At 70.8% G+C, this 57,671-nt stretch carries 49 protein-coding genes (1 of these 49 running past the window's edge); 28 read left to right on the top strand and 21 right to left on the bottom strand.

Going from position 1 to position 57,671, the window contains the following annotated elements; all coding sequences use genetic code 11:
* Window positions 1–150 precede the first annotated feature (150 nt).
* Window positions 151–555 carry a DUF5997 family protein gene (locus ACFC0D_RS09705; RefSeq protein ID WP_376432966.1) on the bottom strand — a complete coding sequence of 135 codons (405 nt, stop codon included), beginning with the start codon at window positions 553–555 and terminating at the stop codon, window positions 151–153.
* 58 nt (window positions 556–613) lie between these two features.
* Between ACFC0D_RS09705 and ACFC0D_RS09710 the strand changes: the two genes are divergently transcribed.
* Entirely contained in the window at window positions 614–1,417 is an 804-nt protein-coding gene (locus ACFC0D_RS09710) for a LysR family substrate-binding domain-containing protein (RefSeq protein ID WP_376432968.1), read from the top strand.
* A 104-nt stretch (window positions 1,418–1,521) separates the two neighbouring features.
* Window positions 1,522–2,544: an MBL fold metallo-hydrolase gene (locus ACFC0D_RS09715; RefSeq protein WP_376432970.1), complete on the top strand. Its 1,023-nt coding sequence runs from the start codon at window positions 1,522–1,524 to the stop codon at window positions 2,542–2,544.
* Window positions 2,545–2,650: 106 nt separating this feature from the next.
* Here ACFC0D_RS09715 and ACFC0D_RS09720 read toward each other — a convergent pair whose 3' ends face one another.
* The 6 genes from ACFC0D_RS09720 to ACFC0D_RS09745 form a co-directional block, all read right to left on the bottom strand.
* Window positions 2,651–3,835, bottom strand: a complete 1,185-nt coding sequence (locus tag ACFC0D_RS09720; protein ID WP_376432972.1) for a cytochrome P450 — start codon at window positions 3,833–3,835, stop codon at window positions 2,651–2,653.
* Window positions 3,825–4,535: a tRNA-dependent cyclodipeptide synthase gene (locus tag ACFC0D_RS09725; protein ID WP_376432974.1), complete on the bottom strand. Its 711-nt coding sequence runs from the start codon at window positions 4,533–4,535 to the stop codon at window positions 3,825–3,827. Before ACFC0D_RS09725 ends, ACFC0D_RS09720 begins: the two co-directional genes overlap by 11 nt.
* A 205-nt stretch (window positions 4,536–4,740) precedes the next feature.
* Window positions 4,741–5,766: a LacI family DNA-binding transcriptional regulator gene (locus tag ACFC0D_RS09730; protein ID WP_376432976.1), complete on the bottom strand. Its 1,026-nt coding sequence runs from the start codon at window positions 5,764–5,766 to the stop codon at window positions 4,741–4,743.
* Between the two features lie 26 nt (window positions 5,767–5,792).
* Window positions 5,793–6,710, bottom strand: coding sequence for a carbohydrate ABC transporter permease (locus ACFC0D_RS09735; protein ID WP_376432978.1), 918 nt, complete (start codon window positions 6,708–6,710; stop codon window positions 5,793–5,795).
* On the bottom strand, window positions 6,707–7,741 hold the full coding sequence (locus ACFC0D_RS09740) for a carbohydrate ABC transporter permease (protein WP_376432980.1): 1,035 nt from the start codon (window positions 7,739–7,741) through the stop codon (window positions 6,707–6,709). The genes ACFC0D_RS09735 and ACFC0D_RS09740 overlap by 4 nt, the downstream gene beginning before the upstream one ends.
* The gene (locus tag ACFC0D_RS09745; RefSeq protein WP_376432982.1) at window positions 7,738–9,048 is read right to left on the bottom strand and encodes an ABC transporter substrate-binding protein; all 1,311 of its coding nucleotides are present in this window, start codon (window positions 9,046–9,048) and stop codon (window positions 7,738–7,740) included. Before ACFC0D_RS09745 ends, ACFC0D_RS09740 begins: the two co-directional genes overlap by 4 nt.
* A 191-nt stretch (window positions 9,049–9,239) precedes the next feature.
* Between ACFC0D_RS09745 and ACFC0D_RS09750 the strand changes: the two genes are divergently transcribed.
* Both ACFC0D_RS09750 and ACFC0D_RS09755 read left to right on the top strand, forming a co-directional pair.
* The gene (locus ACFC0D_RS09750) at window positions 9,240–11,261 is read left to right on the top strand and encodes a beta-galactosidase (RefSeq protein WP_376432984.1); all 2,022 of its coding nucleotides are present in this window, start codon (window positions 9,240–9,242) and stop codon (window positions 11,259–11,261) included.
* 107 nt (window positions 11,262–11,368) lie between these two features.
* Window positions 11,369–12,967, top strand: coding sequence for a glycosyl hydrolase 53 family protein (locus ACFC0D_RS09755; RefSeq protein WP_376432986.1), 1,599 nt, complete (start codon window positions 11,369–11,371; stop codon window positions 12,965–12,967).
* An 84-nt stretch (window positions 12,968–13,051) separates the two neighbouring features.
* On the opposite strand, the gene ACFC0D_RS09760 is transcribed toward ACFC0D_RS09755, so the two are convergent.
* The 5 genes from ACFC0D_RS09760 to ACFC0D_RS09780 form a co-directional block, all read right to left on the bottom strand.
* Window positions 13,052–14,458, bottom strand: coding sequence for a serine hydrolase domain-containing protein (locus ACFC0D_RS09760; RefSeq protein ID WP_376432988.1), 1,407 nt, complete (start codon window positions 14,456–14,458; stop codon window positions 13,052–13,054).
* A gap of 141 nt (window positions 14,459–14,599) precedes the next feature.
* Window positions 14,600–15,376, bottom strand: coding sequence for a L,D-transpeptidase family protein (locus ACFC0D_RS09765; RefSeq protein ID WP_376432990.1), 777 nt, complete (start codon window positions 15,374–15,376; stop codon window positions 14,600–14,602).
* 260 nt (window positions 15,377–15,636) lie between these two features.
* Window positions 15,637–15,981 carry a hypothetical protein gene (locus tag ACFC0D_RS09770; protein ID WP_376432992.1) on the bottom strand — a complete coding sequence of 115 codons (345 nt, stop codon included), beginning with the start codon at window positions 15,979–15,981 and terminating at the stop codon, window positions 15,637–15,639.
* A gap of 103 nt (window positions 15,982–16,084) precedes the next feature.
* Entirely contained in the window at window positions 16,085–17,596 is a 1,512-nt protein-coding gene (locus ACFC0D_RS09775) for a carboxylesterase/lipase family protein (protein ID WP_376432994.1), read from the bottom strand.
* Between the two features lie 90 nt (window positions 17,597–17,686).
* Window positions 17,687–20,347 (bottom strand): SpoIIE family protein phosphatase, encoded by a 2,661-nt coding sequence (locus ACFC0D_RS09780; RefSeq protein ID WP_376432996.1) that lies wholly within the window; start codon window positions 20,345–20,347, stop codon window positions 17,687–17,689.
* A 170-nt stretch (window positions 20,348–20,517) separates the two neighbouring features.
* Here ACFC0D_RS09780 and ACFC0D_RS09785 point away from each other — a divergent pair, with 170 nt between their 5' ends.
* Window positions 20,518–21,882 (top strand): NAD(P)/FAD-dependent oxidoreductase, encoded by a 1,365-nt coding sequence (locus ACFC0D_RS09785; RefSeq protein ID WP_376432998.1) that lies wholly within the window; start codon window positions 20,518–20,520, stop codon window positions 21,880–21,882.
* Window positions 21,883–21,900: 18 nt separating this feature from the next.
* Here the strand turns inward: ACFC0D_RS09785 and ACFC0D_RS09790 are convergent, their stop codons facing one another.
* Entirely contained in the window at window positions 21,901–22,989 is a 1,089-nt protein-coding gene (locus tag ACFC0D_RS09790; protein WP_376433000.1) for a magnesium and cobalt transport protein CorA, read from the bottom strand.
* Between the two features lie 176 nt (window positions 22,990–23,165).
* On the opposite strand from ACFC0D_RS09790, the gene ACFC0D_RS09795 reads away from it, so the two are divergent.
* Window positions 23,166–24,554, top strand: a complete 1,389-nt coding sequence (locus ACFC0D_RS09795) for a serine hydrolase domain-containing protein (protein ID WP_376433002.1) — start codon at window positions 23,166–23,168, stop codon at window positions 24,552–24,554.
* A 62-nt stretch (window positions 24,555–24,616) separates the two neighbouring features.
* Here ACFC0D_RS09795 and ACFC0D_RS09800 read toward each other — a convergent pair whose 3' ends face one another.
* The 5 genes from ACFC0D_RS09800 to ACFC0D_RS09820 all read right to left on the bottom strand — a co-directional run bounded on the left by ACFC0D_RS09800 (window position 24,617) and on the right by ACFC0D_RS09820 (window position 28,508).
* Complete coding sequence (locus tag ACFC0D_RS09800) at window positions 24,617–25,213, bottom strand: hypothetical protein (protein ID WP_376433111.1); 597 nt, start codon at window positions 25,211–25,213, stop codon at window positions 24,617–24,619.
* A 158-nt stretch (window positions 25,214–25,371) separates the two neighbouring features.
* A complete protein-coding gene (locus tag ACFC0D_RS09805) occupies window positions 25,372–26,283 on the bottom strand; it encodes a carbohydrate kinase family protein (protein WP_376433004.1) in 912 nt (303 codons plus the stop codon).
* A gap of 122 nt (window positions 26,284–26,405) precedes the next feature.
* Window positions 26,406–26,603 carry a hypothetical protein gene (locus tag ACFC0D_RS09810; protein WP_376433006.1) on the bottom strand — a complete coding sequence of 66 codons (198 nt, stop codon included), beginning with the start codon at window positions 26,601–26,603 and terminating at the stop codon, window positions 26,406–26,408.
* A 79-nt stretch (window positions 26,604–26,682) separates the two neighbouring features.
* Complete coding sequence (locus tag ACFC0D_RS09815; protein WP_376433008.1) at window positions 26,683–27,450, bottom strand: class II aldolase/adducin family protein; 768 nt, start codon at window positions 27,448–27,450, stop codon at window positions 26,683–26,685.
* Window positions 27,447–28,508, bottom strand: coding sequence for a C-terminal binding protein (locus tag ACFC0D_RS09820; RefSeq protein ID WP_376433010.1), 1,062 nt, complete (start codon window positions 28,506–28,508; stop codon window positions 27,447–27,449). Before ACFC0D_RS09820 ends, ACFC0D_RS09815 begins: the two co-directional genes overlap by 4 nt.
* 208 nt (window positions 28,509–28,716) lie before the next feature.
* Here ACFC0D_RS09820 and ACFC0D_RS09825 point away from each other — a divergent pair, with 208 nt between their 5' ends.
* From ACFC0D_RS09825 to ACFC0D_RS09890, 14 genes are all read left to right on the top strand, one after another.
* Window positions 28,717–29,616 carry an Lrp/AsnC family transcriptional regulator gene (locus tag ACFC0D_RS09825; RefSeq protein WP_376433012.1) on the top strand — a complete coding sequence of 300 codons (900 nt, stop codon included), beginning with the start codon at window positions 28,717–28,719 and terminating at the stop codon, window positions 29,614–29,616.
* A gap of 100 nt (window positions 29,617–29,716) precedes the next feature.
* On the top strand, window positions 29,717–30,643 hold the full coding sequence (locus tag ACFC0D_RS09830) for a universal stress protein (RefSeq protein WP_376433014.1): 927 nt from the start codon (window positions 29,717–29,719) through the stop codon (window positions 30,641–30,643).
* Window positions 30,644–30,831: 188 nt separating this feature from the next.
* Entirely contained in the window at window positions 30,832–31,473 is a 642-nt protein-coding gene (locus ACFC0D_RS09835; RefSeq protein ID WP_376433016.1) for a GntR family transcriptional regulator, read from the top strand.
* 2 nt (window positions 31,474–31,475) lie between these two features.
* Window positions 31,476–32,378, top strand: a complete 903-nt coding sequence (locus ACFC0D_RS09840; protein WP_376433018.1) for a dihydrodipicolinate synthase family protein — start codon at window positions 31,476–31,478, stop codon at window positions 32,376–32,378.
* A complete protein-coding gene (gene araD, locus ACFC0D_RS09845; protein ID WP_376433020.1) occupies window positions 32,375–34,096 on the top strand; it encodes an L-arabinonate dehydratase in 1,722 nt (573 codons plus the stop codon). Before ACFC0D_RS09840 ends, araD begins: the two co-directional genes overlap by 4 nt.
* A gap of 94 nt (window positions 34,097–34,190) precedes the next feature.
* A complete protein-coding gene (locus ACFC0D_RS09850) occupies window positions 34,191–35,129 on the top strand; it encodes a carbohydrate ABC transporter permease (protein ID WP_376433022.1) in 939 nt (312 codons plus the stop codon).
* Window positions 35,126–36,040 (top strand): carbohydrate ABC transporter permease, encoded by a 915-nt coding sequence (locus ACFC0D_RS09855; protein ID WP_376433025.1) that lies wholly within the window; start codon window positions 35,126–35,128, stop codon window positions 36,038–36,040. Before ACFC0D_RS09850 ends, ACFC0D_RS09855 begins: the two co-directional genes overlap by 4 nt.
* On the top strand, window positions 36,037–37,200 hold the full coding sequence (locus ACFC0D_RS09860) for a Gfo/Idh/MocA family protein (RefSeq protein WP_376433027.1): 1,164 nt from the start codon (window positions 36,037–36,039) through the stop codon (window positions 37,198–37,200). The genes ACFC0D_RS09855 and ACFC0D_RS09860 overlap by 4 nt, the downstream gene beginning before the upstream one ends.
* Window positions 37,197–38,036, top strand: coding sequence for a PmoA family protein (locus ACFC0D_RS09865; RefSeq protein WP_376433029.1), 840 nt, complete (start codon window positions 37,197–37,199; stop codon window positions 38,034–38,036). Before ACFC0D_RS09860 ends, ACFC0D_RS09865 begins: the two co-directional genes overlap by 4 nt.
* Complete coding sequence (locus tag ACFC0D_RS09870; RefSeq protein ID WP_376433031.1) at window positions 38,033–39,592, top strand: family 43 glycosylhydrolase; 1,560 nt, start codon at window positions 38,033–38,035, stop codon at window positions 39,590–39,592. Before ACFC0D_RS09865 ends, ACFC0D_RS09870 begins: the two co-directional genes overlap by 4 nt.
* A 38-nt stretch (window positions 39,593–39,630) precedes the next feature.
* The gene (locus ACFC0D_RS09875) at window positions 39,631–40,971 is read left to right on the top strand and encodes an ABC transporter substrate-binding protein (RefSeq protein ID WP_376433033.1); all 1,341 of its coding nucleotides are present in this window, start codon (window positions 39,631–39,633) and stop codon (window positions 40,969–40,971) included.
* Entirely contained in the window at window positions 40,968–41,777 is an 810-nt protein-coding gene (locus ACFC0D_RS09880) for a rhamnogalacturonan acetylesterase (RefSeq protein WP_376433035.1), read from the top strand. Before ACFC0D_RS09875 ends, ACFC0D_RS09880 begins: the two co-directional genes overlap by 4 nt.
* A gap of 26 nt (window positions 41,778–41,803) precedes the next feature.
* Window positions 41,804–43,063: a polysaccharide lyase family 1 protein gene (locus ACFC0D_RS09885; protein WP_376433113.1), complete on the top strand. Its 1,260-nt coding sequence runs from the start codon at window positions 41,804–41,806 to the stop codon at window positions 43,061–43,063.
* Window positions 43,064–43,167: 104 nt separating this feature from the next.
* The gene (locus ACFC0D_RS09890) at window positions 43,168–44,301 is read left to right on the top strand and encodes a pectinesterase family protein (protein ID WP_376433037.1); all 1,134 of its coding nucleotides are present in this window, start codon (window positions 43,168–43,170) and stop codon (window positions 44,299–44,301) included.
* A 141-nt stretch (window positions 44,302–44,442) separates the two neighbouring features.
* Here ACFC0D_RS09890 and ACFC0D_RS09895 read toward each other — a convergent pair whose 3' ends face one another.
* Window positions 44,443–45,285, bottom strand: coding sequence for an SMP-30/gluconolactonase/LRE family protein (locus tag ACFC0D_RS09895; protein WP_376433039.1), 843 nt, complete (start codon window positions 45,283–45,285; stop codon window positions 44,443–44,445).
* Window positions 45,282–46,052 (bottom strand): IclR family transcriptional regulator, encoded by a 771-nt coding sequence (locus ACFC0D_RS09900; protein WP_376433041.1) that lies wholly within the window; start codon window positions 46,050–46,052, stop codon window positions 45,282–45,284. Before ACFC0D_RS09900 ends, ACFC0D_RS09895 begins: the two co-directional genes overlap by 4 nt.
* 187 nt (window positions 46,053–46,239) lie before the next feature.
* Between ACFC0D_RS09900 and ACFC0D_RS09905 the strand changes: the two genes are divergently transcribed.
* Window positions 46,240–47,394, top strand: coding sequence for a mandelate racemase/muconate lactonizing enzyme family protein (locus ACFC0D_RS09905; RefSeq protein WP_376433043.1), 1,155 nt, complete (start codon window positions 46,240–46,242; stop codon window positions 47,392–47,394).
* A gap of 50 nt (window positions 47,395–47,444) precedes the next feature.
* On the opposite strand, the gene ACFC0D_RS09910 is transcribed toward ACFC0D_RS09905, so the two are convergent.
* On the bottom strand, window positions 47,445–48,647 hold the full coding sequence (locus ACFC0D_RS09910; protein ID WP_376433045.1) for an RNA-guided endonuclease InsQ/TnpB family protein: 1,203 nt from the start codon (window positions 48,645–48,647) through the stop codon (window positions 47,445–47,447).
* Window positions 48,648–48,872: 225 nt separating this feature from the next.
* Here ACFC0D_RS09910 and ACFC0D_RS09915 point away from each other — a divergent pair, with 225 nt between their 5' ends.
* From ACFC0D_RS09915 to ACFC0D_RS09945, 7 genes are all read left to right on the top strand, one after another.
* Window positions 48,873–49,829 carry a zinc-binding dehydrogenase gene (locus tag ACFC0D_RS09915; protein WP_376433115.1) on the top strand — a complete coding sequence of 319 codons (957 nt, stop codon included), beginning with the start codon at window positions 48,873–48,875 and terminating at the stop codon, window positions 49,827–49,829.
* A gap of 130 nt (window positions 49,830–49,959) precedes the next feature.
* Entirely contained in the window at window positions 49,960–50,928 is a 969-nt protein-coding gene (locus ACFC0D_RS09920) for a hypothetical protein (RefSeq protein ID WP_376433047.1), read from the top strand.
* Between the two features lie 3 nt (window positions 50,929–50,931).
* Window positions 50,932–52,053: a multiple monosaccharide ABC transporter substrate-binding protein gene (gene chvE / locus ACFC0D_RS09925; protein ID WP_376433049.1), complete on the top strand. Its 1,122-nt coding sequence runs from the start codon at window positions 50,932–50,934 to the stop codon at window positions 52,051–52,053.
* Window positions 52,050–53,609 (top strand): multiple monosaccharide ABC transporter ATP-binding protein, encoded by a 1,560-nt coding sequence (mmsA, locus tag ACFC0D_RS09930; protein ID WP_376433051.1) that lies wholly within the window; start codon window positions 52,050–52,052, stop codon window positions 53,607–53,609. The genes chvE and mmsA overlap by 4 nt, the downstream gene beginning before the upstream one ends.
* A gap of 9 nt (window positions 53,610–53,618) precedes the next feature.
* A complete protein-coding gene (gene mmsB / locus ACFC0D_RS09935) occupies window positions 53,619–54,848 on the top strand; it encodes a multiple monosaccharide ABC transporter permease (RefSeq protein WP_376433053.1) in 1,230 nt (409 codons plus the stop codon).
* 97 nt (window positions 54,849–54,945) lie between these two features.
* Window positions 54,946–56,172 carry an SUKH-4 family immunity protein gene (locus ACFC0D_RS09940; RefSeq protein WP_376433055.1) on the top strand — a complete coding sequence of 409 codons (1,227 nt, stop codon included), beginning with the start codon at window positions 54,946–54,948 and terminating at the stop codon, window positions 56,170–56,172.
* A gap of 152 nt (window positions 56,173–56,324) precedes the next feature.
* Window positions 56,325–57,671, top strand: the beginning of a protein-coding gene (locus ACFC0D_RS09945; RefSeq protein ID WP_376433057.1) for a glycoside hydrolase family 2 TIM barrel-domain containing protein. The gene runs 1,545 nt beyond the window's last position; 1,347 of the gene's 2,892 nt are visible here — the first part of the coding sequence; it begins with the start codon at window positions 56,325–56,327; the stop codon falls past the right edge of the window.

Consider the following 57,671-nt stretch of genomic DNA (forward strand, 5'->3'; position numbering starts at 1 on the left):
GCCCTAGCCCCGGGTTTCCGCCGCCGCGCCACGCCCCCCGCGCCGTGGCGGGCCGGGTCCGGGGGGGGGGCCCGGCCCCCCGCCCGCAAACCGCCGGGCCGTCCACGGCGGCCCGCACGGCTCACTGGTCGGCGGGGAAGCCGCCTCGGGTCAGGAGTCCGAGCGTTCGGCCTTCGCGGCCTTCTCGGCCTGCATCTCCTTGATCCGGACCGCTTCCTTGCGGACCTCGGCCTGGGTGGCGCGCTCCTTCTGCAGCCACTCCGGGTCCTGCTTCTTCAGCTCCTCGATCTGCTCGGTCGTGAGGGCGTCGGTGATCCCTCCCCGAGCGAGGCCGGAGATGGAGATGCCGAGCTTGGCCGCGATCACCGGGCGGGGGTGCGGTCCGTTGCGGCGCAGTTCACGGAGCCACTCGGGCGGATCGGTCTGCAGGGCGTTCAGCTCGGTGCGCGAGACGACACCCTCCCGGAACTCGGCGGGGGTGGCCTCGAGGTACACACCCAGCTTCTTCGCCGCTGTCGCGGGCTTCATCGTCTGGGCGGTCTGGTGCGACGTCATGGTGTCAAGGGTATCGAGCGTGTGAGCTACCTCTGACCACGACCGGTAACCTGGCGGGGTGACTGGCCAGGAAGTATCCCCCTCGTTCCGGCTCGCCTACGTCCCGGGAGTGACGCCCACGAAGTGGGTGCGGATCTGGAACGAGCGGCTGCCCGACGTTCCGCTGACCCTCGTCCAGGTGCCGCCCGCCGAGGCCTGCGCCCTGCTGCGGGACGGAGGCGCGGACGCGGGCCTGGTACGCCTGCCGGTCGACGGTACGGACCTGAGCGCCATCCCCCTCTATGCCGAGACGACCGTCGTGGTGATCCCCAAGGACCACGTCGTGGCGGCGGTGGACGAGGTGTCCCCGGAGGATCTGGCCGAGGAGATCGTGCTGCATCCGCTCGACGACACGCTCGACTGGGAGCGTCCGCCGGGGTTGCCGGCGTTCGAGCGCCCCGCCACGACGGCCGACGCGATCGAGCTGGTGGCGGCAGGGGTGGGGCTGCTCGTCGTGCCCCAGTCGCTGGCCCGGCTGCACCATCGCAAGGACCTCACCTACCGCCCGGTGTCGGACACCCCCGAGTCGCGGGTCGCGCTGTCGTGGCCGCAGGACGAGACGACGGATCTGGTGGAGCAGTTCATCGGAATCGTCCGCGGGCGGACCGTGAACAGCACCCGTGGCCGTCCCGCGACCCCGCCGCAGCCGAAGGGCAAGCGTCCGGAGAAGGGCGGCAGGCCGGCGGCCAAGAGCCCTCGCAGCGGTTCCGGCGGCTCGGCCCGCTCCGGCGGTTCCGGTGGTTCCGACGGCGCGAAGGGCTCCAAGGGCGCGCCCAAGGGCTCGAAGAACGTCAAGCGCGGGAAGCCGCGCCGGAAGCCGTAGCGCCGTCCTCACCGCGCCCGACCAGCGCTCATAGGCGTACACCTATGGCTCCCATGGTGATCCGGTCTTGGACAGGGATGTGCGCCGGCTGATCTTCTGGCGCCATGAGCGACGACACGAACACGAACGCGCGGAACCACCACGGCTTCGCACGGCGGGCGATGCTCCGAGGCGCCGCCGTCGGCGCGGCCTTACCCCTGCTGCCGACCGCGGTGGGCGGCGCGACGGCCGCGACGGCCCGGCCCCGGTCCGCCGACTCCGCCCCCGACCCGGACTCCGCGTCGCTGCGCTGGCTGGGCACGGCCGGCTGGCGGATCGACATCGGCAACCGGACGGTGCTCTTCGACCCGTATCTCACCCGCTTCAGTACGGGCCTCTTCGAGGCGGCCTTCGATCCGGCCACGAAGATCAAGAAGACCGACGCCGGGCTGGTACGGGAGTACGCCGGGAGCCCCGAGCTCATCCTGGTCAGCCACTCCCACTGGGACCACATCGCCGACGTGCCGTACATCGCCAAGGCCACCGGCGCGCGTGTCGTGGGAACCGAGACCACGTTCCATCTGCTCGTCGCCTTCGGTGTGGATCCGCTCCAGATCTCCGTGGTCAAGGGCGGTGAGGTGCTGGACTTCGGCGGCGGCCTGACCGTGGAGGTGGTGGCCAGCCTGCACAGCCGTAACAAGAAGCACGCCTATTTCGCCCCGGGCACCCGCACGGCGCCGCCCACCACCGCCCCCGAGACCATCTCCGACCTGCCGGAGGGCGACACCCTCGCGTTCCAGGTCAGTGCCGGCGCCGGGGGCCCAGCGCTGTTCCTCATGGGCGCCAGCGACTTCTCCGAGCGGGCGGCCGACGGGCTGCGTCCCGACGTGGCGATGGTCGCCGTGCCCTCCAGCTCCGCGACCCACCGCTACGCGCCCCGGCTGCTGCGGGCGCTGGGAAACCCGCCGGTGGTCGTCCCCGTCCACTGGGACAACTTCGAGACGCCGCTGCGCGAGCCCGTGGTCCCCGACCCCACGATGGATCTGACCGGGCTGATCGACCAGGTGCGCCGGGAGTCGCCCGCGAGCCGTGTCGTCGTGCCCGACTACCGGACCGTCTACGGCGGTGACCTGCGGCCCCGCCGCTGACGAGTCACGCACGACCGGCCAGTGCTCGACGGCGCGGGAACGCCGTCGCCCCCGGCGGGTGGCCGGGAGCGACGGCGGTCGGCGTGCGGAGCGGGTCAGGCGACGGTCACCAGGCGACCGGAAGGCGCTCGGGGATGCGCTTCATGAAGCGGGTCCGCCAGACGAGTTGGTCGACCGGGACCGCGAGGTGGAGGTCGGGCATCCTGTCGAGGAGCACCTCCAGGGCGATCTCGGTGTGCCGCTTGCCGAGGGCCGTGGCCGGGCAGTAGTGACCGCCGCCCCCGAACGACAGATGCGCCGCGGCGTTGGGCCGGGTGATGTCGACGGTGTGCGGGTCGGGGAAGACGGCCGGGTCGGTGTTGGCCGCCTCGACCAGGACGAGGAGCAGCTCGCCCTTGCGGACCTCGACGTCGCCGAGGGTGACGTCCTCGAGGGCGAGGCGCGGCAGCCCGTCGGCGATCGAGAGGTTGACGCGCAGCAACTCGTCCACGGCGGCGGGGATCCGCTCCGGCTCCTTGCGCAGCTGCTCCCAGACGTCGGGGTTCTGGAGCAGCGAGAAGATGGCCATGGTGAGGAAGCCCATGGTGGAGATGACGCCCGCGCCGAAGAAGGTGACGCCGACCGTGGCGAGCATCTCGTCGGTCAGGTGGGCGTAGTCGGGGTTCCCTCGCAGGGCGGCGAGTTCGGCCATCAGTCCCGTGGTCGCCGGGTCGTCCAGGCGCTCGACCATATAGGCGATGTCGCGGTCCCAGTTGAGCCGGGCGCCGGTGACGGGGCAGGCCGAGTTCATGAACGCGATGTCCAGGCTGGCGGAGAGGCGCGGCGCGTCGGCCTCGGGTATGCCGAGGATGCGGCAGTGGAGGTTCTCCGCGTACGGGTTGGTGAACCGGCCGCGGAGGTCGACGGGCGGGCCGTACGCGACGAGCTCGTCGACGAGCTCGGAGGCGTGGCGGCGCATCCACTCGGTGAGGCCGTCGCTCTTGGGGTTGATCGCCTTGAGGACGGCCTTGCGGAGCCCCGCCCCGGTGATGTTGCCCATGTTGTTGACCACCTCGGGCGGGATGGTCAGCGCGTACTGCCGGGGGACACCGGGCGCCGAGGTGTCCTTGAGCGAGAAGCGGGGGTCTTCGAGGACCTGCTTGCACAGCTCGTAGGAGGAGACCAGCCAGGCCGGGTCGCCGGCGATGGTGCGGACTCGTTTGACCGGCTCGGCGCGGAGGGACTCGATCTCGGTCGGAAGACGGTCCCCGCGGGCGGAGAACGGGAAGTCGGTGAGCGTGTCAGTGGTCATCGTGGTCTCCGAGGATCGCGCTGACGATGGCGTGGCCCTGGTTGCGGGAGGCGCGCAGTCCGGAGCCCCTGGAGTAGAGGAGTTCGGCCATCGGCAGGAGCTGGTGGTAGCAGTTGAGAGAGGAGGGGACACCGAGGATCGCGGGGGTGTCCAGGAAGAGCGGTGCCTCGGCGCAGATGTACTGGAGGCAGACTTCGCGCTGGCGGGTGGTGGCGGTCTGACCTTCGAGGACCTTGGAGGAGAGGAAGGCCGCGACGAGTTTGTCGCAGGTGGCGAGAAACTCCGGGTCGGTGGCGAGCAGGTCGTCCAAGTGCTTGCGCAGGTGCCGGTAGGCAGGTATGTCGAGGAGCGCGGACATGGGGCGCCCTCGGAGCCGTTCGCCGCCGGGGTCGGTGGCGGCGACGGCGTTGTTGACCTTGGCGCGCACGCCGCGGAGGTTCTTGACCGTCTTGCGGCGGGCCTCGTCCGGCGGGTAGCCGAGGGCCTCGTACATGTCTGCGACGTGCAGGTCGGTGTAGATGAGGTCGACCTGCTCGAAGTTGCGCAGTCCCCAGGTGGCGAGGTCGGCCACGCGCTGAGCGGAAAAGTAGCCGTTTCCGGGGGAGATGCCGATGACCGCGTGGGCGCCTTCGGTGTGGATCACTTGGCAGTGCTGCGTATACGGCTGGACCTTGAAGCTGTCGGTCGCTGTCGTCGACAAGTGAAGAGATGTCCTTCGGGCCGCTAGTCCCGTCGGGGCCGTGTGCCCCTGGTGTGGCGGCGACGGCATGAAGTTACCGGCGATCTCCACAGAGTGACGATTCTGCTTGCGACGTGGCTCGTAATCGTCTGTACACGACCGAAATTGATATGTCGTTCTCGATTTGGAGGGACATATTCCGGCCATTGTCTCGGGTGTTGGACGCTCAGCTCGACTCGCGGCGCACCAGCTCCGTGGGGAGGATGACCGCGGACGGTTCCTCGCCGCCGATGCGGGCGAGCAGCATCCGGACCATTTCCGTGCTGATGCGGTCCCACGGCTGACGGATCGTGGTGAGCGGCGGGCGGGAGGACACGGCTGCCTGGGAGTCGTCGAAGCCGCCCACGGCGACGTCCACGGGGACCCGGCGGCCGGCGCGGTCGAGGGCGTCGAGCACGCCCTGGGCCATCAGGTCCGAGGCCACGAACACGGCGTCGATGTCCGGGGCCCGCTCGAGGAGCTGGGCGGCCGCGCTCTCGCCGCTCGCCCGGCTGTAATCGCCGGTGGCGACCAGCACGTCGTCGACGGGCAGGCCGTACTCGGCCAGCGTTTCGCGGTATCCCGCGAGGCGTTCGACGCCGCCCGGGGTGTCCAGGGGGCCGGTGACGGTGGCGATGCGGCGGCGCCCCGTCTCGTACAGATGGCGGACCATGTCCCGTGCGCCGTCCCGGTCGTCCGCCGCGACGTAGCCGATCTTGGCGGTCTGGCCGAGCGGCTTGCCGCAGGCGACGACCGGGACGCCCGCCGCGTGCAGATGGGCGACGACGGGGTCGCCGGAGTGGCTGGAGACCAGCAGGACGCCGTCGACGTGGCCGGCCTCGATGTAACGCAGATTGCGCCGCCGTTCGTCCTCGGTGCCGGCGATCATCAGCAGCAGCGGGATGTCCTGGGCGGCGAGCGCCTGCGTGCAGGCCCGCAGCAGCACGTTGAAGTTCGGGTCCTCGAAGAACCGCTCCTGAGGCTCGGTCAGCAGGAACGCCACCGAGTCGGACTTGCCGGTGATCAGCGAGCGTGCGTGCCGGTTCACGACGTAGCCCGTTCTGCGGATGGCGGCGTCGACGGCGGCCTTGGCGGAGGGGCTGACGTAGTGCCCGCCGTTGAGGACGCGCGAGACCGTGCCGCGCGAGACGCCTGCCTCCCGCGCCACGTCGTGGATCGTGGCCGGGCGACGCCTGCCCGCTGGAATGCTCATGCTCGTTTCCCCTTGTTCCCCGGTGCTCAGGACTTTACGGCGCCGGACAGCAGATCGAGGCTCCAGAACCGCTGGATGACCAGGAACAGCGCGATGAGCGGGACGATCGCGAGCAGCGCGCCGGTGATGACCAGTGTGTAGAGGGCGGGTTGTCCGGCGCCCTGCTTGAGCAGGGTGAACAGACCGACGGTCATGGGGAACTTCTCGTCGTCGCCGAGCATGATGAACGGCAGCAGGAAGTTGTTCCAGATGGCGACGAACTGGAAGAGGAAGATGGTCACCAGCCCCGGGGACATCATGGGCAGGGCGATCCGCAGAAAGATGCGCCACTCCCCCGCGCCGTCCATCCGGCCGGCCTCCACGAGCTCCATGGGGATCGCGGCCTCGGCGTAGATCCGGCCGAGATAGACGCCGTACGGCGAGAGGATCAGCGGCAGCAGGACGGAGAGGTACGTGTCCGTCAGATCGGCCTCGGCCATGAGCAGGTACTGCGGGATGGCGAGGATGACCGGGGGCATGAGCACGCCGGTGAGGATCAGGTTGAAGAAGGTCTCGCGGCCGCGGAAGCGGTAGACGGCGAGGGCGTAGCCGGCGAGCGCCGACACGATCGTGGAGAGCACGGCGCCGAGGCCCGCGTAGAACACGGAGTTGGCCATCCACCGCCAGTAGAGACCGTCGCGGTACGCGGCGAGGTCGGCGACGTTGTCGCCGAGGCCGTCCCCGGGGAGGAAGGTGAAGGTGGAGAAGAGGTCGGCGCCCGACTTGGTGGAGGCCACCAGGACCCAGGCGATGGGCAGCAGGCAGTAGAGCGCGCCGAGGAGCAGTGCGGCGGTCGGCAGGACGGCGACGCGGCGGGGGCGCGGAGGCCCCTGGGACGTTCCGGGGGTGCTGCCGGCGGCCGGGGCGGCCTTGCGTACCTGCGGCGGGGAGGCGAGCCCGCTCATCGGGTGGCTCCTTGCTTCGTACGACGGTTGGAGGCCCTGAGCAGGCCGAAGGAGAGCAGGAAGGTGGCGGCGGCGAGGACCACGGCGGTGGCCGAGGCGGCGTGGATGTTCCCTCCGGTGAAGGCGTCGTTGTAGACCTTCATCAGGGGGCTCCAGGTGGTGGGGATGCCGTTGGTGAGCGGTCGGAGCGTGGTGGGCTCGTTGAATACCTGGAGCGTGGCGATGATCGAGAAGAAGAACGTCAGGACCAGGGAGGGCGCCACCATCGGGATCTTGATCCGCAGGGCGATCTGCAGCTCCGAGCAGCCGTCGAGCTTGGCGGCCTCGAAGACCTCGGTGGGCAGCGAGCGCAGCGAGGTGTAGATCACGATCATGTTGAAGCCGGTGCCGCCCCAGACGGCGATGTTGGCCATCGCCAGGTACAGCGGGCCGCCGTCCATCAGGTCCGGTTCCGGCATCCCGAGAGCGTCGAGGAGGTAGTAGAAGGGGCTGACGTCCGGCAGGTAGAGGAAGCCCCACATGAGGGCCGCGATGACTCCCGGGACCGCGTACGGCAGGAAGATCACGAGGCGGGAGAAGGAACGGGCCCGCACCCGCTCGGAGTCGAGCAACAGCGCGAAGAACAGGGCGAGTCCGAGCATGACGGGGACGACGATCGCGCCGTAGCCGAGGATCCGCAGGGCGCTGTGGCCGAGTTCGGAGTCGGTGAGGGCGGCGGTGTAGTTCTCCAGGCCCGCCCAGACCTCGCTTCTCGCCCCCTTGCCCAGGCCGAGGCCCTTGACCTCGATCTTGTGGAAGCTGAGCCAGAGCGCGTAGCCGATGGGCAGCGCGAAGAAGAGGACGAAGAGGACGGCGGCCGGGAGGAGAAAGAGGTAGGGGGTGCTTCGCGCGCGCTTGAGGGTGGTGGTGGGCGAGGGAGGGAGCGAGGGGGCACTTCGCCCTCGTTCACGGGTGGTGGCGGGCGACGGGTGGGCGTACGGGGCCGACTGGGCCCCGTACGCCCGGCGCACGCCCTTGATGGGCTGCGTCACTGGGCGACCTCGAAGCCCTGCTTCTCGAGGTCGGCGACGGTGGCGCCCTGCATCGCGGTCAGGGCGGCGCCGAAGTCGGACTTGGCCTTGGCCGCCTTGCCGAACTCGTCCTTGAAGGAGGTGTAGGCCACGTTCACGTTCGGTCCCCATGCGGCGGGGGCGGTCGTCTTCGCGATCTCGGCCGCCTTCGTGTAGAAGTCGGCCCGGTTGGCGAAGAAGTCCGGGGACTTGGCCAGCGCGCCGCCGGTCTGGGCGGCGATGGCGGCCGGGTAGATGCCGGCCTCCTTCACGAGGGCGGCGAGCGCCTCGGGGTCGGTGTTCAGCCAGGTGGCGAACTTCGCGGCGGCCACCTTGTGCTTCGAGTCGGTGGTGACGGCGGTGGTGGATCCGCCCCAACTGCCCGTGGAGGGCTTCGACTCGTCCCACTGCGGCAGCGGGGCCATGGCCCACTTGCCCTTGGTGTCGGGCGCGGCGGTCGTCAGGACGCCCGGCGCCCAGACGGCGCTGACCCAGGCGAGCTGCTGTCCGGTGTTGAGGGCCTTGTTCCAGGCGGGGGTGTACATCGGCTGGTTGTCGATGGCGCCCTCCTTGACGAGGCCGCCCCAGAAGTCGGCGACCTTCTTGGTGCCGGGGTCGTCGATGCCGACCTTCCACTTCTGGTCCTGGGTGGTCCACCACTGGGCGCCGGCCTGCTGGGCGAGGCCGGCGAAGAGACCGGCGTCGTTGGAGGAGAAGGTGGTGAGCGCCTTGTCGGGGGCCTTGGTCTTGAGGGCCTTGGCGGTGGCGGCGAACTCGTCCCAGGTGGTGGGGACCGTGAGGCCGTACTGCTGGAACAGGTCGGTCCGGTAGAAGAACATCAGCGGGCCGGAGTCCTGGGGCACGGCGTAGACGGCGTCGGAGCCGAGCGTGGTCTGCTGCCACAGGCCGGGGGCGAAGGCGTCCTTGACGCCACCGACCTCCTGGGAGATGTCGGCGAGGGCGTCGTTGCTGACCAGCGTCGGCAGCGCCTGGAACTCGGCCTGGACGAGGTCGGGGGCCTGGTGGGCCTTGGAGGCCGTGATGATCTTGGTGACCAGGTCGTCGCCCGAAGCCTGCTTCTGGACGGTGACCTTGATGTCCGGGTTCTTCTTGTTCCAGATCGCGGCCACCTTGTCCATGTTGGGCGCCCAGGCCCAGTAGGTGAGCGATACGGGACCGGAATCGGCCTGCTCGCCGCTGTCGGACGAGCCGCAGGCGGTGAGCACGGCCGCGCCGAGGGCGACGGCGGTGGCAGTGGCGACAACACGGTGGCGCAAAACGATGGGCATGGAGCCTCTCCCCTGACGAGCGGTCCTTCCGTCGCGGAAGGACCTGCCATGCATCTGTGAGCGTTCACAGTAGAGAAACGTTCCGGACACTTGTCAATGGTGGATCGTGTGCGGTTATGTTGCGTTGCCACATCGAGATCTGATGTGTGTACGTTCCCAGATGTTCGAGTTCGACGCTCAGGAGACACCTCATGCAGGACACCGGCCCCCGAGGTCTGCACCGCCTCGCCTTCGGCGGGGACTACAACCCCGAGCAGTGGCCGGAAAGCGTCTGGCAGGAGGACGTTCTCCTGATGCGCGAGGCCGGCGTCACCATGGTGAGCGTCGGAATCTTCTCCTGGGCGCTGCTCGAACCGGAGCCGGGAACATACGATTTCGGCTGGCTGGACCGGGTCCTGGACCTGCTGCACGAACACGGCATCCGCGTCGACCTCGGTACGCCGACGGTGGTGCCGCCCGCGTGGTTCTACCGCGCCCACCCCGAGGCGCTGCCGGTCAGCCGCGAGGGTGTGCGCTACGCGTTCGGCTCGCGCGGCGCGATCTGCCACAGCTCACCGGCGTACCGCGAGGCTGCTGCCGGGATCACCACGAAGCTGGCAGAGCGGTACGCGGGACACCCAGCGCTCGCGATGTGGCACGTGCACAACGAGTACGGCGTCCCGGTCAGCGCCTGCTACTGCGACACCTGCGCGGCCCACTTCCGCCGGTGGCTGGACGAGCGGTACGGATCGGTCGAGGCCGTCAATGAAGCGTGGGGCACCGCTTTCTGGGGCCAGCACTACACCTCGTACGAGCAGATCGACCCGCCGCGCCTGACCCCCACCGTGGGCAACCCGGCCCAGCAGCTCGACCACCGCCGCTTCGCCGACGCCACGATGCGCGAGAACTTCCGCATGGAACGGGACATTCTGCATCGGCTCTCCCCCGGCGTCCCCGTCACCACCAATTTCATGACCGCGCTCAGCCAGTGCGACTCGGTCGACTACTGGGCCTGGGGCCGCGAGGTCGACCTCGTCACCAACGACCACTACCTGATCACCGACGGGCGCCGCACGCACGTCAACCTCGCCATGGCCGCCGATCTGACCCGCTCCGTCGCGGGCGGCGCGCCCTGGCTGCTTCTCGAACACGCCACCTCCGGGGTCAACTGGCAGCCCCGCAACCCCGCCAAGCGTCCGGGAGAGATGGCCCGCAATGCTCTCGCCCATGTCGCGCGCGGATCCGAGGGCGCGATGTTCTTCCAGTGGCGCCAGTCCCGCAGCGGCGCGGAGAAGTTCCACTCGGCGATGCTGCCGCACGCCGGAACCGACTCGCGCGTCTGGCGCGAGGTGGTCGGACTCGGCGGCGATCTCGACTCGCTGGCCACGCTGCGCGGCACACGTACCGTCCCGGACGTCGCCATGGTGTGGGACTGGCAGTCGTGGTGGGCGCAGAGCCTGGAGTGGCGCCCGACCGAGGACCACGACGCGCGCGAGCGCGCCGACAGCTTCTACGAGACGCTCTACGACCGGCATCTGACCGTGGACTTCGCCCACCCGGAGGCCGATCTGTCGGCGTACCCGCTGGTCGTGGTGCCCGCGCTGTACCTCACCACCGAGGCCGCCGGCCGCAACCTGCGGGCGTACGTGGAGAACGGCGGCACGCTCGTCGTCTCGTACTTCTCCGGGATCGTCGACGAGCACGACACCGTCCACCCGGGTGCGTACCCGGGCGTCCTGCGCGACGTGCTCGGCCTGACGGTGGAGGAGTGGTCACCGCTCGGCGAGGGCGAGTCGGTGCGGATCGCGGGCCCGGGCGGGGCGACGCTGCCGGCGGACGTCTGGACCGAGTTCGTGGTCGAGCGCGGGGCCGAGCCCGTGTGGACGTACGCGGACGGGCCGGCCGCCGGGCGGCCCGCCGTCACCCGCCACCGCCTGGGCAAGGGCACCGCCTGGTACGTCTCCACCCGGCTCGACGCGGTCTCGCTGGACACCGTCCTCGGCACGGCCTGCGAGGACGCCGGCATCGCGCCTCGCGGCGATCTCCCGCACGACGTCGAGGTCGTCCGCCGCTCCGGCGACGGTGGTGACTACCTCTTCGCCCTCAACCACACGGAACACGACGCGAAGGTGCCGCTGGAGTCCCCCGGCACCGAACTCCTCGGCGGCGAACGCGCCGCCGGCCACCTCGCCCTCCCGGCGGGCTCGGTCCGCGTCGTACGTCTCGACGCCTGACCGCTCCCATGACTCCCCGGGGGCGGGCGTCCCGCACGCCTGCCCCCGGGTGAACGGCACCACCGCACCACCTCCCTTTCCCCTCCACCGTCGAAGGGACATCGACGATGTACGCCGTTCCCCGCGCCCTGCGGTCGCTCATGTCAGGTACACGTCTACGAGTCGCCGCGGCCTCCGCGCTCGGCGCCCTGCTCCTGGCCGCACTGCCCGCGGCACCCGCCCAGGCGGCGACCACGCTCGCCAACACCGGTTTCGAGGCCGACGGCACCGGAACCGCCACCCCCTCCGGCTGGTCCACCTACTCCGCGACCGGCCAGAACGCGGCCTCGTTCACGGAGGCCGGCGGCCATGCCGGGAGTTACCGGCTGAGCCACTGGGCCTCGACCGCCTACCAGGTGGAGACGTACCAGTACCTGTCCGGGCTGACCGACGGCTCTTACACGCTGAGCGCCTGGGTGCGCTCCAGCGGCGGCCAGAGCACCGCCCGTCTCGCGCTGCGCAACTGCGGCTCCGCCGAGCAGCGCACCGACCTGCCGCCCACCCAGAACGGCGCCTGGATACGCCTCGTGACCTCGGTGAAGGTCACCGGTGGCCAGTGCACGGTCAGCGTCGACTCCCACGCGTCGGCGGGACAATGGCTCAACGTCGACGACCTCACCTTCACCTCCGGCTCGACGGGCCTGCCCGTCAGGGGCGTCGACATCTCCTCGCTGAAGAAGAGCGAGGACCTCGGCGGTACGTACCGCACCGGCACGGGGGCGACCGGGGATCCCGTGGCGATCCTGAAGTCCGCGGGCGCCACCTACGGCCGGCTCAAGGTGTGGGTGAATCCGGCCGACGGCTACAACAACAAGGCGCGCGTCCTGGCGACGGCCCAGCGCATCAAGGCGCAGGGCATGAAGCTGCTCGTCGACTTCCACTACTCAGACACCTGGGCCGACCCCGGCGCCCAGGCCAAGCCCGCCGCATGGGCCGGTCACTCGTACAGTCAGCTCACGACCGACGTGTACAACCACACCTACGACGTCCTGAACGCGCTGAAGGCGCAGGGCACGACGGCGGACATGGTGCAGATCGGCAACGAGATCAACACCGGGATGCTGTGGCCCGAGGGCTCGACGGACAACTGGCCGCAGCTGGCGGGGCTCCTGAAGGCGGGCGTCTCCGCCACCAAGGCCGTCTCCTCCTCCACACAGGTCGCGCTCCATCTCGCGCACGGCGGCGACAACGCCCTGTACCGCTGGTGGTTCGACAACGCGACCGCTCAGGGCGTCACGTACGACGTCATCGCGGTGTCCTTCTACGGATACTGGCACGGATCCCTGTCCGCGCTGCAGACCAACCTCGACGACATCTCCGCCCGCTACGGGAAGAAGGTCATGGTCGCCGAGACGGCGTACCCGTTCCGGCTGGACAGCGAGGACGGCCACGAGAACATCATCGACACGTCGGCGGAGCTGGTCTCCGGCTACCCGGCGAGCACGGCCGGTCAGTCCGCCTGGCTGCGGGACGTGATGAACGTCGTGGAGGCCGTGCCGAACGGTCGCGGACTGGGTGTCGTCTACTGGGAGCCCACCTGGACCGCCGTCGCCGGCAACGGCTGGGACCCGGCGGACCCCGCGTCGGGCAACGGCTGGGAGAACCAGGCCCTGTTCGACTACGACAGCAGGCTGCTGCCGGCGGCCTCCTGGCTCGCCCATCGCTGACCGGAGACCACGGCGACCGGCCCCGCCTCCCTGGGGAGTCGAGGCCGGTCGCTCGGTGGAGCCGGTGGAGAGCCTGTGGAGCCGTCACGCGGAGCCGGTGGGCACCCGGCCGAAGACCCGTCCACCGAGGTCGATTCCGGCGATGGCGCCGCTCGCGTCGCGGGAGAAGAAGCCTCGCTGCCCGGCCAGTCCACCCGCGGTGACGATGAACTCGTCGCCGCCACCGGGCAGCAGGCCCATGGCCGCCGGCTCGTAGTCCGCGGGCATCTCGTAGTCGGCCGCCGCCCGGATCTCCGGCTTGATCCCGGCCGCGAGGGTCAGCTCCGCCCCGTCGGTGGCGACGGCGAGCGTCATGGCGTCGTTCTCGTACACCCCGACCACCTCCTGGGCCCGCGCCGCGTCGTACGGAAGCGGCTCCGGGTCCTTGTCCACGACGCCGAGGTAGTGCTCCAGGGCCCAGCGGACGGCGGTCCGGTTGAAGGGGATGCCGTCCGGGCCGGCGTTGGACATGGCGACGACGGCGAAGTTCCGCTCGGGCACGAGCAGCAGTTCGACGAACTGGCCGTTGACCGAACCACCGTGCTCGATGGTCCTCACGCCGTCCACCTCGCGCAGGAACCAGCAGAGGCCGAAGCCGTCGCCGAGATTGCTGCCGCGCAGCTCGACCGTCTGCTCCCGCATCCGGTGCAGCACCTCGGTCGGCAGCAGCCGCTCGCCCTTCTCCGTGAGACCGTCGCCGAGCTGGAACCGCGCCCAGGCGAGCACGTCCGACGCCGAGGAGGCGAGACCCCCGCCGGGGTTGTTGGCCCGGGTGAGCTTCCACTCCCTCGCGACGGCGAGGTCGCCGTCCTCGCCGGGGTTGTGGCCCACGGCGAACCGCCTGGTCATGACCTCGGCGGTGCCGAAGAAGCTGTGCGAGAGCCCCAGCGGCTCGACGAGCAGCGAGGCGATGGCCCGCTCGTACGTCAGACCCGTGACGCTCTCCAGGACCCGCCCGAGCAGGTTGAACGCGGCCTGGCTGTACGAGGCACGGGCGCCGGGCTCGCCGACGAACTGCAGCTCGGCCATCTTCGCCACGAAGGCGGCCAGGGCGTCGTCGCCGTCCCCGGTGTCGACGATGAGGTTCCAGTCGAGGCCCGAGGTGTGGTTGAGCAGGTTCAGGACGGTTATCTCGGCCGCCGCCTTCTCGTCGGCCAGCACGAGTTCGGGAACGTACCGGCGCACCGGCGCGTCCAGCTCGCCCCGGCCGTCGGCGACCAGCCGCATCAGCGCTGTCGCCGTGAAGGTCTTCGTCACGGAGCCCAGGAGGAAGAGCGTGTCCTCGTCCACGGGGAGCGGGTTGTCGAGGCTGGTCACGCCATGGCTCGCGAAGACCTCGCGGCCGTCCGCCCACACGCCCACGGTGACACTGGGGATGTCGAACTTCTCGGCCGTCAGCGCGACGAACTCGGTCAGCTCGGTCGGGGACTTCTGGGTGGTGTCGGCACTCATGGAGGTTGCTCCTGATCGGGTGTCGTCGTTCTTGATGACCACGACGATGCCCGGGCGCCCTGACAGCCCGCAGACCGCTCGCTGACAGGCTGCACTGTCGCCTGTCAGCGCACAGCGCGCCCTGTCAGCCCCCTCTTCGGATCACCGCGCGATCTCCTCGGCGGGACCCATCACGATCACCGGTTCCTTGGCCGGGTCCAGGTGGCGCAGCAGCAGTCGCATGACGTCGGCCGTCAGGGAGATGCACCCCTGTGTGGGGCCGCCGTGGTCGACATGGATCCAGACGCCTCCGCCACGCTCCTCGCCGAGCGGGCGTTCCTTGTCCAACGGGGTCGTTCCGGAGACGCGGTTGTAGTCGATGGCGACCACGTAGTCGAACGACCCCTCCAGGGGTTCGCCGAGGAAACCGGTGCCCGGGGAGACGAACTGCTCGTCCTGGTCGTAGGGCAGCAGGGCTCCGGGGTCCGGCATCAGGCCGCCGGCGTCGCCGAGCGTGAAGACTCCGATGGGGGTGCGCAGATCGCCGACCGTGTGGTCGTTCGTCCAGCCGCGCAGCGCGTTGTGCGCGGTCCAGGGACCGGCGGCGCGCTGCCACCGCCCGGCCGCGTCCCGCTCGTAGAGCACCGCCTTGGCCACGTTGGTGTCGCGGGTCTTCCCCGTGACCACGAACACCTGACGTGTGCCGTCCGGAATTCTCGTGCGGGTGGCGGGGCCGAGCCCGGGAGGGGCGGCAGGCCGGGCCGCGGGTGCGGCGGGCCGGGGCGCGGCGGCCCCGGAGCCGGCGTTCTTGGCGGCGGCGCGGGGCGGGGCGGGTGGCTTGGATTCCTCGTGCGACACCGTCATGTAGCCGACCACGGCGAGTGTCGCGCACAGGGCGGCGGTCAGCCCACGGCCGGGGCGTACCTTCCTGACAGGCATGGGGCGGCATCCTCCGACGCTCGGGAACGGCAGTGCGGCGATGTGTACCCGGTCCGCGTGCGTCTCTGTCGGAAGAGCGGCTTACTCACCCGACCGGGGCAGAGCCGGCTGATCGCCGAGATCGTTTCTGAACAGCCGTCAGAGGACGAGGCGCCCTCACAGGAAGCGCCGGCGCGCCGTCAGGAAGGCGCGCCGGCCTGGCTCTCCTGACGCACCTCGACCGGGAGTGCGGTCCAGATCTCCGAGTTCATGATCCGGTGTCAGGCGGTGGCGGTGGGGGTCTCGTCGAGCTCCCAGGCGTGGCGCTTGAACTCGCGGACGAAGTCGGGGTGGTCCTCCCAGTTGCGGGCGACGCCGCGCAGGACGTCCCAGTTGTGCTCCAGGGCCTGGTCGATGATGTTGCGCATCGCCGGGTCGGCCGCCGCCCGCTGCTCGGCGAGGCCCTTGACCGCCGCGGCGGCCTTCACGGTGCCGAGGAGGGCCCGCAGGGCGCGGGAGGTGTCGTCCATGCCGAATCCGTGGTCGCTGCCGTTCTCGGGGTCGAACAGCGGCCGGAGGCGGTCCTCGATGAACGCGGTGATCCGCTCGAAGTGCTGGACGTCCATCGGGGTCTCCCTCTTCTGCCGCTCCACCACGGGGCCCGGCCTGTCGCGTGTTTCTGTCGTCCGCGCGGTGCTTCGTCCGCGCCCCGTGATTATCCCGTGTGCCCTACGGGAACGACGGCGGGGCCATCCGTACGTCGTGCCACTGGGCGTGCGCGGCGCTCGCGCCCTCCGTGCGGTCGTCGGGCACGCCCCAGACGTGGACGGCGGGTGCGGCGGCGTCGGTGAGAGGGGCCCACCCCGGGTCTCCGTTGGCCGCGAAGGCGGCCCAGGCGTCGACCATCCGCCGGGACAGTGCACGGTCGTCGGCGTCGGCGGGGCCGCCGGTCAGGAAGTCGACGCCCGTGGCGTCCAGGGTGCCCAGGGCAAAGGGCACGTCGGCCGCGTGCCAGGCGCGCACCGGACTTCCGTCGGGTCGGGTGCGGCGGCGGTCGAAGCGGGAGACGAAGGTGCGGCCGCCCGCGCGGGCGTGGGCCTCGGCGATGCGCACGGTGGGCACGGTGAAGACCGCGTCGCCCGCGAGGGCGAGGAGGACGTCGAGTACCGGCGCGCCGGGCATGAGGTCGCGGTAGGCGACGACGAGGTCCGGGGGGAGGCCGTAGTCGGCGGCGAACCGGGCGAGGCCGTCGTCCGTGGTGACCGGCGGCATGCTGCCCACCTGGTGCATCAGCCAGTACTCCTCGGTGGTGTGGCAGACGAGGAGGTCGACGGGGTGGGCCGCGCCGTCGGAGGTCGGGGCCTCGACCGGGTCCCGGCTCAGCAGCACGCCGTCGAGGACGGGGCCGTAGAGGACGGTGTCGTAGTGGAGGAAACCGGAGTCCGGATCGTCGGCGTACCGCGCCACCACCCGGTCCGACGCCTCGACGAGAGCGCCGGGGATCGCGGAGAGCAGTCCTTCGGCGGTGGGGGCGACACCCGCGGCCTCGGCCACCTCGCGGGCCAGGCGCTCGGCGAGCTCCTGCGGGAAGAACGCGTCGGGGACGCTGTGGGCGATGGCTCGGTGGAAGAGTCCGTCGGCCCGCGCGCTGCTCATCAGGCAGGCGATCGAGCCGCCGCCTGCGGACTGACCGGCCACCGTGACGTTGTCGGGGTCGCCGCCGAAGGCGGAGATGTTGTCGCGGACCCACTGCAGCGCGGCGATCTGGTCGAGCAGTCCCCGGTTGTCGGGGAGGCCGGGGACATGGCCGAACCCCTCGAATCCGAGGCGGTAGTTGCACGTCACCACGGTGAGTCCGGCGCGCGCCAGGGCGGTCCCGTCGTAGTCGGGCTGGGCGGACGAGCCGAAGGTGTAGGCGCCGCCGTGGATCCAGAAGAGCACGGGCTGCGGCTGCGAGGTGTCCGCCGTGGACCAGATGTTGAGGGTGAGGACGTCCTCCTGGTCCGCGCGCCAGACGGGGGCGCCCGGGAGCTCCGCCGACTGTGGCACCACCGGCCCGAAGCCGGTGCAGTCGCGTACTCCGTCCCAGGCCTCGGCGGGCATCGGCTCCCGGAAGCGGCCGGCTCCGAACGGCGGTGCGGCATAGGGGATGCCCAGGGTGACGCGCAACCCGTCGACGACCGTGCCCCGCACCGATCCCTGCTTCGTCACCACGATGTCCTCGGCGGCACGCGCACGCACAGGCGGAACTCCCCCTCTTGGTCGTCGCCGGTGTCTCCGCGCGACAGGACACCCTCGCACGGGGCCGGGGGCCGGGCAATCGGATAAAGATCATTCCGGGGCGGCGGTGTCCGGCGCGGCAGGATCGCCGTCCAGGGGCTGTTCGGCCCAGATCACCTTGCCCTCCCCTGTGTAGCGGACGCCCCAGCGCCGGGTGAACTGCGAGATCAGGAAGAGGCCGCGTCCGCCCTCGTCGGTGGTGCGCGCGTGGCGGAGATGAGGGGAGGTGCTGCTGGCGTCGAAGACCTCACAGATCAGGGTGCGTTCGAGGATGAGGCGCAGTCGGATCGGTCCCGAGGCGTGGCGAATGGCGTTGGTGACCAGTTCACTGACGACGAGTTCGGTGGTGAAGGCGAGCTCCTCCAGCCCCCACGCGGCCAACTGGCGTGCGGTCATCACCCGGGCGCGGGCCACGACGGCCGGTTCGGCGGGCAGTTCCCACACGGCGACCTGCCCGGCCGCCAGGCTGCGGGTCCTGACCAGCAGGAGGGCCGCGTCGTCGGTGTAGGGCCTGCTGGGCGCCAGTTCGTCGACGACGCTGCGGCAGAGTTCGTCCAGCGGCAGGTCCCGCGACCGCAGGACGCGGCCCAGTCCTTCCTTGCCCGCGCCGGGCACGGCGATCAGGCCCTCGGTGTAGAGAGCCAGCACGGTGCCCTCCGCCAGGGGCAGTTCGACGGACTCGAACGGCAGCCCTCCGATGCCGAGGGCCGGGCCGGGCGGCAGTGCGGGAAAGTCGATGGTTCCGTCCGGAGCGACGACGGCGGGCGCGAGGTGACCGGCGCTCGCGAGTTCGCAGCGCAGGCTGACGGGGTCGTAGACCGCGTACAGGCAACTGGCGCCGACCGCCCCGAGGTTGGCCTCGCCGCCGATGCCGGCCTCCCGCCCCTCCCGTGTCGCCTGGAGGACGAGGTCGTCCAGGTGGGCGAGGAGTTCCTCGGGCGACAGGTCGAGGTCCGCGAGGGTCCGGACGGCCGTACGGAGCTGGCCCATGGTCGCGGCGGCCTCGATGCCGTGCCCGGGCACCTCACCGACGACGAGGGCGACGCGGGCTCCCGAGAGCGGGATGACGTCGAACCAGTCGCCGCCGAGGCCGGAGAGTTCGTCGGCGGGACGGTAGAAGGAGGCCGCGTCGACGGCTTCCTGCTGCGGTACGCCGTGCGGAAGGAGGCTGCGCTGGAGGACGAGCGCGGCGGCCCGCTCGCGGGCGTAACGGCGGGCGTTGTCCAGGCAGACGGCGGCGCGGGCGACGAGCCCTTCGGCGAGCCGCAGGTCGTCCTCGTCGAACACCTCGTCCCGCCGCGAGCGGAAGAACGTGGCCACGCCGAGGGTGACGCCCGGGGCGAGGATCGGCACGACCATGGCCGTGTGCGCCAGGGGGTCGGTGGACGGCCGTCGGGCGGCGTCGGCGGACGGGGGCCGCGCCGGCTCCGCCGGCGTGGACGGTACGGGTTCGGCGGAGGGGGGCTCCGCAGGCTCGGCGGGGGCGGTGCGTACGGCGTCGGCGGACGGGGGCTCCGCCGGCGCGGCCGTCGTGGCCTCCCCAGGGCTCGCGGTCGCGACCGGTCCCGTACTGTCGCGGAGTTCCGGCCCCGTGGCCGGAAGGGCCGACTCCCTGCCGGCGGCGTCCAGCCGGGCGGCGATCCAGGACCGGCCGTGGGCCAGGCAGCCGATCTGAGGGGACGACGGCAGGTAGGCGGCCTCCTTCCCCGGCTCCACCACCGCCTCGGAGGCGCCCGCGCACGCCATCTGGGCCCCCGCGCGCACCAGGCGCACGGCCTTGGCACCGGCGGTCAACCCCGGCGACGGCTCGGCGCCCCGGATCACGGAGTCCAGCAGGTCGACGGCGACGAAGTCGGCGAGGCCGGGCACCGCCACGTCGGCGAGGTCCTGGGCGGTCCCCATGACGTCCAGGCTGCGGCCGATGTGTTCGCTGGCCAGCGCCATCAGGGCGAGCCTGAGGCGCGCGCGGTAGCGCTCGGTGATGTCGACGACCGCGTAGCAGACCCCTAGGGGGCGGCCGTCGTCGTCCTCGAGCCGGATGAACGACATGGAATGGGCGTGGTCCCGGCCCGGAACGGCCCGGGTGCGGCCCACGTGTTCGTACCCCGTGACCGGTTCACCGGTCTCGAGGACCTGGCGCATCTTCGACTCGACGAGCTCCGCGTTGAGGCCGGGCTGGATCTCCGCGAGCCGTCGGCCGCGGCGCTCGTCGGCGCGGCCTCCGCCGAAGTGCTCCAGCGCGGTGTTGGACCATAGGCAGCGCAGTTCGGTGTCGACCAGCGCGAGCCCGACGGGGGCCTCGGTGACCATCCGTTCCAGCAGGGCGGGCCCCATGGTCCACTGGCGGGACCGTGCCGCTCCGGCGGCCACGGCCAGCCAGCGCGCCGGTGTCGCGTCCTCGGGCAGGGGCAGCAGGGTGGCGTCGACGGCGATGTCACGGCCGTCACGGTGACGTGCCAGGAGGACACCCGACCAGCCGCCGTCCGTTGTGCAGCGCTCCACGATGGCGGGCAGGCGTGCGACCTCGATCGGCGCGAGCAGGGACTCGACGTGCCTGCCCCGCAACTCCTCGGGCGAGTGGCCCAGGAGCCGTTCCGCGGCGTGCGGGCGGCCGACGACGACCCCGCCCTCGTCGAAGAGGAGGACGACGGAGTCCGCGACGCCGAACGCCGGCGCCTGTCCGGTGGTGTCTGTGTCCTCGGGTCTCCCCACGGCCGTCGGCTCCGTTCTCGGCTCCCACCCTGCTTTTCCCTTTTATCACACTGTGCACTCTTCTTTCCGGGCACTGCGCTGCCGTCACCCCTTCGGCGGACGGGCCGGGTTCCCGCGCCGCCGGAGGGGTTAGTCAGCACTCAAGGACCGACGACCCGGAAGGCGGGCACGTGACTCGACCGAAGATCCTCGTGGTGGGCGCCGGCTTCGCCGGGGTCGCCTGCGTGCGTCGACTCGAGCGGCGGCTGACCGCGAGGGAGGCGCAGATCTCGCTGCTCACGCCGTTCTCGTACCAGCTGTATCTGCCCCTGCTCCCCCAGGTGGCGGCGGGGGTGCTGACACCGCAGTCGGTCGCGCTGTCACTGCGGCGGAGCGAGCGGCACCGAACCCGGATCATTCCGGGCGGCGCGGTCGGTGTGGACACGGCCGCGAAAGTCTGTGTCGTCCGGACGATCACGGGTGAGCTCGTGAACGAGACGTACGACCATCTGGTGCTGACGCCCGGCAGTGTGACGCGGACCTTCGACATCCCCGGTCTGAGCGAGCACGCGCGGGGGATGAAGACGCTCGCCGAGGCGGTGTACATCCGCGACCATGTGATCGCCCAGCTCGATCTCGCCGACGCGGGCCAGGACGAGGCCGAGCGGGCGGCGCGGCTGCGGTTCGTCGTGGTGGGCGGCGGATACGCGGGGACCGAGACGGCCGCGTGCCTGCAGCGGCTCACGCACAACGCGGTCAAGCGGTATCCGCGCCTGGATCCGAAGCAGATCAAGTGGCATCTGGTGGACCTCGCCCCGAAGCTCATGCCGGAACTCGGCGACAGGCTCGGGGGCGCGGCCATGGAGATCCTGCGCCGACGCGGGATCGAGGTCTCGCTCGGCGTCTCGGTCGCCTCCGTCGACGACGACGCGGTGACGCTCACCGACGGGCGGGTGCTGCCGAGCCGGACCCTGATCTGGACGGCCGGGGTGGCCGCCAGCCCGCTGATCGGCACACTGGGCGCGGAGACGCTGCGGGGCCGCCTCGTGGTGACACCGGACATGGTCGTGCCCGGGCTGGACGGGGTGCACGCCCTGGGCGACGCCGCGGCCGTACCGGACCTGGCCAGGAACGAGGAGGGGGCGATCTGCCCGCCGACCGCGCAGCACGCCCACCGTCAGGGCAAGCAGGTCGCCGACAACATCGTGGCGACCCTCCGGGGCGAGCAGACGTACCCCTACTTCCATCGGGATCTCGGTCTGGTCGTGGATCTGGGCGGGCGGGACGCCGTCTCGAAGCCGCTCGGCGTGGAGCTGCACGGGACGCCCGCCCAGGCGGTCGCCCGCGCGTACCACTGGGCGGCGCTGCGAACCCAGGTGGCGAAGACGCGTGTGATGACGAACTGGCTGCTCAACGCCGTGGCCGGCGACGACTTCGTGCGTACGGGGTTCCTGGCGTCCCGGTCCGGGACGCTGGCCGACTTCGAGTACACCGATGCCTACCTCACCCCCGAACAGGTCCGGGAGCACACCTCGGCTCTGCGGTCTCAGGGCTGAGGCCCCGGCGCCGGTGGGTCAGAGCCAGCCGTTGCGGCGGAAGCTGCGGTGGAGGAGGACGCAGGCGGTGGCCATCGCGGCGACGACGATCGGGTAGCCGTAGGTCCAGCGGAGTTCCGGCATGTGCTCGAAGTTCATCCCGTACACCCCGCAGACCATCGTCGGGACGGCGATGATCGCCGCCCATGCCGTGATCTTGCGCATGTCCTCGTTCTGGGCGACGGTCACCTGCGCCAGATGTGCCTGGAGGATCGAGTCGAGCAGGGCGTCGAAGGACGTGATCTGTTCCGTGACCCGCGAGAGGTGGTCGGCGACGTCGCGGAAGTACGGCTGTATGTCCGGGCCGACGAGCGCCAGCGGCTGCGCGGCGAGGGCCTGCAGCGGGCGGTCGAGGGGGGTCACCGCCCGCTTGAGTTCGAGCAGTTCCCGCTTCAGCTGATAGACGCGACCGGCGTCGCCGCGGGACGACTGCTCGCTGAAGACGGCCGTCTCGACCGCGTCGATGTCGTTCTGCACGGCGTCGGCGACCGCGAGGTAGTCGTCCACCACGTGGTCGGCGATGGCGTGCAGAACCGCTGCGGGACCCTTGGCCAGCTGTTCGGGCTCCGCCTCCAGCGCTTCGCGCAGCGGGCCGAGCGAGCCGTGCCTGCCGTGCCTGACGGTGATGACGAAGTCGGAACCCGTGAAGACCATGAGCTCGCCGGTGTCGACGACCTCGCTGGTCGCGGTGAGCTCTTCGTGCTCGACGTAGCGGACCGTCTTGAACACGGCGAAGAGCGTCTGGTCGTACCGCTCCACCTTCGGCCGCTGATGGGCGTGTACGGCGTCCTCGACGGCCAGCGGATGCAGCCCGAAGAGCTCGGCGAGTCCGGCGAACTCCTCGACGGACGGCTCGTGCAGCCCGATCCAGACGAACCCGTCGCCGGACTTGCGTACCCGCCGGACCGCCTCCTCCGCGGGGCAGGGCCCCCGCTGCCGCGCCCCGTCCTCGTACACCACACAGTTGACGACCGCGGTCCCCAGCGGCGAGCGCGCAGGGTGGCTGAGGTCGACGGTGCGACGGTAGGCGCGGCGGACGGTGCGCCGGAGGTTGCGGATGATGGGCACGTGGGGCTCCTCGGGACGATCAGCGGTCAGTGTGCCATCCACCGGCTGTGAGCGGGACTCCTGACAAATGTCACAGGGTTCCTGTGCACAAGATCCTCCCGGGGGTGGAGGTCGGGCCGAGCGCGCGGGCCGAGGATGAATCCACCGCATTCGAACGAGGGAAGCAGGATCCACCCATGTCTTCGTCCCGCAGGGCCCGACTTTCGTCCGTCGCCGCGGCCACCCTGATAGCACTCTCCGCCTCGGCGTTACCGGCACAGGCCGTCGCCGCCGAGCCCGGCTCCGCCACGGCCGCGTCCCCCGTCGCGGCGGCCCTCCCCGGCCACGGTCTCGACCGAGCGGCGCTGCGCGGCTCGCTCGACGCCTTCCACAAGGCGGGGATGTACGGCGCCTATTCGGCGGTCCGCGACGGTTCCGCGCAGTGGCGGGGCGCCACCGGTTTCGCCGACGTCGACACCCGTCGGCCCGCGCGGCCGGACCTCGAGCACCGGGTCGGCAGCATCACCAAGACCTTCACGGCCGTCGCCGTCCTCCAGCAGGTCGGGGCCGGACGCATCGACCTGGACGCTCCCGTCGGCCGCTACCTTCCGGACGTCGTGCCCGGCGAGCGGGGCCGCCAGGTGACCGTGCGGATGCTGCTCAACCACACCAGCGGCATCGCCGACTACGTCCTGCCCGCCTTCCCCGGCATCCTCGAGAACCCCGGCAAGACCCTCGACGAGAACCGGCTGCGGCACATCGCCCCCGAGGAACTCGCCCGCCTGGGACTCGCGGCCCCGCCCGTCGTGCAGCCCGGGAAGCACTCGTACTCCAACACCAACTACATCCTGGCCGGGATGATCCTGGAGCGGGTCACCGGGCAGAAGGCCGAGGCGTACATCACCCGGAACGTCATCCGCAAGGCCGGCCTGCGCCACACCTATTTCCCGCGTACCGCGTCCATCCAGGGACCGCACGCCAAGATGTACGAGTCGTTCTTCGGTCTCATCGACCCGCCCCGCGACTACAGCGACTACGACATGTCGTGGGCCGGCACGGCCGGCGCCCTCGTCTCGACGACGGGCGACCTCAACGACTTCTACCGCGCGCTGCTGAAGGGGCGGCTGCTCGGCGCGGCCGAGCTGCGCGCGATGAAGACCACCGTCCCTGCGTACGAGACGGAGCCGGGCGAGGAGTTGAGGATGGGCTACGGCCTGGGGATCTACACCCTCAAGATGCCCAGCGGCGGCTGGTACTGGGGGCATGACGGAGGTGTCTTCGGCGCCGGTACATGGGCCCTGTCCACCGAGGACGGCCGTCGTCAGGTCGCCATCGGCTACAACCTCATGAAGTACCAGCGCTTCGACGACCAGGGCCGTCCGCTGCCGGACCCCGTCACCGACGCGCTGCGCGCCCACGTCGACGGGGCCCTGTCCGGCGCCCCCGCGCCCGCCCGCGGTGACGCTCCCGCGCCCGCCCGCGGTGACGCTCCCGCGTCCGCCCGTGGTGTCGCGCCTCAGCGTGCCGAGGCGCTGCCCGGTCTGCCGATCGGCCCGGACGCCATACACCAGGCGTCCCTCCGGTAGACGCGCCCACTCCCTCCGAGAGTCCCGGTTCCCGGCCGCCCCCCGGCGGCCGGGAACCGGCGTCAGCGGGACTGCAGGGCATCCAGGGCGACGGCCTGCGCTATCGCCAGGCGGCGATCGAGGTGCGCGTCGCCGATCTCCAGCACGTAGCGGTCCCGCAGGCCGAACTGCTTGTTCACCGACATGACCGGACGGCCGTCTGCCGCGAAGTCGAAGTGGTACGGCCAGGCGAACGGCAGCACGTCGACGAACGGGATCAGGTCCCAGACCCTGCGGACGACGGCCACGGTCATGTTGCGCTCCACACCGGTGGTCTCGGCACCGGCGCCCTCCTGGTTCATGTGCCAGGTGCTGCGCAGCAGGGAGGCGGCGAAGTTCTTGCGGAGCGTGCCGACGGGGCTGCCCGAGGCGGCGCGTATGTCGTAGGTCGCGCCGAGATCCACGATCTGCCGGGCTTGGAAGGTGAAGAGGACCTGCCGCTGGGACTCGTCCGTGTAGAAGGTGATCTGCTCCTTGAGGGCCATCCTCTTCTGGTGGGCGAACGCGACGACCTCCCCGTCGGCGCCGTCGGGTCCTGCCGCGTGAACCACATATCGATTGGCCATGGGCGTGAGCTTCTGGCGGATGTGGAAGCGGTGCTGCGACTGCTCGAGACCCACGGTGCACTCCACGTTCGTCGTTGACTTCACGACGATGATCGCGGCCGGCCCGAGGCCGCCGCAGTCATCGAAAGTCGTTTCCCACGACGACGAACGGATGGCGTGATCCCGGTGGACGGGACGGGAGCGGGGCCGGCGCCCCGTCCACCGGGCGGGGGTCAGCCCTGGGAGGCCGCCAGGAGTGCGTCGGAGGTGATGAGGGCGGTCGAGCCCGGGGCCGTACAGGCGTAGGCGCCGGCCACCGCGCCGAGGCGGGCGCAGTCCAGCACGTCCCGGCCGGCGAGCTTGCCGTAGAGGAAGCCGCTGACGAACGCGTCACCCGCGCCGTTGGAGTCGACGACGGGTGTGGGCGGGGCGACTGCCGGGACGTGGCGCGGGGTGGGGTCGCCGTCCCGGGTGAGGACGTACGAGCCGTCGGCGCCCGCCGTGGCGACCACGGTCTGCGCGCGGCCCTCGCTCAGGATCTCCCGCATCAGGTCCGGGGTTCGCTCGCCCGGCCCCTCGGCGCTGAAGAAGACGAGATCGGAGCGGAGGGCGAACTCCCGGTGGTGCTCTGCGAGCCCGTCCCAGTCGTGGACATCGGTGGAGACGGGTACGCCCAGAGCCTCGATGTCGTCGTAGAGGAAGCGCGTGAAGTTCATGATGGACAGGTGTGCGTGGCGCGTGCGCCGCAGCCGGGGCAGGTAGAACTCCCGGGGCATCCGCAGGTCGGCAGGGTCCCTGGCGTCGTAGAACGACATCCGGCGCCCTGTCACGTCCACGAGGTTGACCGCGCGGCGTGTGCCGGCGGGCGAGATCACGGGGGCGAACTCGACGTCCCCCTCGGCCATGCGCGCACGGACGAGTGCCCCGATCCCGTCGTCGCCGATGCAGTCCAGCAGGGCGACCTCGAGGCCGAGGGCGCGAGTGCCGAGGGCCACGTTTCCCCCGGTGTGCCCGGCCCATTCCTCGATCGGACCGACCTGGACCGAGTCGGCGAGCGGGACGGGCAGGGCGTCGACCCGGATCACGGTGTCCACGCCGCTGCCACCGAACACCAAGACGTCGTACTGCGCCTCTTGTTGACTCATGGTTCCGCCTCTCAGGTCCCGCCGCGGACCAGTATGGCCGGACCCGAGGTACGGATGTGATCGGAGAAGCGCAACCGCGAGACCGCGCGGGTGAGCCTCACGGTCTCAGGACCGCGCACCGGTCACTCGCCGGCGTCGCCGCCGCGGTCGAGGCTCGAGTTGCTGTTCGTGCGGCCCGAGCGGCGTACCAGTTGGCCGGCCGCCAGGGTCACGGTGGCCACACCGCGCACCCAGCGCGGGCCGCCTCGCGCCGCCCACACGACACAGACGCACCCTCCGACGGCGAGCACGAGGACGCCGGACAGGATGAGCAGAGCCATGCGCCTCCCCCTTCCTATTGTTGCGGTCCTGGTCATCCTCTCATCGGTGGACGGGCCGTCGGAGAGCCCCTCGGCACCGTCAGTCCTGGTAGTCCGGGCAGGTCCGGTCCAGGAGGCGGAGCATGGCCGCCCATGCCAGTTCGTACGCGTCGTCGTCCTGGAAGTCGGCCGTGGCCTCGCCCGTGAGTTGTCGGGCCGTGTACTCGCAGACTTCGGCGGGCGGTGTCACCAGGGGGCCGCCGCCGGCCTGGGCGGTGACCTGGATCTCGCAGGCCCGCTCCAGGTAGTACATGCGGAGGAAGGCCTGGGCGGCGGTCTCGCCGACGGTCAGCAGGCCGTGGTTGCGGAGGATCAGTGCCGGGTGGGGGCCGATGTCGGCGACGATGCGTCGCTGTTCGTCGAGGTTGAGGGCGACGCCCTCGTAGTCGTGGTAGCCCACGCGGTTGTGGAACTCCATCGACATCTGGTTGAGCGGGAGCAGCCCGTGCTCCTGCGCGGCGACGGCGCAGCCCGCCTTGGTGTGGGTGTGCAGGACGCAGTGCGCGTCGGCGCGGGCGGCGTGGATGGCGCTGTGGATGACGAAGCCGGCCGGGTTCACGGGGTACGGGGTCGGTTCGACGGGGTTCCCGGCCAGGTCGATCTTGACCAGGTTGGAGGCGGTGATCTCCTCGAAGAGCAGCCCGTAGGGGTTGATGAGGAAGTGGTGCTCGGGTCCGGGCAGCCGGAGGGAGATGTGGGTGAAGATCAGGTCGGTCATCCGGAAGTGGGCCACGAGCCGGTAGACGGCGGCGAGTTCGCGGCGCAGCCGGAGCTCCTCGGCGGTCCTCGTCGGCGTTGCGGTGGTCATGCGGCGGCTCCTTCGGGGGCTGCGGGGGCGGTCGGGACGACGACGGGGGCGGTCGCGGTCGGGTCCACGACGGGCGCGGGGGCGACGGTCGGGTCCACGACGGGGGTCAGCGGGCGGCCGGTGCGGTGCCAGGCGAGGACGTTCTCGGCGGGTCCGCACACATAGGCGCGGCGCGAGGTGTCGGACAGGAACGCGCTGTGGGGCGAGAGCTGGATGCGCGGGTGGGTGCGCAGCGGATCGTCGGCCTGGGGCGGTTCCACGGGGAAGACGTCGAGGGCTGCGCCCGCCAGCCGTCCGGTTTCGAGGGCCGTCAGCAGGGCTTCCGGGTCGACGAGTTCACCGCGTGCGACGTTGACGAGGAAGCCGCCGGGGCGCAGTCGCCCGAGCAGCTCTCCGTCGACGAGGCCGCGGGTGGCACGGGTGAGGGGGACGTGCAGGGAGACGACGTCGCTCGCGGCGGCGAGGGCGCCGAGGTCGTCGTACCGTGCGATGCCGGCCGGCCAGTGGGCCGGGGCGGCGTGCGGGTCGTACGCGGCGACCCGCCCGAAGACGGGGGCGGCGAGCGCCGCGAAGGAACGGGCTATCCGGCCGAGACCGACAAGGCCCAGGGTCAGTTCGCTCGCGCGGCGCGGCAGGTGGCGCTGCCCGGCGAAGTCGGCGTTCCAGCCGCCGGAGCGGACGACGGCGTCGGCCTGCGGGAGGCGACGTACGAGCGAGAGCGTGGAGGCGAGCGCATGGACGGCGACGTCCTCGGTCGCGGCGTCGGGGAGGTTGGCCACCCACAGTCCCCGGCGTCGAGCCTCGGTCGTGTCGACCATGTCGTATCCGGCGGACATGGTGGCGAGGATCCGCAGTCCGGGCAGCCGGTCGAGCAGGGCCGCGTCGATCCGCGCGTAGCCGACGATCAGGGCGACGGCGTCCGCGGCGATCCCGGCGATGGCGTCGGGGTCCCGCGTGCCGGCGACGCGCACCTCGAAGCCTGCCTCCTCCAGCAGACGGACGCCCGGTGCGGGGTCGAGGTCATCGGTGTCGGTGAAAACGGCGACGGGCTGGTTCACACCGCCCCCTTCTCGTTCGTGCGGCTGATTCGTCTGTTGACGACGACTCGAACTTACGATTCATCTGTCATGCTGTCCACCAGCGGATGCACCGGATGCCCCGTGACGCATGTCACGAACGCGGCCCAGCCGCGCGCCGGTACCCGAGAATGACTGCGGACCCGGGCCCGAACGCCGCCCCGGGCCATCGAGCCGAGGAGATCAGCGGGTGGATCTGGACCCCATCGACCTGGCCGTCGTCCGCGCCCTCCAGGACGACGGGCGGCTCGCCTACGAGACGCTCGCCCAGCGCGTCGGCCTGTCCCGGCCCGCCACACGCGCGCGGGTCCAACGACTGCTGGAGTCGGGCGCGGTCCGGGTCGTCGCGGTCGTCCATCCCTCGGTCCGCGGACTGACCGCGTCCGCCCATCTCTCGATCGACGTGGACGGGGCCGCGGAGCCGGTGGCCCGCGCGATCGCCGCCCTGCCGGAGGCACCCTTCGTCAGCCTGACGGCCGGACCGCGCGCCATCATGACCGAGCTGCGCACGGAGGGCTTCGACGCCCTCGAAAGGACCATCGAGCGCGTGCGGTCGACGCCCGGTGTCGCGGTGGTCGACACCCTGATCGGCACCCGCCACCTCAAGGATCCGTACCTACTGGCGGACGAGCCGACGGCCCCCGCTCCCGACGACACGGACCTGCGGATCCTCGACGCCCTCGAACAGGACGGCCGCCTCCCCTTCGCCGAACTCGCCGAGCGCGTCGGCCTCTCCCCCGGCGCCACCCGCGCCCGCACTCTGCGCCTCCTGGACGGAGGCGTGGTGAAGGTCCTCGCGCTCGTCCGCCCCGAACTGCTGGGCCTCGGGTACTTGTGCGGGTTCGCCGTCCGGATCGAGGGGGCGCGGGAGCCCGTGGCACGAGCCCTTGCCGGGTGGGAGCGCGTGACGTTCCTGTCGGCCTGCCTCGGGCGGGCCGAGCTGGTGGGCACGGTCACGGCGGAGTCCCTGGGAGCGGTGCGGGCGACCCTCGACGCGATCCGCGCCGAGCCGGGGGTGCGCGCGGTGGAGAGCTGGATCCATCTGGAGCTGGTCAAGGAGCGCTACGACCTGGGCGCGCCGACCTCGTGACACCGAGGGCGCCATCCGACCCCTCTCCCCCGCGACATCCCGCTCGCGCGCCCCGCCGCCTCCCGGCGTGGCGCCATCGGCGAGTGGTAATAATCCCGTTATGAGCGCAAAGTCCGTTGTCGTCGGTGTGGACGGGTCCGAACACAGTCACCGCGCCCTGGAGTGGGCACTGAGCACCGCACGCGAGATCGACGCACCGCTCGTGGTGGCACATGTGCGCTCCGACGCGCTTCAGCTCGGGGCCGCGCGCATCGCCTCACTCGGCGAGACCACCGAGATCCCCGACAGCGTCATCGACGGCGTCCGCCGGTGGATCGAGGAGCAAGGCACCAACGTGCCCGTACGGTACGAGTCGCTCGACGGCTCCGTGCCGGACGCCCTGCTGACCGAGGCCCGAACCGCACGCCTCCTGGTGACCGGCTCCCGCGGTCGCGGCGGCTTCGCGACGCTGCTCCTGGGCTCTTCCAGCCGGGCCCTCGCCTCACACGCACCCTGCCCGGTCGTCGTCGTGCCGCACGAGGCGCGGGACGCCTCGCTGGAGAGCGGCACGGAGGCGGGCAGGATCCTGCTCGGGCTCCATCCGGAGGAGACCTCCGACGAGGTCCTCGACTTCGCCTTCCACGCGGCCCGCCAACGGGGCGTGGCCCTGGAGGCGGTGACGGCATATCGGCTCCCACCTTCGCCGATCATGCTGGTCGGCCCGCCGGCACCGGCACTTCAAATGCCGCCACCCATCCCCGTGGACGAGACACCCGAGCTCGTCGAGGAGACCTCGCGGAACCAGGAGAAGCGGCTGCGGCCCTTCACCGAGCAGTACCCGGACGTCGAGGTCGTTCCCGTCGTCGTCCCGTCGGACGCGGCGGGCCGGCTCGTCGAGGGATCACGGAAGGCGGGGCTCGTGGTCGTGGGCCGCCACCACAGGCACCGGGTCCAGACACTGCTGATGGGATCGGTCGCCCACGCCGTCCTGCACCACGCCCATTGCCCGGTCGCGGTCGTCCCCCCGGCCGCTCCCGCGTCATCCTGAGCGACGAGGCCATCAAGCCCCGCACCAGGGACCCCTGACGGTTCGAAGGTTCGGTCGGCGATTCGAGAAAGCGCTTTCCGAAAGTACCGCGCAACCCATTGACGACACACAGCGGTAGCCCTAACTTCATGCGCACCGCACTTCGTACGTCATATATGAGACGCGATACACGAGATCTGAGAGCGCCCATGGCCTTCGCCCCGAGCCCGATACCCTCCCGCACCCAGTACGTCCTGGAGGCGATCAAGCACGACATCCTGACCGGAGGGCTGAGACCGGGCCAGGCTTTGGTGGAGACCGAACTCGCCGCTCGTTTCGGGGTGTCGAAGACCCCGGTGCGCGAGGCGCTGAAGACCCTCGCGGGCAGTGGACTCGTGGTGATGAGTCAGTACAAGGGCGCGACCGTCCGCATGGTCGACGCGGACATGGCGCGTGCCGTATACGACGTGCGTCTGCTTCTGGAGCCGGAGGCGGTACGGCGTACCGTCGCCTCCGCGGTCCCGCTCGACACGGCACGGGAGGCCCTGCACCGAGCTTCCGCGGCAGACGATCCAGCCGAACGGTCGCTGGCCAACCGGGACTTCCACCGGGCGCTCTACGTCCCGTGCGGCAATCCGCTGCTCGGCCGGATGCTCGACGAGGTCCGCGACCAGGCCGCTCTGGTCTCCACCGTGGCGTGGGCCGCCGTTCCCTCCTGGGAGCGGGAGGCCGCCGAGCACGAGGAGATCCTGCGCCTGGCCGTCGCCGGAGACGTCGACGGCGCCGGTCGGGCCGTCCACGACCACATCGCCTCGTTCGTCGAACGCGCCTTCCCGCAGGAGAGTGAGTGACCATGGCCTTCGAGTCCATGAAGGCCGCGCTGGCCGATGTCGTGGCCATCCCCGTGACCCCCTTCGCCGAGGACGGCTCCCTCGACACGGCCGCGCACCGCACGCTGCTGCGCCGGCTGCTCGACGGCGGCGTACGGACGCTCACGCCGAACGGCAACACCGGCGAGTTCTATGCCCTCACTCCCGAAGAGCGGCGCCTGGTAACGGAGTTGACCGTTCAGGAGGCGGGCGACCGTGCCACGGTCCTGGTGGGCGTCGGACACGACATTCCCACCGCGACCGAGGCCGCTCGGCACGCCCGTGACGCGGGTGCCGCGATGCTGATGGTCCATCAGCCCGTGCATCCGTACGTCTCCGAAAGCGGCTGGGTGGACTACCACCGAGCCATCGCCGACTCCGTACCCGAGCTCGGCATCGTCCCCTACATCCGCAACGCCCAGCTGAGCGGAGCACGTCTGGCCGAGCTCGGCGCCTTGTGCCCGAACGTCATCGGGGTGAAGTACGCCGTCCCGGACGCCTCCCGCTTCGCCGCCTTCTCCCGGGACGCGGGCCTCGACCGCTTCGTCTGGGTCGCGGGTCTCGCCGAGCCGTACGCACCGTCCTACTTCGCGAGCGGCGCGACGGGTTTCACCTCGGGCCTGGTCAATGTCGCCCCATCTGTGTCCCTGGAGATGCTCACGGCGCTGCGGGCGGGTGACTACCCGGCCGCGATGAAGGTGTGGGAACAGATCCGCCGCTTCGAGGAGCTGCGGGCCGCCCACTCCAGCGCCGACAACGTCACGGTCGTCAAGGAGGCGCTCGCCGTCCTCGGACTGTGCCGTCGTGATGTCCGTCCGCCCTCCCGTGAACTGCCCGAGTCCGAGCGGGCCGAGGTCGCCTCCATAGCCTCCGGGTGGCCGGCATGAGCCGTTCGCCCGAGGAGCTGCGCAGCCATCAGTGGTACGGCACGGACGGTCTGCGCTCGTTCAGCCACCGCGCCCGCACCCGTCAGCTCGGCTATCTCCCCGAGGAGCACCTCGGCAAGCCGGTCATCGCGATTCTCAACACCTGGTCGGACATCAACCCCTGCCACGTCCATCTGCGCGACCGCGCGCAGGCCGTGAAGCGGGGGGTGTGGCAGGCCGGCGGCTTCCCGCTCGAGTTCCCGGTCTCCACGCTCTCGGAGACCTTCCAGAAGCCGACCCCTATGCTCTACCGCAACCTTCTCGCCCTGGAGACCGAGGAGTTGCTGCGCTCCTACCCGGTGGACGGTGCGGTGCTGATGGGCGGGTGCGACAAGTCCACACCGGCGCTGCTCATGGGGGCGGCCAGCGTGGACCTGCCCACCGTCTTCCTGCCCGCGGGGCCGATGCTGCCGGGCCACTGGCGGGGGGAGACCCTCGGCTCCGGCACGGACATGTGGAAGTACTGGGACGACAAGCGGGCGGGTCTGATCGGCGACTGCGAGATGGCCGAGCTGGAGAGCGGTCTGGCCCGCTCCCCGGGTCACTGCATGACCATGGGGACCGCGTCCACGCTGACGGCCGCGGCCGAGACGCTCGGTGTGACCGTGCCGGGGGCGTCCTCGATCCCGGCGGTCGACTCGGGCCACGACCGGATGGCGGCCGCCTCCGGGATGCGGATCGTGGAACTCGTACGGCAGGACCTGCGGTTGTCACGGATCCTGACCCGCGAGGCGTACGAGGACGCGGTCGCGGCCGTCCTGGCCCTCGGTGGTTCGACGAACGCGGTCATCCATCTGATCGCGATGGCCGGGCGCTCGGGGGTGAAGCTCACCCTGGACGACTTCGACCGGATCGCCAGGACCGTGCCGGTGCTCGCCAATCTGCGGCCCGGCGGGCAGTACCTGATGGAGGACTTCCACTTCGCCGGCGGGATGCCCGCCTTCCTCTCCCGTCTGACGGATCTGCTCCATCTCGACCGGCCGACGGTCTCGCACGCCACGCTGCGGGAGCAGCTCGCCAGCGCCCTCGTTCACAACGACGAGGTGATCCGGGTACGGGAACGGCCGCTTGCGACCGAGGGCGGGGTCGCGGTGCTGCGTGGCAACCTGTGCCCGGACGGCGCGGTCATCAAGCACATCGCCGCCGAGCCCCACCTGCTCAAGCACACAGGTCCTGCGGTGGTCTTCGACGACTACCGCACGATGCAGCGAACCATCGACGACCCGGCACTCGGCATCACCGCCGACCATGTGCTGGTGCTGCGCGGTGCGGGCCCGAAGGGCGGTCCGGGGATGCCGGAGTACGGGATGCTGCCGATCCCCCGCCATCTCCTGGAGCAGGGGGTACGGGACATGGTGCGGATCTCCGACGCCCGGATGAGCGGCACGAGTTACGGCACGTGCGTATTGCATGTCGCACCCGAGTCGTATGTGGGCGGGCCGCTCGCGCTGGTGCGTACGGGGGACGTCATCACGCTCGACGTCGAGGCGAGGACGCTTCGTCTGGAGGTCTCGGACGAGGAGCTGGAGCAGCGCAGGCGGGCGTGGACGCCTCCACCCGCGCGGTACGAGCGCGGCTACGGCGCGCTCTACATGGAGCAGATCTCCCAGGCCGACACGGGCTGCGACTTCGAGTTCCTGGCCAGGCCGGGGACGACCCCGGACCCCTACGCCGGCTGATCCCGGCGGGCCGACCGCACCTCCCCCTCCGTACGCGTTCGGTATTTCGAACACTGTCTGCGAAGCGCTTCACGCCAAGATCGGAGCCGCCGTCATGGCCTCAGCTGTGACCTCACCATCCAAGGCCGCCAAGGCACCTGGGCGACGCCGCACGGGAGCGACGCCACGCCGGCTGCCGTATCTCCTGATCGCCCCCGCGGGGCTGCTGATGCTGGGCTTCATCGCCTACCCGGTGCTCAGCGTCTTCTACTACAGCCTCCAGCACTACAACCCCACCAAGCCCTGGCGGAACGGCTACGCGGGCTTCGACAACTTCACGCGCATCTTCACCGAGGACCCGCACTTCTGGGGGACGCTGACCTTCTCGCTGAAGTGGGTCGCCGTCGAGGTGACCCTCCAGCTGCTGTTCGGGCTGGCGCTCGCCCTGATCGTCAATCAGACGTTCGTGGGCCGCGCGGTGGGCCGGGCCCTGGTCTTCTCGCCCTGGGCGGTCTCCGGCGTGCTGACCTCCGCGATCTGGGTGCTTCTCTACAACTCCCAGACGGGCATCACGCGTTACCTCGCGGACATGGGGATCGGCGAGTACGGCACGTCCTGGCTTTCGGACACCGCCACGGTCTTCCCTGCGGTGGTCGTCGCCGACCTGTGGCGCGGGGTCCCCTTCTTCGCGATCCTCATCCTCGCCGACCTCCAGTCCGTACCGAAGGACCTGTACGAGGCGGCCGAGGTCGACGGAGCGGGCCGGCTGCGGCAGTTCTTCCACATCACACTGCCACACCTGAAGGACGCGATCATCCTGTCCACGCTGCTGCGCGCGGTGTGGGAGTTCAACAACGTCGACCTGCTCTACACCCTGACGGGCGGCGGTCCCGCGGGCGAGACGACCACCCTGCCGCTGTACATCGCCAACACCAGTGTCGACGCCCACAACTTCGGTTACGCCTCCGCCCTCACGACGGTGGCGTTCGTGATCCTTCTCTTCTGTTCGATGGTCTATCTGCGCCTGAGCAAGTTCGGAGGCGAGAGCAAGTGACAGTCGAGGTCACCACCCCCGACACGGCCGCGGGCCCCTCGGCCCAGACGCCACCGCCGCCGGCCACGCCCCCGTCCGCGAGCCGCAGGCGGCGGCGCGCCTGGGACGAGGTCCCCCGCTGGCAGATCTACCTCCCGCTGGGCATCTATCTGCTCTTCACCCTCGTCCCCTTCTACTGGGTCCTGCTCTTCGCCGTCCGCCCGGCGGGCTCCACCTCGCTGGTGCCCTGGCCGATGACGACCGAGCACTTCGAGAAGGTGTGGAACGAGCGCAGCTTCGCGACCTTCTTCCAGAACAGCCTGCTCATCGGCCTGGCCACCCTGGTGACGACCACGGTCGTCGCGCTCGCCGGCGGCTACGCCCTGGCCCGCTTCGACTTCAAGCTCAAGAAGGGCTTCATGCTGGCCCTTCTGTGCTCCCAGTTCGTGCCGGGTGCGCTGCTGCTCGTGCCGCTGTTCCAGATCTTCGCCAATCTGCGGATGATCAACTCGCTGGGCAGCGTCATCATCGCGGAGACGGTCTTCCAGCTGCCCCTGTCGATGATCCTGATCAGCGGCTTCATCAAGAACGTGCCGTACTCGCTCGAGGAGGCGGCCTGGGTCGACGGCTGCAGCCGGTTCACGGCCTTCCGCATCGTCGTGCTCCCGCTGCTGCGGCCGGGCCTGGTGGCCGTCGGCTCCTTCGCCTTCGTCCACTCCTGGAACCACTTCCTCTTCGCGCTGATGTTCCTCAGCAGCCAGGACAAGCAGACCATCCCGGTCGGCCTCAACACGCTGATGGGCGCAGACAGCGTCGACCTCGGAGCGCTCGCCGCCGGCGGTGTGATCGCGGCCGTGCCGGTCGTCATCGTCTTCGCCTTCATCCAGAAGTGGCTGGTCACCGGCTTCAGCGCGGGGGCGGTGAAGGGATGAGCGAGGTACGCACCCCGCTGCCCGTGGTCCTCGCGGGGGCCCGCGGTCACGGCCGCTCGCACCTGGTCAACATCAACCGGCTCGAACGGCTCGGCCTGGTGCGCCTCGCGGGCGTCTGCGAGCTGCGCCCCCTGGACGCCGAGGAGCTGGACGGCTTCGGTACGCCGGAGCAGTCCTCCGACTTCGACGCGCTGCTCGCCTCCACCGGGGCACGGATCGCTGTCATCTGCACGCCGATCCAGACGCACACCGCCCTGGCGCTGACCGCTGCCCGGCACGGGGCCCATGTGCTCCTGGAGAAGCCGCCGGCCCCTTCGTACGCGGAGTTCCGCCGGATGGCGGACGGGGTCGCGAAGGCCGGTGTGGCCTGCCAGATCGGCTTCCAGTCGCTCGGCTCGCACGCCGTCCCCGCGATCCGCCGGCTCATCGAGGAGGGCGCCGTCGGTGAGCTCCTCGGCGTCGGAGGAGCCGGGGCATGGGTGCGGGACGAGGCGTATTTCCGGCGCGCCCCCTGGGCGGGGCACCGGCGCCTCGACGGCGTGGACGTGGTCGACGGGGCGCTCACCAACCCGCTCGCCCATGCCGTCGCCACCGCGCTCGCACTCGCGGGCAGCACCCGGGCGGAGGACGTCGAGCACATCGAGACGGAGCTGCTGCGCGCGAACGCCATCGAGTCCGACGACACCTCCAGCGTCCGGATCGTCACCGCGCAGGGCACGCAGGTCACGGTCGCGGCGACGCTCTGCGCCGAGACCGCCTCCGAGCCGTATGTGATCGTCCACGGCTCGCGCGGCCGAATCACGCTCTGGTACAAGGACGACCGGGTCCTGCTCCAGCGTGGTGGCCACGGCCCGGTGGAGACCGTCTACGGCCGCACCGATCTGCTGGAGAACCTGGTCGCCCATCTGACCGACGGCGAGGCGCTGTGCGTGCCGCCCGAGGAGACCGGCGCGTTCATGCGGGTCGTCGAGGCGATCCGTACCGCACCCGACCCCGTGGAGCTGCCGGGCGACTGCTGGCGCATCGAGCCGGGCGAGGGCGCATCCCGCCGAGTGGTCCCCGGTGTCGACGGGCTCGTCGCCGCGAGCGCCGACACCCTCAGCCTCTACTCCGAGCTCGCTCCCCCTTGGTCCCTGACCCCGAAGGCGGATGCCCGATGAACCAACCCATGGTGCTGCGCTGCGCCGGCCGCGCGGTCGCCCGCTACGTCCTGCGCCCCGACCTGGCGGCCGACCACTCCCCCCGTCCCTATCTGCACCCTGTCTCCACCCTGGCGGGTGCCAAGGTCACCGAGCAGTTGCCCGCAGACCATCCGCACCACCTGGGGGCGGGGGTCGCCGTCCCCGATGTCGCCGGGTTCAACTTCTGGGGCGGGCGCACCTTCGTCCGCGACCAGGGGCCGGTCGCGCTCGACAACCACGGCGTCCAGCGGCACGAGGGGTTCAAGCTCCGCGATCCGGACGGCTTCGTCGAGGAGCTGGTCTGGGTGGCCGGCGAGCGCACCCTGCTGCGGGAGCACCGGACCGTCTCGGCCACGGCGCTCACCGACTCCGCGTGGGCACTCGACTTCACCTTCTCCCTCGCCAATGTGTCGGGCGAGGAGCTGTCCATCGGCAGCCCCGCCACCAACGGGCGCCCCGGCGCCGCCTACGGCGGGTTCTTCTGGCGAGCACCCCTGGAGGGCGCCTCCCCCGAGGTGTTCGGCGCGGACGCGGAGGGCGAGCGGTCCGTCCACGGCCGGGCGGCCGACTGGGTCGCGCTCGCGGGCCAGGGCTGGACCCTGATCTTCGCCGGAGCCACGGAGGAGACCCGGCGCGACCCGTGGTTCGTGCGCGCCGCCGAGTATCCGGGTGTGGGCTCCTCCCTCGCCTTCGCCGACCGGCTGACGGTCACGGACGGTGCGGCGGTGGTACGGCGGGTGGTGACGGTCGTGGCCGACGGGCGGCTCGACCGGGACGCGGCCGCTGCCCTCGTGCGCAAGGCGGTGACGGCGTGACCGCGACCGCGCTGCCGACCGGGGACCTCGGCGACGGGACGTACCGCAATCCGATCCTGGCCGCCGACTGGTCCGACCCGGACGTGCTGCGGGTCGGCGAGGACTACTACCTCACCGCCTCCAGCTTCGGCCGGTCCCCCGGCCTTCCGCTCCTGCACTCCCGCGACCTGGTCAACTGGACGCTCGTCGGACATGCCCTGGACCGCCTGCTGCCGGAGGCCGCGTACGCCTCGCCCCGGCACGACGGCGGTGTGTGGGCGCCCTCGCTGCGCCACCACGACGGCCGGTTCTGGATCTTCTGGGGCGACCCGGACCACGGCATCTGGCAGTCCAACTCCCCTTCCGTGCGCGGAGAGTGGAGCATCCCGCAGCTCGTCAAGGCGGGTCGCGGCCTGATCGATCCGTGCCCCCTGTGGGACGAGGAGACCGGCGAGGCCTATCTCGTGCACGGCTGGGCGAAGTCCCGTTCGGGCGTCAACAACCGGCTGACCGGCCACCGGATGAGCCCCGACGGCAGTGGTCTCCTCGACGAGGGCAGGACGATCGTCGACGCCGACACGATCCCTGGGTGGTTCACCCTCGAAGGGCCCAAGCTGTACCGCCACGACGGCTGGTTCTGGATCCTCGCCCCGGCCGGCGGCGTGGCGACCGGCTGGCAGGGGGCGTTGCGGTCGCGTGACTTCTTCGGCCCGTACGAGGAACGGGTCGTCCTGGAGCAGGGCGACACCGACGTCAACGGCCCGCATCAGGGCGGCTGGGTGCGCACCCCCGGTGGCGAGGACTGGTTCGTGCACTTCCAGCAGTGCGGGGCGTACGGCCGGCTCGTCCACCTCCAGCCGATGCGCTGGGACGAGGACGGCTGGCCGGTGCTCGGGGACGCGGGCGCTCCCGTCCGCGTCCACACCAAGCCGGCGCTGCCGCCTCAGCCGGTCTCCGCGCCCGCGGTCGCCGACGACTTCCCGGGCGGGCGGTTCGGGCGCCAGTGGCAGTGGACCGCCAATCCCCGGGACGGCTGGGCCACCCAGCACGGGGGCGACGGACTGCGGCTGAACTGCGGTCGTACGGAGGGCATCGACGACCTCCGCACGATGCCGCACATCCTGACGCAGCGGCCGCCCGCGCACCCGGCCAGCGTCGAGGTCGAATTGCGGCTCGACAGCGAGGAGCCGGGCGCCCGGGCCGGCCTGGTGGTGCTCGGCGACGCCTACAGCTGGATCGGGCTGCACCGCGAGGCGGACGGCACGGTCCGTTTCGTGCACCGCTTCGCCCCTCTGAACGCCGACCGCGAGCGCGACGCGGCGTCGTCCCGGCCGGTCCCAAGCAGCCGCGTGAGGCTGCGGATCGACCTGCTGTCGGGGGCCCGCTGCCGCTTCTCGTACTCCGTCGACGACGGCGCCGAGGGCTCCGATGGCTTCGTGGTGAGCGGGCAGGTCTTCGCCGCCACGCCCTGGCGCTGGGTCGGCGCCCTGCTCGGTCTGTTCGCCGCCGCCCCTTCGGGCGCGGGCGGCCCGGCGGGCACGGCCGCGTTCACCTCGTTCCGTATCACCCCCTCCTGAACCCGCAACGCACGACATCCAAGAGAAGAGAGCCGACGATGACCATCTTCCGCGGCGGGCGGCGCAGAGCCGCCAGTGCCCTGGCCCTGTCGACCGTCCTCGCCCTGACCGCCACCGCCTGCGGTGACGACGGCAGCGGCGCGGCCGGCGACAAGGGAACCGAGGGATCGGGCAAGGGAAAGATCACCTTCTGGGACAACAACGGCGGCGTCCGCACCGATGTCTGGAAGGAGATCATCGCGGACTTCGAGAAGGCGAACCCCGACATCGACGTCGAGTACGTCGGGGTCGCGTCCAAGGAGGTCCAGTCGAAGTACGACACCGCGATCCAGGGCGGCGGCCTGCCGGACGTCGGTGGTGTCGGTGCGGCGATGCTCGCCGGGATCGCCGCGCAGAACGCGCTGGAGCCGCTGGACGCGCGGATCGCGTCCAGCTCGCTCAACGGCAAGCTCAACGCGGGCATGGTCGACAGCGTGAAGTCCGCGGGCGGTCAGGACAAGCTCTTCACGGTCCCGACCTCGGCGAGCAACGGTGTCCTCTACTACCGCACCGACCTGTTCAAGGCCGCCGGTCTCGAGGAGCCCGACACCTGGTCGAAGTTCTACGCGGCGGCCGACAAGCTGACCGCCAAGGACAAGAACAGGTTCGGCTACACGATCCGCGGCGGCGCCGGCTCCATCGCCCAGGCCCTGGACGCCATGTACGGCCAGAGCGGGATCACGAGCTTCTGGAACGGCGACACGACCACCGTCAACGATCCGAAGAACGTGGCGGCCCTGGAGAAGTACGTGGGGCTGTTCAAGAAGAACACCCCTGCGGCGGACGTCAACAACGACTTCACCAAGATGGTCGCCCAGTGGGACAGCGGCGAGATCGGGATGCTCAACCACAACCTGGGCTCGTACCAGGACCATGTGAAGGCGCTGGGCACCGAGAAGTTCCGCGGTATCCCGAACCCGACGACCGACGACGGCGCCCGGGTCATGGTGTCCAACCCGGTCGACGGTCTGGGGCTGTTCTCGTCGAGCAAGAACAAGGCGGCGGCCTGGAAGTTCATCGAGTTCGCCGCGTCGCACGCCTCCAACAGCAAGTGGAACGAGTCGGCCGGCGCGATCCCCGCCCACACCGAGGCCGCCGAGGACGCCTGGATCCAGAAGGCCGAGCCGACGAAGCTGGCCGCCGAGGTGCTGTTCAGCGGCAAGGCGACGATCATCCAGCTGCCGTACTACCTGCCCGACTGGAACACCATCTCCAAGGCCGACAACGAGCCCGGCTTCCAGAAGGTCCTGCTCGGAAAGGCCTCCGCCAAGGAGTTCCTGGACGGTCTGGCCGAGCAGCTGAACACGGCACAGGCCGAGTGGAAGTCGCAGAACAAGTGACCGTCGCCCGACGGCGGATCCTCACGGCCGGGGCGGGTCTCGTGCTCGCCCCGGTCCTCGCACCCACCGCTTACGCCGCCCCCTCCCGAGGAAAGCCCCGTATGCGCACCCTGTTCATCGCCGGCGACTCCACGGCCGCCCAGAAGTACGCCGACGCAGCACCCGAGACCGGCTGGGGCATGGCGCTCCCCTTCTTCCTGCACAAGGACGTGACGGTCGCCAACCACGCCATCAACGGCCGCAGCACGAAGAGCTTCATCGACGAGGGCCGGCTCGACGCGATCCTCGAGGTGATCCGGCCCGGCGACCTCCTTCTGATCCAGTTCGCCCACAACGACCAGAAGGACACCGACCCGACCCGCTACACCCAACCCTGGAGCACCTACCAGGACAACCTGCGCCAGTACGTCTCGGAGGCGCGGGAGCGCGGTGCGCGGCCCGTGCTCGCCACCTCCGTGGAACGACGAAAATTCGATGCCGACGGTACGGCGTTGCGGACGCTCGGGGACTACCCGGCCGCGATGCGGGAGGTCGCCCGGGACGAGGGCGTCGACCTCCTCGACATCCAGGAGCTGTCCCTGGCGCTGTGGCAGAAGCTCGGCCCGGAGACGACCAGGACGTACTTCAACTGGACGCCGGCCGAGCAGGACAACACCCATTTCAACCCGCCGGGGGCCATCGCCGTGGCGCGGCTGGTGGCGGCCGAGCTGCTGCACACCCGGGTGCTCGCACCGCGCGACACGCGCCGTATCGACGAAGAGATCCCCGGCGAGTGGATCACCTGGCCCGATTCCGAGGAGAGCTGAACGTGAGACGACACAAGAGCCTCTGGCTGGTGGGCGCGACCGCGCTCGTCCTGGGCGTCACGGGCCCGACGGGCGTCGCGCAGGCGGGGGGCGATCCCGCCCGTCAGACCCTGCCGGCCGGCGACGGCTGGGCTTCGGAGGGCGCGGGGACGAGCGGGGGCTCGGCGGCCGAGGCCTCGCGGGTCTTCACGGTCACGACCTGGGAGCAGCTCCGGGCCGCGCTCGCCGTTCCGGGGACCGCCCCGAGGATCGTGAAGATCGTCGGGACGCTGAACGCGACGGCGGCGGGATGCTCGGCCTTCGAGGCACCGGGCTACGACTTCGACCGCTATCTCGCGGACTACGACCCGGCGGTCTGGGGGTACGAGAATCCGGTGAGCGGCCCGCAGGAGGATCTGCGGGCGGCCTCCGCGACCAGCCAGGGCAAGGCGATCAAGGCGTACGTCCCCGCCAACACGACCGTCGTCGGGGTCGGCAGGAAGGCCGGGATCGTCGGCGGCAGCCTGCAGATCCAGGGCGTCGACAATGTCGTGATCCGGAACCTGACCCTGGAGAGCCCGCTCGACTGCTTCCCGCAGTGGGACCCCACCGACGGTGCGACCGGCGCATGGAACTCCGAGTACGACAGCATGGTCGTCCACGGCTCCACGCACGTCTGGATCGACCACAACACGTTCACCGACGGCGCGCACCCGGACAGTTCGCTGCCGAGGTACTACGGCGAGGTCTACCAGCAGCACGACGGCGAGCTGGACATCGTGCGCGGCGCGGATCTGGTGACCGTGTCCTGGAACGTCTTCGCCGACCACGACAAGACGCTGATGATCGGCAACAGCGACAGCGCGGGCGCCACCGACCGCGACAAGCTCCGGGTCACCCTGCACCACAACCTCTTCAAGAACGTGATCGAGCGGGCGCCCCGGGTCCGTTTCGGCAAGGTCGACGTGTACAACAACCACTTCGTGGTGCCGGCCTCCGGCTACGCGTACAGCCTCGGGGTCGGCCAGGAGTCCCAACTCGTCGCCGAGAAGAACGCGTTCACGGTGCCCGTGGGCGTCGGCGTGGGGACGATCCTGAAGAAGTGGAAGGACGCCCCGGTCACGACGGTGGGGAACCTCGTGAACGGCCGGCCCGTCGATCTGCTCGCGGTCCACAACGCGGAGTTCCCGGGCGAGATCCTGCGCGACGGAGCCGGCTGGACTCCGGTGCTGCGCGGCCGGGTCGACGCCCCGCGGGCCCTGCCCGGCCTGGTCGACCACCGCGCCGGCGCGGGCCGGATCTGCTGACCGGAGGCGGGGCGGCCCCCCGTGGCCACCCGTCCGGCCCGTCGCCCCGCCTCCCGCTCCATCCCCCCTCTTCTTTCGCACCCTCGATGAAGGAGCTCTTTGCCATGCCTCCGCCCAGTCGTCGTGCGCTGCTGACAGCGGGCACAGCGGCGGCGCTGTCCCTCGCCGTCGCCGCCGCCCCCACGGCCGCCGCCGCCCGTTCCGCGGGCCCGTTCGGCCGCTTCGGCTCGCCCTCCCGGCGGCTCACCGAGCGCACCTTGTACGTCCACCCCGGTGGGCTCGGCGACCACACGAGCGTCCAGGCCGCGGTGTCCGCGGCGAGCGGCTCCGGCCGGACGGTCGTCATCGCCCCCGGCACGTACCGCGAGACGGTCACGTTCGGCGCGGCCGCGACCGGCATGACGTGGATCGGGGCGAGCGAGGACCCCCGCGACGTGGTCGTCGTGTACGACAACGCGGCCGGCACGGTCCGCCCCGACGGCACGACGTACGGCACCTCCGGTTCGGCCACGACCACCGTCCAGGCGGACGGCTTCGCCGCCCGTTGGATCACCTTCGCCAACGACTTCCTCCGCACCGACCTCCCCGGGAACCCCGGTACCCAGGCGGTGGCGATCAAGGTGCAGGGCGACCGGTCGTCCTTCCTGCACTGCCGGTTCCTCGGCCACCAGGACACGCTGTACGCCGACTCGATGTCCCTGGCCGCCGTCGCCCGCCAGTACTTCGCCCACTGCTATGTCGAGGGTGACGTCGACTTCGTCTTCGGCCGCGCCCGTGCGGTGTTCGAGCACTGCCACTTCCGTACGCTGCTGCGCAGCGATCTCGCCTCCGCACCGCACGGTTTCGTCTTCGCCCCGTCCACCGCCGGCGCCAACCCGTACGGTTTCCTGGCCGCCCGCTGCCGGGTGACGAGCCGGGCACCTGACGGCTACTACAAGCTGGCCCGCCCGTGGGTGCCGAGCTCGGACCCCACCGCCTGGCCCGCGCTCGTGGTCCGCGACAGCGTCCTGGGGCCGGGCATCCACGCCGTCGCTCCGTACGCGAACATGCGCGACGCCCATCCGTGGCAGGCCCAGCGGTTCGCCGAGTACCGCAACACGGGCCCCGGCGCGGCGATCACCGTCCCGGAGAACCGGCCCCAGCTCACGGCGGTGCAGGCCGAGTCGGCGACCGCGTCGGCGTATCTGGGCGACTGGACGCCCGGGCGGACCGGGTCGACCACGGTCGTTCGACGATGAACTGACGGTCGGTGAACGTGCCGGAGACGGACCGACCGTCGCGCTCGGCACAGTGACGTGGGGAGGGGCTCTCCGGCGGGTGCCCCTCCCCGCTTGTCGTTCCCGGAGGCCCTGTCGCCGCCGGTGGTGATCGGTTGCCGGTCAGCCGGCGAACGGGGTGGCGTGCAGTCCTTCACCGATGCCGGGCAGGACGAGCAGCGAGCCGGCGTCCGGCTCGGGCTCCCGCAGGCCCGTGCGGGCCGTGGTGACGTACAGATCGCGCAGTCCGGGGCCACCGAACGCGCAGGCGGTCGGTCGGACCACGGGAAGCGGAATGATCCGGTCGAGCGTGCCGCGCGGGGTGTAGCGGCGCAGGGCTCCGCCGTCCCAGAGCGCGACCCAGACACAGCCTTCGGCGTCCACGGCGAGTCCGTCGGGGAAGCCCGCGCCCTCCTCGACGGTCGCGAACTCCCGGCGCTCGACCACGTGTCCGTCCTCGACACGCAGCACGTCCACGCGGCGGGTGGGGGTGTCGATGTAGTACGTGAGGGTGTGGTCGGGGCTCCAGCCGACGCCGTTGCTGATGGTGACCTTGTCGAGGAGGGTGGTCGTGGCGCCGTCGGGGGCTGTCCGGAAGAGGTTGCCGCCGCCGGCCTCCTCGTCGTAGCGCATGGTGCCGGCCCACAGGCTGCCGTCGGGGGCGACGGCGGCGTCGTTGCCGCGCCGTCCGGGTACGGGGTCGTGGCGGAGCCAGGAGAAGGCGCCGTCGGCGGAGTAGAGGCCGATGCCGTCCCGGAGGTTGGCGACGACTCCGCCGCCGGCGCGTGGTTTCACCGCCCCGATGTGCTGGTCGACGGCCAGGACGGAGCGGCGGCCGCTCGCCGGCTCGTAGGTGTGGACGCGGCGGCCGAGGATGTCGACCCAGAGGAGCCGCCCGCCGGCGGTGTCCCAGGTGGGCCCCTCGCCGAGTTCGGCGTCCTCGCGTACCGCGACCTCGGCCTTCACCGTCCGCCCCGGTGACCGAGACGCAGGGAGAGGTCGGCCGCTCCCTTCGCGGCGAGTTCGGCCAGTTCGCCCTCGCGCTGCACGCTCCAGCGGATCATGGGGGCGGAGATGGACAGGGCGGCGACGACCCGGCCCGCGCGGTCGCGCACGGGGGCCGCGACGCAGCTGACATCGGGGTTGGACTCTTGGTGCTCGCTCGCGGTCCCGCGCGCGCGGATCTCGGCGAGCGCGGCCCGCAGGGCATCCGGCTCGGTGATGCTGTCGGGGGTCATGCCGACCAGGTCTCGGCCCTCGATGCGGGCGTCGAGCTCGCCCTCGGGGAGGGCGGCGAGCAGCATCTTGCCGACGGCGGTGCAGTGGGCGGGCAGCCGGCGGCCCGCGGCCGAGACCATGCGGACGGCATGGGTGGAGTCGACCTTGGCGATGTAGATGACGTCCGTGTCCTCCAGGATGGCGACATGGACGGTCTCGTCGCAGGTCTCGGCGACCTCGCGGGCCACGTTCTGCCCTTCGGCGGCGAGGTCGAGCTGCTCGGCGTAGCGGCTGCCGAGCTGGTAGGTGCGGACGCCGAGGCGGTAGCGGCCCGGCTGTTCCGGTATGGGCACCAGGTAGGAGCGGGCGGTGAGGGTGGAGAGCAACTCGTGCGTGGTGGTGCGCGGGAGTTGGAGCCTGCGGGTGATCTCGGGGGCGGAGAGCGTTCCGTCGCCCTGCAGGAACAGCTCCAGAATGTCGAATGCTCTGGCCACCGCGGGAACGAGGCGTCCCATGACCATCACCCACCCCTCTTGTTCGATATTCCGACCGTTGATCGGTATGGCGAACGCAGGCTAGCGGTGGGGCCGTTCGTCGGGCAATGGCTGTGCGGGGCATTGACACCATGGCGGGCCGCAATTACGGTCACGCCACCATTTCGAACGTGTGACGAAATATCGAACAACTCCGGGAGCCAGCACCGTGCGCATCACGGGAATCACCACACATGTCGTCGGAACACCCTGGCGCAATCTCACCTACGTCCAGGTGCACACCGACGAGGGTCTGACCGGGGTCGGCGAGACCCGGATGCTGGGTCGTACCGACGCGCTCGTCGGGTACTTGCGCGAGGCCGAGGCCAACCACATCGCGGGCTCCGACCCGTTCGCGGTCGAGGACCTCGTCCGGCGGATGAAGTACGGCGACTACGGGCGGGCCGGCGAGATCGTCATGTCCGGCATAGCCGTGGTGGAGATGGCCTGCTGGGACATCAAGGGCAAGGCGCTCGGGGTCCCCGTCTGGCAGCTGCTCGGCGGCAAGGTGACGGACCGGGTCAAGGCGTACGCCAACGGCTGGTACACCACCGAGCGCACCCCGGAGGCGTATCACAAGGCGGCCCAGGAGGTCGTCGCCCGCGGCTACCGGGCGCTGAAGATCGACCCGTTCGGAACCGGCCACTTCGAACTGGACGCCGAGCAGTCGCGGTACGCGGTGTCGCTGATCGAGGCGGTCCGGGACGCGATCGGGCCCGACACCGAGCTGATGCTGGAGATGCACGGGCGGTTCTCGCCCGCCACGGCGGTGCGACTGGCGCGCGAGCTGGCGCCGTTCCGGCCGGCGTGGCTGGAGGAGCCGGTGCCGCCGGAGAACCTGAAGGCGCTGGAGAAGGTCGCCGCCAAGGTGGACCTGCCGATCGCGACCGGAGAGCGCATCCACGACCGGATCGAGTTCCGGGAGCTCTTCGAGTCGCAGGCGGTCGACATCGTCCAGCCGGACCTGGGACACATCGGCGGCATCCTGGAGACCCGCAAGCTCGCCGCCACCGCCGAGACCCACTACATGCTGGTGGCGCCGCACAATGTGGGCGGTTCGGTGCTCACCGCGGCCTCGCTGCAACTGGCCGCCTGCACACCGAACTTCAAGATCCTGGAGCACTTCAACGACTTCGCGGACGCCGAGATCAAGAAGGTCGTCCGCGGAGCCCCCCAGGTCGACCCGGAGACGGGCTGCTTCGAGGTGTCGCACGCCCCGGGGCTCGGGGTCGAGCTGGACGTGGACGCCGCGGCCGAATTCCCTCAGCAGCGCGCCCGGTTCGACCTGTGGGCCGAGGGCTGGGAGCGGAGGGACCCGAATTGACTCCTCCACCTCGTGAACGAGGTGAATTCCTAGCTCACTTCGCCTGACACCTAGCAGGTGGCAGGGCTTACAAGGTCAGCACTAGCCGGGTTGAGACCAGCCCGGGCGAGCATGACGCGGGCGGAGTTCTTGTCCCTGGGGGACACCGCTCCGCACACGGTGCACGTATACGTTCGTTCGGAAAGGGGCAGTGCATGCTTGGCTCTCGCTCCGCACTGCGCGCAATCCTTCGTGGTGTGCGCGGGATGGACCAGGTGCACGGCACGCCCGTGCTTACGGCCCATCTCGATCAAGGCGGTCTTGGCAGCGCCGATCGCGGCGTCTGCTGCCTTGCGGGCCATTGTGGACTTGGCAAGGAACTTCGGCCGAAAGTCTTCGACCGCGATGCGGTCGAAGTCCCGGACGACGGTCTTGGCCCACTTGCGGCAGGTGTCCTGTCGCTGTCGGGCGATCTTCTTGGACACCTTCGCCGCCGCCCTGCGGGCCTTGCGGTAGCCGGCGGTGTCGGGCCGGTTCTTAGGGGTACGTCGGCGGGCCATCATCCGCTGATAGCAGGCCAGCTTCGCCGCGACCGTCTTCCCGTGCTCGGGATGCGGCAGGTCGTGCGCGTCGGATGTGGTGGTCGCGGTCACCTTCACGCCCCAGTCCACACCGATCACCGAACCGGTTTCGGGAAGCGGCTCGGCTGGCGCGGCAGCGACGAACGAGGCGTACCAGTGGCCGAGGCCGTCCCGGTACACCCTCACCGACGTGGAGCCGGAAGGAAGGTCCCGCGACCACACCACGGTCAACACGATGCCGCCGGCCAGGTGCAGGCGGCCGTCCTTGATGCGAAAGCCGCGCCGGGTGTAGTTCAGCGTCGGCAGCGCGTCCCGCTTCCGCTTGACGTGGGGCATCCCCGCGCGCTGCCGCATCGGCAGCCGGGCCGTGATGTCCTTCATGGCCTTGGCCCGGGACTTCGCGAAGTCCCGGATGATCTGCTGCTGAGGGACAGACGCGCCTTCACGCAGCCACGTCATCGACTGCCGGGCATCGGTCAGCATCTTGTCGAGCTGTGCCGGCCCGCACGTCGCCTTCTTGCCCGTCGCCTTGTTGCAGGCGTGGACCCTGCGGGACATGGCCACGCACTCGTTCCACACCCACCGGCACCGCGCCCACTCACCCTCCAGACCAGCAAGCGCGGTGGACGACACCCGCAGCCGGAAGGTGTACCGGGAGCGCCCGGTCCCCTCAACCGTTCCTTGCGTCGTCATGAGCGCGACCTTAGCCCCGTCCACTGACAATCAATGAAAGTGCAGGTCATGGCGCATGAGGAGTGTACTCCGCCGCTTCGCGACTCCGCTCCACGGACCCGTCCCTCCTCTGTCTGAAGGCAGGGGCATCCTGGGAGAGATCCGGTGAGCGGCCCGCACGCCCCCGGAGTCAGCCGCGCGGTCGTGGTCTCAGGGCCCGGTGAACACCGGCTCGTGGAGCGGGAGATGCCCGAGCCCGGCCCCGGCGAGGTACGGGTGCGGGTCGCCGCCGCCGGGATCTGCATGAGCGACCGCGAGGTGTACGACGGGCACCGCGCGCCCGGCTACGTCCGCTACCCGGTCACCCCGGGACACGAGTGGGCCGGCACGGTGGAGGCCGTCGGGGCAGACGTCGATCCCGCCCTCGTGGGACGGGGCTGCGTCGCCGAGGGGTTTCGCGCCTGCGGGACCTGCGAGCGGTGCCGGTGCGGGGAGACCAGCCTGTGCACGGCGGGGTACGCGGAGACTGGCTTCACCGAGCCGGGCGCCTTCGCGGACCATCTGCTCGTGCCCGCAAGACTGTTGCACCTCTTGCCTCCCGGGGCCGACCTGCGCGCGGCCGCGCTCATCGAACCCGCGGCCGTGATCGCCGCCGCGGTACGGGTGGGGCGGCCGCGCCCCGGTGAGCGCGTCGCCGTCGTCGGCGCCGGCACGCTCGGGCTGCTCGCCGTCCAACTGCTCGCCGCGTCCTCGCCGGCCGAGCTGGTCGTGGTCGACCCTCGTGCGGCGCGTGGCGAGCAGGCGCTGGGGCACGGGGCGAGCGAGGCCTTGAGCCCCGAGGAGGCCGAGGGCGGGGCGCTCGGCCGCTTCGACCTGGTCGTGGAGACCGCCGGGGCGCCCTCCACGGCCGCCTCCTCCTGTCTCCTGGCGCGCAGGGGCGGCCGGGTCGTTCTGACCGGGATGTTCGCGGCCGGGGCGGCCGGTATCGACCCCGCGCATCTCTCGGTCAGCCAGCTGGAGATCCGCAGCGTCTTCGGGGCGCCGTCGGCCGCCTGGGCCGATGCCGTCCGCGCCTTCGCCCTGGGGCTGCTCGACCCCGCACCGCTGATCAGCCACGAGTTCCCACTGGAGCGTTTCGCGGAGGCTGTCGCGCTGGTCGGCGGCGGCGACCCGAAGACCGGCAAGGTGCTGCTGCGCCCCTGAGCCTCGCGGCCCGCCCACGCCCGCCGTTCGCACGCGCGTGAGCCGTACGGCGGTGCGGGAGCCCTGCGCCCCGTACCGCCGTGCACCCCATGAGCCGAACCCTGTCCGATATACCGAACAAAGGACGATCGTGACCGCTGCCTCCCCACCCCGGCGCCCCGGCGTCGACGCGCTCGCGCGGATCGGCCATCCGGTGCCACCGCTCGATCCCGCCGACGCCTCCCCCCACGCCTTCCCCGACGGCGGCACGTGGCGCACCGAGATCCCTTCCGTGGAGGGCCCGGAGGCGCTCGCCGTCGTCCTGAAGGAGAGCGCCCGGCTCGACCTCCCGGTGCACCGGATCAGTCAGGGCAGCGGTGTCTGGATGCTGTCCGACGCCGAGATCACCGAGATGGTGCAGGGCTGCGCCGAACGCTCCGTCGAGCTCTGCCTGTTCACCGGACCGCGCGGCATCTGGGACATCGGCGCCGCCACCCGTACCGACTCGGGCGGTGCCGGGCTGCGGGCCCGGGGCCACGACGCGCTCGCCGGATGCGTCGAGGACGCCCTGCGTGCCGCCGAGTTGGGGGTGCGCTGCCTGCTCGTCGCCGACGAGGGCGTGCTGTGGACGCTGCACCGGATGCGGGAGTCCGGCGCCCTGCCGGCCGACATCACGTTCAAGGCCTCGGCGCTCATCGGCCCCGTCAATCCCGCCTCGTACGCGGTGTACGAGCACCTCGGCGCGGACTCCCTCAACGTCCCCTCCGATCTCACCCTCGACCACCTCACCGAGATCCGCCGGGTCAGTCGCGCGCCCATGGACCTCTATGTGGAGGCCCCCGACGACCTCGGGGGGTACGTCCGGATGTACGAGGCGGCCGAGCTGATCCGGCGGGGCGCGCCGCTCTACCTCAAGTTCGGACTCAGCAAGTCCCCCGGCATCTACCCGTACGGCGCCCATCTGCGTGAGCACGCTCTCGCCACCGCCCGGGAACGCGTCCGGCGCGGACGGCTCGTGCTCGATCTGCTGGCCCGGCACGGAGCCGACGGCGGGATGTCGCCGCTCGGCTCCCGGCTGCCCGGCGACCTCCGCCGCTTCCCCGCCCCCGAAGGGAACTGACCCATGCCCACCCGCACTCTGCGCGCCGCCACGGCGGCCGCCCTGCTCTCCGTGCTCCTGGCCGGCGGCCTCACCGCCTGCGGCCAGGAGGCCCGCGGCGGCAGCCGCTACAAGCCCGACGCCGGCAAGGGCGGCACCATCGGACTCGCGATGCCGACCAAGGCCTCCGAGCGATGGATCGCCGACGGCGAGAACATGGCGAAGCAGTTCCGGAAGGCCGGCTACGACACCGATCTGCAGTACGGCGACGACAAGGTCGAGAACCAGATAGCCCAGATCGAGAACATGATCACCAAGGGCCGGCGGCTCCTGGTGATCGCCGCGATCGACGGCTCCGCGCTCACCGAGGTGCTGCAGCGCGCCCACGACGCCGGCATCCCCGTGATCTCGTACGACCGCCTCATCATGGGCACCGAGAACGTGGACTACTACGCGTCCTTCGACAACGAGCGGGTCGGCGAGCTGGAGGCGACGTACATCGTCGAGCGGCTGAAGCTCGGCGCACCGGCGAAGAACTCCGGCAAGCCGTACGACATCGAGCTGTTCGCGGGCTCTCCGGACGACAACAACACCCGGTACTTCTGGAGCGGCGCCATAAAGGTGCTGCAGCCGTACTTCGACAGCGGCCAGCTCGTCGTCCGCAGCGGGCAGACGAAGATGAACCAGGCCACCACGCTGCGCTGGGACGGCGGTACCGCGCAGAAGCGGATGGACGACCTGATCAGCAAGAACTACGGCGAGGAGAGCGTCGACGCCGTCCTCTCGCCTTACGACGGCATCTCCATCGGCATCATCTCCGCCCTCAAGAGCGCCGGTTACGGGACCGCGGGGCAGCCGCTGCCCGTCGTCACCGGGCAGGACGCCGAACTCGCCTCGGTGAAGTCCATCATCCGCGGCGAGCAGACGCAGACCGTCTTCAAGGACACCCGCAAGCTCGCCGCCCAGGCGGTGGCGATGGGCGACGCCGTGCTGAACGGGAGGAAGCCCGTGGTCAACAACGTCGAGGACTACGACAACGGCAAGAAGACCGTGCCGTCGTATCTGCTCGATCCGGTCAGCATCGACAGGTCGAACACCTCGCTCCTGGTCCGCGAGGGGTACTTCACGGCGGGACAGCTCTCATGACCGGGGCCGCCGTCCTGGAGATGCGCTCCATCACCAAGACGTTCCCCGGCGTCACCGCGCTCAGCGAGGTGAACCTCACCGTGCGGGCGGGCGAGATCCACGCCCTGTGCGGGGAGAACGGCGCGGGCAAGTCCACCCTGATGAAGGTCCTCAGCGGCGTCCATCCGCACGGCAGCTACGAGGGCGAGATCCGCTTCGAGGGCGAGCCGGTCGCCTTCAGGGACATCCGGGCGAGCGAACGCCACGGCATCGTGATCATCCATCAGGAACTGGCGCTGATCCCCCATCTGTCGATCGCCGAGAACATCTTCCTCGGCAACGAGCAGACCCGGCGCGGTGTCATCGACTGGAACGACACCCTGCGCAGCGCCGGACGGCTCCTCAAGCGGGTCGGACTGCACGAGAACCCCCACACTCCGGTAGGCGAACTCGGCGTCGGCAAGCAGCAGTTGGTCGAGATCGCCAAAGCCCTATCCAAGGAGGTGAAGCTGCTCATTCTCGACGAGCCGACGGCCGCGCTCAACGACGAGGACAGCGCGAAGCTCCTCGGACTGATCCTGGAGCTGCGGCGCGAGGGCATCTCCTCCATCATCATCTCCCACAAGCTGAACGAGATCCGGCGGATCGCCGACCAGGTCACGGTCCTGCGCGACGGCCGCACCATCGAGACGCTTCCCGTGCGCCCCTCGGCGGACACGGAACCGGAGCTCTCCGAGGACCGGATCATCCGCGGCATGGTCGGACGCGACCTCGACCACCGGTTCCCGGAGCGCACCCCTTACGAGGGCGAGGACGCCGGCCGGGTGGCGCTGGCCGTGCGCGGGTGGACCGTGCGCCATCCGACGGACCCCCGGCGCACCGTCGTCGACGATGTGTCGCTGACAGTCCGCCGGGGCGAGATCGTCGGCATCGCGGGCCTCATGGGCGCGGGCCGCACCGAGCTGGCCATGTCCGTCTTCGGCCGCTCGTACGGGCGGTACGCGGCGGGCACCGTGGAGATCGACGGGCGGGAGACGGCGACGCGGACCGTGCCGGAGGCGATCGAGGCCGGACTGGCCTACGTCACGGAGGACCGCAAGCAGTACGGCCTCCATCTGGCCGACACCGTCCATCGCAATGTCTCGTTGGTCTCCCTGCCCGGGATGCGACGGCGCGGAGTCGTCGACGAGTTCCACGAGCGCAAGGTCGCCGAGCGGTACCGCACGAGCATGAACATCAAGACGCCCACGGTCTTCGAGCAGGTCGGCCGGCTCTCCGGCGGCAACCAGCAGAAGGTCGTGCTCAGCAAGTGGATCCACGCCGACCCGAAGGTGCTGATCCTCGACGAGCCGACGCGCGGTATCGACGTCGGTGCCAAGTACGAGATCTACACCGTCGTCGACCGGCTCGCCGCACAGGGAAGAGCGGTGCTCTTCATCTCCTCCGAGCTGCCGGAGCTGCTCGGCATGTGCGACCGGATCTACACGATGGCGGAGGGCCGGCTGACCGGTGAGGTCGCCCGTGCCGACGCCACCCAGGAAACCCTGATGCGTCACATGACCATGAGCAGAAGCTGAGGCCCCGCCATGACCACCACGACCCCTTCCGCACCGGAGACGAAGGCGGCGCACCCGGTGCGCCCCTCGGCCGGGGCCCTGCTCCTCCAGGGCGTGCGGGCGAACATGCGCCAGTACGGGATGCTCGTCGCGCTCGTCTTCCTCGTCATCCTGTTCCAGATATGGACCGACGGCACGCTGCTGCTGCCGAACAACGTCTCCAACCTGATCCAGCAGAACAGCTACGTCCTCATCCTTGCCATGGGCATGATGATCGTCATCATCTCCGGCCACATCGACCTGTCCGTCGGCTCCCTGGCCGCGTTCGTCGGCGCCCTGTCGGCGGTGATGATGGTCAGGCACGACATGCCCTGGGTCCTGGCCCTGGTGCTGTCCCTGTTGGTCGGGGCGGTCGCCGGCGCGTGGCAGGGGTACTTCATCGCCTATCTCGGCATCCCGTCGTTCATCGTGACGCTCGCCGGAATGCTGCTGTTCCGCGGTCTCACCCAGATCTTCCTGGAGGGCCGGTCGCTGGCGCCGTTCCCCGACGGGTTCCAGAACATCGCCAAGGGCTTCATCCCCGAGATGGGCCCGTACACGCAGTACCACAACCCGACGCTGTTCCTCGGTCTCGTCACGGTCGTCTTCCTGCTGCTGCGCGAGTGGCGCGACCGCAAGCGCCAGCTGGCGTACGAGCTCGACGTGCTGCCCGCCGGACTGTGGGCGCTCAAGTGCGTGGCGATCGCGGCGGCGATCGTGGCCTTCACGCTCACACTGGCGAGCTTCCACGGCGTGCCGGTCGTCATGCTGATCATGTGCGTGCTGTTGATCGGCCTGGGGTACGTGATGCGCAACGCGGTGGTCGGACGCCATGTGTACGCCCTGGGCGGCAACAAGGCGGCGGCCAAGCTCTCGGGCGTGAAGGACAAGCGCGTCACGTTCCTGGTCTTCGTGAACATGGGCGTTCTGGCGGCGCTCGCGGGCTGTGTGTACGCGGCCCGGCTCAACGCGGGCACTCCGCAGGCGGGTCTCAACTTCGAACTGGAGGCCATCGCCGCCGCGTTCATCGGCGGAGCGTCGATGAGCGGCGGAGTGGGCACGGTGACGGGCGCCGTGATCGGCGGCCTGGTGCTCGGTGTCCTCAACAACGGCATGTCGCTGGTGGGCATCGGCACGGACTACCAGCAGGTGATCAAGGGCCTCGTCCTGCTCGCGGCGGTCGGCTTCGACGTCTGGAACAAGCGTCGGTCGGTGGCGTAGTCGGGCTGCCCTTTCGTTCCCCGCGACCCGATGTCTGCGGTCGGCCCTAGGGTGATCTTCGACGGAAGATCACCACGGACGCCTCCGGGAGGCCGGCATGACGGGCACGCCCCTTCTCGTACCGGAGCACACGCTCCATCCGGCGATCACGCACGAACCGACCCGACGCCGGCTCACCGAGGAGGGGCTGCCCGATTCCGGGCGGGTGCTCGCCTTCCAGCGGCTGGCCGAGTCCCGGGTCGTGACGGTGCCGCACCTGGTCGAGGAGGGCGACGACCCGCGAGACCTGGACCCGTACATCGCGGGCCTGCTGGCCGTCGGAGAGGTGGTCACGGACGAGTGTGACTCCCTGGAGGTCGTCCTCGACGGGGCGTCGGGACGGGTGTTCGGCCTGCGCATGAGCGCGGCTCGCCACGCCGAGGTGCATCCGCTCGCTCCGTCGCTGTCGGCGCTCGCGCGTTTCCTGACGGCCGTCGACGAACTGACCGAGCTTCGCGGCCGGTTCGCCGGCCTGGCGGGGAGCACCGGCGCCGAGGCGGTCGGCGAGGCGACGGGGTCGCTGCTCTCCGTCTTCACTGAAGAGGATTGGGGCGGCGGCTGGGGGACGGCCGGCGACCCGACGGAGTGGGACCACGCGATCCCGGCTCTCTGGCGCATCACGGCACTGATACGGCCCCTGTCCCTGGTCGCCGGACCGGGCAGGGGCCTGCGGCTCGATCTGCCGGCCGCTCTGCTGGACGAGGAGTTCGGTCCCGAAGACGTGGTGCGCGTCGCGCCGGAGGACCTGCCGGTGGCTCTGGAGCACGAGCCGACACGACGCTTCCTGGCCGAGGTCGGGCTGCCGAAGGACGGCCTGATGTTCGGCCTCGCCGACAAGGACACGCTGCTGCTGCCGCTGCCCGAGGACCGTGAGCGGGCCAGGCAGGATCCTCGGCTGCGCCATCTGTGGAACGCCACGGACTCACTGCCGCCCGACGCCGACCGTCTGTTCGTCGTCGGCGGTCTGATGCACGACTTCGACGTGGTCGTCGACGGGCTGACGGGCGAGGTCCACTACCTCACGTACGACGGCGACACGGTCACGCCGGTGAACGCCGACCTTTCCACTCTGGCCTTCACGGTCTGGATGCACAGCCGGCAGCAGAGGTTTGAGGACGAGCACGACCTGACAGGCAGGTTCGGCGAGTTCTACCATGCGCTCGCCGCATCCATGATCGCCGCGCTCGCCTCGGTCGACCCCATCGCCTGTCTTCCGCCGACGGACCCCGACGACTACCGCTACTGGCCGGAGGTGTTCCACGACGAGGCGGGCGGGGTGCTCTGAACTCTCCCGGTCCAACCGCGCCGACAAGAGTCCAACAGTCCGGCGGGCCGACGGGGTTGTGGTGACCGCGACCCCACGGTGGGATGAGACCCGAGGGAAATCGCTTTCTGCGTTGGTGACCTCCCCATCCCCACCTCTTCCACAGGAGCCCCATGTCCACCCTGCCCTGGTACGAAGACGTCTCCCCCGGGCGTGGCGGGCTGCCGCCTCGGGCCTGGTACGCCCGCTCGGATGCCGCCGCCCTCTCCCTCGGCGGAGTCTGGCGGTTCCGGCTCTCGCCGGCGGCGGACACCGAGGACGAGTCCTTCGCCGCCGAGGGGTACGACGCCGGCACCTGGGAGGAGATCGCGGTGCCGGGGCACTGGGTGCTCCAGGGCAAGGACCACGGGGCGCCGGCGTACACCAATGTCGTGTACGCGTTTCCGGTCGATCCGCCGCGCGTCCCGACCGAGAACCCCACGGGTGACCATCTGCGCCGCTTCGACCTGCCGGAGGGCTGGCCGGATGCGGGCAAGGCCGTGCTGCGTTTCGACGGTGTCGAGTCCGCGGCGCGGGTGTGGCTCAACGGCGAGGAACTGGGCGAGTTCAAGGGCTCGCGGCTGCCGCACGAGTTCGCCGTCGGACCACTGCTGAAGGAGCGCGGCAATGTGCTCGCCGTCCGGGTCCACCAGTGGTCGTCCGGGTCCTATCTGGAGGACCAGGACCAGTGGTGGCTCCCGGGCATCTTCCGTGACGTGACGCTGCTGCACCGCCCCGAGGGCGCGGCCGGAGACTTCTTCGCGCATGTCTCGTACGACCACACCGACGGCACGGGCACCCTGCGGGTGGAGTGCGACGTGCCCGGCCGGGTCACGGTGCCCGAGCTGGGCATCGACATCGGAACGGGCGAGTCGGTCACGGTGCCGGTCGAGCCGTGGACGGCGGAGACGCCCCGGCTGTACGACGGCGAACTGGCCGTCGGGGGCGAGCGGATCCCCCTACGCCTCGGGTTCCGTACGGTCGCCGTCGAGGACGGCATGATCAAGGTGAACGGGCGCCGGATCCTCTTCCGGGGCGTGAACCGACACGAGTTCCACCCGGAGCGCGGCCGGAGCGTCGACCTGGACACCATGCGCCGGGACGTGGAACTGATGAAGCTCCACAACATCAACGCCGTACGCACCTCCCACTATCCCCCGCACCCCGCCTTCCTCGATCTGTGCGACGAGTACGGCCTGTGGGTGATCGACGAGTGCGATCTGGAGACACACGGATTCCAGGATCTCGACTGGCGCGCCAACCCGGTCGACGACGCGCGCTGGACCCCCGCTCTGCTCGACCGGGCGGCTCGGATGGTCGAGCGCGACAAGAACCACGCCTCCGTGATCATCTGGTCCCTCGGAAACGAGTGCGGCACGGGCGCCGGACTCACCGCGATGGCCGAGTGGATCCGCGACCGCGACCCCTCGCGGCTCGTCCACTACGAGGGCGACCTCTCCTGCAAGGACACGGACGTCTAT

Source organism: Streptomyces sp. NPDC056222 (assembly GCF_042264065.1).
In the GTDB taxonomy this organism is placed as follows: Bacteria; Actinomycetota; Actinomycetes; order Streptomycetales; family Streptomycetaceae; genus Streptomyces.

Excerpts from the sequence above, each read along its gene's own strand:
- ACFC0D_RS09705 (WP_376432966.1), bottom strand. The coding sequence starts at position 555 with ATGACGTCGCACCAGACCGCCCAGACGATGAAGCCCGCGACAGCGGCG.
- ACFC0D_RS09715 (WP_376432970.1), top strand. The coding sequence starts at position 1,522 with ATGAGCGACGACACGAACACGAACGCGCGGAACCACCACGGCTTCGCA.
- ACFC0D_RS09720 (WP_376432972.1), bottom strand. The coding sequence starts at position 3,835 with ATGACCACTGACACGCTCACCGACTTCCCGTTCTCCGCCCGCGGGGAC.
- ACFC0D_RS09730 (WP_376432976.1), bottom strand. The coding sequence starts at position 5,766 with ATGAGCATTCCAGCGGGCAGGCGTCGCCCGGCCACGATCCACGACGTG.
- ACFC0D_RS09735 (WP_376432978.1), bottom strand. The coding sequence starts at position 6,710 with ATGAGCGGGCTCGCCTCCCCGCCGCAGGTACGCAAGGCCGCCCCGGCC.
- ACFC0D_RS09745 (WP_376432982.1), bottom strand. The coding sequence starts at position 9,048 with ATGCCCATCGTTTTGCGCCACCGTGTTGTCGCCACTGCCACCGCCGTC.
- ACFC0D_RS09750 (WP_376432984.1), top strand. The coding sequence starts at position 9,240 with ATGCAGGACACCGGCCCCCGAGGTCTGCACCGCCTCGCCTTCGGCGGG.
- ACFC0D_RS09755 (WP_376432986.1), top strand. The coding sequence starts at position 11,369 with ATGTACGCCGTTCCCCGCGCCCTGCGGTCGCTCATGTCAGGTACACGT.
- ACFC0D_RS09760 (WP_376432988.1), bottom strand. The coding sequence starts at position 14,458 with ATGAGTGCCGACACCACCCAGAAGTCCCCGACCGAGCTGACCGAGTTC.
- ACFC0D_RS09765 (WP_376432990.1), bottom strand. The coding sequence starts at position 15,376 with ATGCCTGTCAGGAAGGTACGCCCCGGCCGTGGGCTGACCGCCGCCCTG.
- ACFC0D_RS09770 (WP_376432992.1), bottom strand. The coding sequence starts at position 15,981 with ATGGACGTCCAGCACTTCGAGCGGATCACCGCGTTCATCGAGGACCGC.
- ACFC0D_RS09795 (WP_376433002.1), top strand. The coding sequence starts at position 23,166 with ATGTCTTCGTCCCGCAGGGCCCGACTTTCGTCCGTCGCCGCGGCCACC.
- ACFC0D_RS09805 (WP_376433004.1), bottom strand. The coding sequence starts at position 26,283 with ATGAGTCAACAAGAGGCGCAGTACGACGTCTTGGTGTTCGGTGGCAGC.
- ACFC0D_RS09810 (WP_376433006.1), bottom strand. The coding sequence starts at position 26,603 with ATGGCTCTGCTCATCCTGTCCGGCGTCCTCGTGCTCGCCGTCGGAGGG.
- ACFC0D_RS09815 (WP_376433008.1), bottom strand. The coding sequence starts at position 27,450 with ATGACCACCGCAACGCCGACGAGGACCGCCGAGGAGCTCCGGCTGCGC.
- ACFC0D_RS09830 (WP_376433014.1), top strand. The coding sequence starts at position 29,717 with ATGAGCGCAAAGTCCGTTGTCGTCGGTGTGGACGGGTCCGAACACAGT.
- ACFC0D_RS09835 (WP_376433016.1), top strand. The coding sequence starts at position 30,832 with ATGGCCTTCGCCCCGAGCCCGATACCCTCCCGCACCCAGTACGTCCTG.
- ACFC0D_RS09840 (WP_376433018.1), top strand. The coding sequence starts at position 31,476 with ATGGCCTTCGAGTCCATGAAGGCCGCGCTGGCCGATGTCGTGGCCATC.
- araD (WP_376433020.1), top strand. The coding sequence starts at position 32,375 with ATGAGCCGTTCGCCCGAGGAGCTGCGCAGCCATCAGTGGTACGGCACG.
- ACFC0D_RS09850 (WP_376433022.1), top strand. The coding sequence starts at position 34,191 with ATGGCCTCAGCTGTGACCTCACCATCCAAGGCCGCCAAGGCACCTGGG.
- ACFC0D_RS09860 (WP_376433027.1), top strand. The coding sequence starts at position 36,037 with ATGAGCGAGGTACGCACCCCGCTGCCCGTGGTCCTCGCGGGGGCCCGC.
- ACFC0D_RS09865 (WP_376433029.1), top strand. The coding sequence starts at position 37,197 with ATGAACCAACCCATGGTGCTGCGCTGCGCCGGCCGCGCGGTCGCCCGC.
- ACFC0D_RS09875 (WP_376433033.1), top strand. The coding sequence starts at position 39,631 with ATGACCATCTTCCGCGGCGGGCGGCGCAGAGCCGCCAGTGCCCTGGCC.
- ACFC0D_RS09890 (WP_376433037.1), top strand. The coding sequence starts at position 43,168 with ATGCCTCCGCCCAGTCGTCGTGCGCTGCTGACAGCGGGCACAGCGGCG.
- ACFC0D_RS09900 (WP_376433041.1), bottom strand. The coding sequence starts at position 46,052 with ATGGGACGCCTCGTTCCCGCGGTGGCCAGAGCATTCGACATTCTGGAG.
- ACFC0D_RS09910 (WP_376433045.1), bottom strand. The coding sequence starts at position 48,647 with ATGACGACGCAAGGAACGGTTGAGGGGACCGGGCGCTCCCGGTACACC.
- ACFC0D_RS09915 (WP_376433115.1), top strand. The coding sequence starts at position 48,873 with ATGCCCGAGCCCGGCCCCGGCGAGGTACGGGTGCGGGTCGCCGCCGCC.
- chvE (WP_376433049.1), top strand. The coding sequence starts at position 50,932 with ATGCCCACCCGCACTCTGCGCGCCGCCACGGCGGCCGCCCTGCTCTCC.
- mmsA (WP_376433051.1), top strand. The coding sequence starts at position 52,050 with ATGACCGGGGCCGCCGTCCTGGAGATGCGCTCCATCACCAAGACGTTC.
- mmsB (WP_376433053.1), top strand. The coding sequence starts at position 53,619 with ATGACCACCACGACCCCTTCCGCACCGGAGACGAAGGCGGCGCACCCG.
- ACFC0D_RS09940 (WP_376433055.1), top strand. The coding sequence starts at position 54,946 with ATGACGGGCACGCCCCTTCTCGTACCGGAGCACACGCTCCATCCGGCG.